This window comes from Stutzerimonas stutzeri KOS6 (genome assembly GCF_000307775.2).
In the GTDB taxonomy this organism is placed as follows: Bacteria; Pseudomonadota; Gammaproteobacteria; order Pseudomonadales; family Pseudomonadaceae; genus Stutzerimonas; species Stutzerimonas stutzeri_B.
On the sequence record NZ_KK020675.1, the window covers coordinates 362662 to 418737 of the forward strand.

At 65.0% G+C, this 56076-nt stretch carries 54 protein-coding genes (2 of these 54 cut by a window edge); 28 read left to right on the forward strand and 26 right to left on the reverse strand.

Annotated elements, in window-relative coordinates; all coding sequences use genetic code 11:
• The 3 genes from B597_RS25665 to pdeM form a co-directional block, all read left to right on the forward strand.
• Positions 1–1372: the 3' portion of an ATP-dependent DNA ligase gene (locus tag B597_RS25665; protein WP_003293471.1), read on the forward strand. 338 nt of this gene lie to the left of the window's left edge; the window shows 1372 of its 1710 coding nt (coding positions 339–1710); the start codon falls outside the window, past its left edge; the stop codon is at positions 1370–1372.
• A gap of 99 nt (positions 1373–1471) precedes the next feature.
• The gene (locus B597_RS25670; protein ID WP_024161614.1) at positions 1472–4057 is read left to right on the forward strand and encodes a ligase-associated DNA damage response DEXH box helicase; all 2586 of its coding nucleotides are present in this window, start codon (positions 1472–1474) and stop codon (positions 4055–4057) included.
• 31 nt (positions 4058–4088) lie between these two features.
• Positions 4089–4778 carry a ligase-associated DNA damage response endonuclease PdeM gene (pdeM, locus tag B597_RS25675; protein ID WP_024161615.1) on the forward strand — a complete coding sequence of 230 codons (690 nt, stop codon included), beginning with the start codon at positions 4089–4091 and terminating at the stop codon, positions 4776–4778.
• Here pdeM and B597_RS25680 read toward each other — a convergent pair.
• Positions 4756–4989, reverse strand: coding sequence for a hypothetical protein (locus tag B597_RS25680; RefSeq protein ID WP_024161616.1), 234 nt, complete (start codon positions 4987–4989; stop codon positions 4756–4758). The two genes, pdeM and B597_RS25680, sit on opposite strands and share 23 nt — an antisense overlap.
• Positions 4990–5183: 194 nt before the next feature.
• Here B597_RS25680 and B597_RS25685 point away from each other — a divergent pair, with 194 nt between their 5' ends.
• Positions 5184–6518 carry an erythromycin esterase family protein gene (locus tag B597_RS25685; RefSeq protein WP_003293467.1) on the forward strand — a complete coding sequence of 445 codons (1335 nt, stop codon included), beginning with the start codon at positions 5184–5186 and terminating at the stop codon, positions 6516–6518.
• A 128-nt stretch (positions 6519–6646) separates the two neighbouring features.
• Here the strand turns inward: B597_RS25685 and B597_RS47245 are convergent, their stop codons facing one another.
• The 7 genes from B597_RS47245 to B597_RS25715 all read right to left on the reverse strand — a co-directional run bounded on the left by B597_RS47245 (position 6647) and on the right by B597_RS25715 (position 14418).
• Positions 6647–6808, reverse strand: a complete 162-nt coding sequence (locus B597_RS47245; protein ID WP_192939379.1) for a hypothetical protein — start codon at positions 6806–6808, stop codon at positions 6647–6649.
• Between the two features lie 109 nt (positions 6809–6917).
• Positions 6918–7457 carry a DUF2058 domain-containing protein gene (locus tag B597_RS25690; protein WP_003293465.1) on the reverse strand — a complete coding sequence of 180 codons (540 nt, stop codon included), beginning with the start codon at positions 7455–7457 and terminating at the stop codon, positions 6918–6920.
• 115 nt (positions 7458–7572) lie between these two features.
• A complete protein-coding gene (gene mazG / locus B597_RS25695) occupies positions 7573–8403 on the reverse strand; it encodes a nucleoside triphosphate pyrophosphohydrolase (RefSeq protein ID WP_003293463.1) in 831 nt (276 codons plus the stop codon).
• A gap of 149 nt (positions 8404–8552) precedes the next feature.
• Positions 8553–10796 (reverse strand): GTP diphosphokinase, encoded by a 2244-nt coding sequence (gene relA / locus B597_RS25700; RefSeq protein WP_003293462.1) that lies wholly within the window; start codon positions 10794–10796, stop codon positions 8553–8555.
• Positions 10797–10892: 96 nt separating this feature from the next.
• Positions 10893–12257: a 23S rRNA (uracil(1939)-C(5))-methyltransferase RlmD gene (rlmD, locus tag B597_RS25705; RefSeq protein WP_003293461.1), complete on the reverse strand. Its 1365-nt coding sequence runs from the start codon at positions 12255–12257 to the stop codon at positions 10893–10895.
• A gap of 78 nt (positions 12258–12335) precedes the next feature.
• Complete coding sequence (cysM, locus tag B597_RS25710; RefSeq protein WP_003293459.1) at positions 12336–13238, reverse strand: cysteine synthase CysM; 903 nt, start codon at positions 13236–13238, stop codon at positions 12336–12338.
• 286 nt (positions 13239–13524) lie between these two features.
• Positions 13525–14418, reverse strand: coding sequence for an HTH-type transcriptional regulator ArgP (locus tag B597_RS25715; RefSeq protein ID WP_031323181.1), 894 nt, complete (start codon positions 14416–14418; stop codon positions 13525–13527).
• 138 nt (positions 14419–14556) lie between these two features.
• Between B597_RS25715 and B597_RS25720 the strand changes: the two genes are divergently transcribed.
• The 5 genes from B597_RS25720 to B597_RS25740 all read left to right on the forward strand — a co-directional run bounded on the left by B597_RS25720 (position 14557) and on the right by B597_RS25740 (position 21722).
• Positions 14557–15183 carry a trimeric intracellular cation channel family protein gene (locus B597_RS25720; protein WP_003293455.1) on the forward strand — a complete coding sequence of 209 codons (627 nt, stop codon included), beginning with the start codon at positions 14557–14559 and terminating at the stop codon, positions 15181–15183.
• Positions 15184–15287: 104 nt separating this feature from the next.
• Positions 15288–18062, forward strand: coding sequence for a response regulator (locus B597_RS25725; protein ID WP_003293453.1), 2775 nt, complete (start codon positions 15288–15290; stop codon positions 18060–18062).
• 68 nt (positions 18063–18130) lie between these two features.
• The gene (gene mnmC / locus B597_RS25730) at positions 18131–20113 is read left to right on the forward strand and encodes a bifunctional tRNA (5-methylaminomethyl-2-thiouridine)(34)-methyltransferase MnmC2/FAD-dependent 5-carboxymethylaminomethyl-2-thiouridine(34) oxidoreductase MnmC1 (RefSeq protein WP_024161619.1); all 1983 of its coding nucleotides are present in this window, start codon (positions 18131–18133) and stop codon (positions 20111–20113) included.
• A 109-nt stretch (positions 20114–20222) separates the two neighbouring features.
• Positions 20223–20780, forward strand: a complete 558-nt coding sequence (locus B597_RS25735; RefSeq protein ID WP_024161620.1) for a Tll0287-like domain-containing protein — start codon at positions 20223–20225, stop codon at positions 20778–20780.
• 186 nt (positions 20781–20966) lie between these two features.
• Positions 20967–21722: a sulfite exporter TauE/SafE family protein gene (locus tag B597_RS25740; protein WP_003293447.1), complete on the forward strand. Its 756-nt coding sequence runs from the start codon at positions 20967–20969 to the stop codon at positions 21720–21722.
• Here the strand turns inward: B597_RS25740 and B597_RS25745 are convergent, their stop codons facing one another.
• Positions 21723–21959 carry a DUF1127 domain-containing protein gene (locus B597_RS25745; protein ID WP_003293445.1) on the reverse strand — a complete coding sequence of 79 codons (237 nt, stop codon included), beginning with the start codon at positions 21957–21959 and terminating at the stop codon, positions 21723–21725.
• Between the two features lie 97 nt (positions 21960–22056).
• On the opposite strand from B597_RS25745, the gene B597_RS25750 reads away from it, so the two are divergent.
• Positions 22057–22911 (forward strand): LysR substrate-binding domain-containing protein, encoded by an 855-nt coding sequence (locus B597_RS25750; protein ID WP_003293442.1) that lies wholly within the window; start codon positions 22057–22059, stop codon positions 22909–22911.
• A gap of 12 nt (positions 22912–22923) precedes the next feature.
• Here the strand turns inward: B597_RS25750 and B597_RS25755 are convergent, their stop codons facing one another.
• Positions 22924–23304 (reverse strand): hypothetical protein, encoded by a 381-nt coding sequence (locus tag B597_RS25755; RefSeq protein ID WP_003293440.1) that lies wholly within the window; start codon positions 23302–23304, stop codon positions 22924–22926.
• Between the two features lie 141 nt (positions 23305–23445).
• On the opposite strand from B597_RS25755, the gene B597_RS25760 reads away from it, so the two are divergent.
• Positions 23446–23742, forward strand: a complete 297-nt coding sequence (locus B597_RS25760) for a hypothetical protein (RefSeq protein ID WP_031323182.1) — start codon at positions 23446–23448, stop codon at positions 23740–23742.
• Positions 23743–23755: 13 nt separating this feature from the next.
• On the opposite strand, the gene B597_RS25765 is transcribed toward B597_RS25760, so the two are convergent.
• Entirely contained in the window at positions 23756–25087 is a 1332-nt protein-coding gene (locus tag B597_RS25765; protein ID WP_003293438.1) for a DEAD/DEAH box helicase, read from the reverse strand.
• A 149-nt stretch (positions 25088–25236) separates the two neighbouring features.
• Here B597_RS25765 and B597_RS25770 point away from each other — a divergent pair, with 149 nt between their 5' ends.
• Positions 25237–25677 (forward strand): anti-virulence regulator CigR family protein, encoded by a 441-nt coding sequence (locus B597_RS25770; RefSeq protein ID WP_003293436.1) that lies wholly within the window; start codon positions 25237–25239, stop codon positions 25675–25677.
• A gap of 53 nt (positions 25678–25730) precedes the next feature.
• Here the strand turns inward: B597_RS25770 and B597_RS25775 are convergent, their stop codons facing one another.
• The gene (locus tag B597_RS25775; RefSeq protein WP_003293435.1) at positions 25731–26051 is read right to left on the reverse strand and encodes a hypothetical protein; all 321 of its coding nucleotides are present in this window, start codon (positions 26049–26051) and stop codon (positions 25731–25733) included.
• Between the two features lie 142 nt (positions 26052–26193).
• Here B597_RS25775 and B597_RS25780 point away from each other — a divergent pair, with 142 nt between their 5' ends.
• From B597_RS25780 to B597_RS25790, 3 genes are all read left to right on the forward strand, one after another.
• A complete protein-coding gene (locus B597_RS25780) occupies positions 26194–27102 on the forward strand; it encodes a LysR family transcriptional regulator (protein WP_003293434.1) in 909 nt (302 codons plus the stop codon).
• A 29-nt stretch (positions 27103–27131) separates the two neighbouring features.
• Positions 27132–27686, forward strand: a complete 555-nt coding sequence (locus B597_RS25785) for a peptidylprolyl isomerase A (protein WP_003293432.1) — start codon at positions 27132–27134, stop codon at positions 27684–27686.
• A 97-nt stretch (positions 27687–27783) separates the two neighbouring features.
• Positions 27784–28203 (forward strand): DUF6306 domain-containing protein, encoded by a 420-nt coding sequence (locus B597_RS25790; RefSeq protein WP_003293431.1) that lies wholly within the window; start codon positions 27784–27786, stop codon positions 28201–28203.
• Positions 28204–28222: 19 nt separating this feature from the next.
• On the opposite strand, the gene B597_RS25795 is transcribed toward B597_RS25790, so the two are convergent.
• The 4 genes from B597_RS25795 to tcdA form a co-directional block, all read right to left on the reverse strand.
• Positions 28223–29353 (reverse strand): GNAT family N-acetyltransferase, encoded by a 1131-nt coding sequence (locus B597_RS25795; protein ID WP_003293429.1) that lies wholly within the window; start codon positions 29351–29353, stop codon positions 28223–28225.
• A 162-nt stretch (positions 29354–29515) separates the two neighbouring features.
• A complete protein-coding gene (locus tag B597_RS25800; RefSeq protein WP_031323183.1) occupies positions 29516–30217 on the reverse strand; it encodes a DUF2057 family protein in 702 nt (233 codons plus the stop codon).
• 175 nt (positions 30218–30392) lie between these two features.
• A complete protein-coding gene (locus B597_RS25805) occupies positions 30393–31451 on the reverse strand; it encodes a porin (protein WP_024161622.1) in 1059 nt (352 codons plus the stop codon).
• Between the two features lie 370 nt (positions 31452–31821).
• Positions 31822–32628 (reverse strand): tRNA cyclic N6-threonylcarbamoyladenosine(37) synthase TcdA, encoded by an 807-nt coding sequence (gene tcdA / locus B597_RS25810; protein ID WP_024161623.1) that lies wholly within the window; start codon positions 32626–32628, stop codon positions 31822–31824.
• Between the two features lie 265 nt (positions 32629–32893).
• On the opposite strand from tcdA, the gene dapE reads away from it, so the two are divergent.
• The 3 genes from dapE to B597_RS25825 are packed head-to-tail and all read left to right on the forward strand — an operon-like array spanning position 32894 to position 35257.
• Positions 32894–34042, forward strand: a complete 1149-nt coding sequence (dapE, locus tag B597_RS25815) for a succinyl-diaminopimelate desuccinylase (protein ID WP_003293424.1) — start codon at positions 32894–32896, stop codon at positions 34040–34042.
• The gene (locus B597_RS25820) at positions 34036–34842 is read left to right on the forward strand and encodes a putative RNA methyltransferase (protein WP_024161624.1); all 807 of its coding nucleotides are present in this window, start codon (positions 34036–34038) and stop codon (positions 34840–34842) included. Before dapE ends, B597_RS25820 begins: the two co-directional genes overlap by 7 nt.
• 43 nt (positions 34843–34885) lie before the next feature.
• Positions 34886–35257, forward strand: a complete 372-nt coding sequence (locus B597_RS25825) for a hypothetical protein (RefSeq protein WP_003293423.1) — start codon at positions 34886–34888, stop codon at positions 35255–35257.
• A 192-nt stretch (positions 35258–35449) separates the two neighbouring features.
• Here B597_RS25825 and B597_RS25830 read toward each other — a convergent pair whose 3' ends face one another.
• From B597_RS25830 to B597_RS25845, 4 genes are all read right to left on the reverse strand, one after another.
• Entirely contained in the window at positions 35450–35659 is a 210-nt protein-coding gene (locus B597_RS25830; RefSeq protein ID WP_003293422.1) for a cold-shock protein, read from the reverse strand.
• 214 nt (positions 35660–35873) lie between these two features.
• Positions 35874–37709 carry a Gldg family protein gene (locus tag B597_RS25835; RefSeq protein ID WP_003293420.1) on the reverse strand — a complete coding sequence of 612 codons (1836 nt, stop codon included), beginning with the start codon at positions 37707–37709 and terminating at the stop codon, positions 35874–35876.
• Between the two features lie 10 nt (positions 37710–37719).
• Positions 37720–38451, reverse strand: a complete 732-nt coding sequence (locus B597_RS25840; protein ID WP_003293418.1) for an ABC transporter permease subunit — start codon at positions 38449–38451, stop codon at positions 37720–37722.
• Positions 38448–39371: an ABC transporter ATP-binding protein gene (locus tag B597_RS25845; protein ID WP_003293417.1), complete on the reverse strand. Its 924-nt coding sequence runs from the start codon at positions 39369–39371 to the stop codon at positions 38448–38450. Before B597_RS25845 ends, B597_RS25840 begins: the two co-directional genes overlap by 4 nt.
• Before the next feature lie 323 nt (positions 39372–39694).
• Between B597_RS25845 and plsB the strand changes: the two genes are divergently transcribed.
• Positions 39695–42202: a glycerol-3-phosphate 1-O-acyltransferase PlsB gene (plsB, locus tag B597_RS25850; protein WP_003293415.1), complete on the forward strand. Its 2508-nt coding sequence runs from the start codon at positions 39695–39697 to the stop codon at positions 42200–42202.
• 40 nt (positions 42203–42242) lie between these two features.
• Complete coding sequence (locus B597_RS25855; protein ID WP_003293414.1) at positions 42243–42914, forward strand: DUF4197 domain-containing protein; 672 nt, start codon at positions 42243–42245, stop codon at positions 42912–42914.
• A 301-nt stretch (positions 42915–43215) separates the two neighbouring features.
• On the opposite strand, the gene dsbG is transcribed toward B597_RS25855, so the two are convergent.
• From dsbG to dsbD, 3 genes are read right to left on the reverse strand one after another with little or no spacing between them, the layout of a single operon-like run.
• Positions 43216–43983: a thiol:disulfide interchange protein DsbG gene (gene dsbG / locus B597_RS25860; protein WP_003293413.1), complete on the reverse strand. Its 768-nt coding sequence runs from the start codon at positions 43981–43983 to the stop codon at positions 43216–43218.
• Positions 43980–44795: a TlpA disulfide reductase family protein gene (locus B597_RS25865; protein ID WP_003293411.1), complete on the reverse strand. Its 816-nt coding sequence runs from the start codon at positions 44793–44795 to the stop codon at positions 43980–43982. Before B597_RS25865 ends, dsbG begins: the two co-directional genes overlap by 4 nt.
• Positions 44795–46531 (reverse strand): protein-disulfide reductase DsbD, encoded by a 1737-nt coding sequence (dsbD, locus tag B597_RS25870; protein WP_003293410.1) that lies wholly within the window; start codon positions 46529–46531, stop codon positions 44795–44797. The genes B597_RS25865 and dsbD overlap by 1 nt, the downstream gene beginning before the upstream one ends.
• A gap of 298 nt (positions 46532–46829) precedes the next feature.
• On the opposite strand from dsbD, the gene B597_RS25875 reads away from it, so the two are divergent.
• Both B597_RS25875 and B597_RS25880 read left to right on the forward strand, forming a co-directional pair.
• Positions 46830–47507, forward strand: coding sequence for a response regulator (locus B597_RS25875; RefSeq protein ID WP_003293409.1), 678 nt, complete (start codon positions 46830–46832; stop codon positions 47505–47507).
• The gene (locus B597_RS25880) at positions 47504–48826 is read left to right on the forward strand and encodes an ATP-binding protein (protein ID WP_003293407.1); all 1323 of its coding nucleotides are present in this window, start codon (positions 47504–47506) and stop codon (positions 48824–48826) included. The genes B597_RS25875 and B597_RS25880 overlap by 4 nt, the downstream gene beginning before the upstream one ends.
• Before the next feature lies 1 nt (position 48827).
• On the opposite strand, the gene B597_RS25885 is transcribed toward B597_RS25880, so the two are convergent.
• Positions 48828–50198 (reverse strand): heavy metal sensor histidine kinase, encoded by a 1371-nt coding sequence (locus tag B597_RS25885; protein ID WP_024161625.1) that lies wholly within the window; start codon positions 50196–50198, stop codon positions 48828–48830.
• Complete coding sequence (locus tag B597_RS25890; protein ID WP_003293406.1) at positions 50195–50878, reverse strand: heavy metal response regulator transcription factor; 684 nt, start codon at positions 50876–50878, stop codon at positions 50195–50197. Before B597_RS25890 ends, B597_RS25885 begins: the two co-directional genes overlap by 4 nt.
• Before the next feature lie 210 nt (positions 50879–51088).
• Here B597_RS25890 and B597_RS25895 point away from each other — a divergent pair, with 210 nt between their 5' ends.
• From B597_RS25895 to B597_RS25920, 6 genes are all read left to right on the forward strand, one after another.
• Complete coding sequence (locus tag B597_RS25895; protein ID WP_003293405.1) at positions 51089–51346, forward strand: heavy-metal-associated domain-containing protein; 258 nt, start codon at positions 51089–51091, stop codon at positions 51344–51346.
• 20 nt (positions 51347–51366) lie between these two features.
• Positions 51367–51813 carry a DUF411 domain-containing protein gene (locus B597_RS25900; RefSeq protein ID WP_003293403.1) on the forward strand — a complete coding sequence of 149 codons (447 nt, stop codon included), beginning with the start codon at positions 51367–51369 and terminating at the stop codon, positions 51811–51813.
• A gap of 209 nt (positions 51814–52022) precedes the next feature.
• The gene (locus B597_RS25905) at positions 52023–53822 is read left to right on the forward strand and encodes a copper resistance system multicopper oxidase (RefSeq protein WP_003293402.1); all 1800 of its coding nucleotides are present in this window, start codon (positions 52023–52025) and stop codon (positions 53820–53822) included.
• 11 nt (positions 53823–53833) lie between these two features.
• The gene (locus B597_RS25910) at positions 53834–54154 is read left to right on the forward strand and encodes a hypothetical protein (protein WP_003293401.1); all 321 of its coding nucleotides are present in this window, start codon (positions 53834–53836) and stop codon (positions 54152–54154) included.
• Complete coding sequence (locus B597_RS25915; RefSeq protein ID WP_003293400.1) at positions 54144–55094, forward strand: copper resistance protein B; 951 nt, start codon at positions 54144–54146, stop codon at positions 55092–55094. Before B597_RS25910 ends, B597_RS25915 begins: the two co-directional genes overlap by 11 nt.
• Positions 55095–55104: 10 nt before the next feature.
• Positions 55105–55806, forward strand: coding sequence for a c-type cytochrome (locus B597_RS25920; RefSeq protein ID WP_003293399.1), 702 nt, complete (start codon positions 55105–55107; stop codon positions 55804–55806).
• A 45-nt stretch (positions 55807–55851) separates the two neighbouring features.
• Here the strand turns inward: B597_RS25920 and B597_RS25925 are convergent, their stop codons facing one another.
• On the reverse strand, positions 55852–56076 hold the 3' portion of the coding sequence (locus B597_RS25925; RefSeq protein WP_003293398.1) for a DUF3087 domain-containing protein. It continues 315 nt past the right edge of the window; only the last 225 of its 540 coding nucleotides appear in the window; the start codon falls outside the window, past its right edge — the gene reads right to left on this strand; its stop codon occupies positions 55852–55854.

The following is a 56076-nucleotide window of genomic DNA, read 5'->3' on the forward strand; positions in this document are numbered from 1 at the left end:
CGGCCTGCCACCGGAGGAGCTGGCCGAGCGTCTGCCCGCACTCTGGAAACAGCTGGACCGACTGAGCCTGATGGTCAGCATCAAGCTGATCACCGGCGCCTTTCGCGTCGGCGTCTCGAAGCTGCTGGTGACCCGCGCGCTGGCCTCGCTGGTCGATCTCGATCCCAAGCGCGTCGCGCAACGGCTGGTGGGCTACACCGATCTGTCTCATCGCCCCAGCGCCGAGGGTTATCGGGCGCTGATCGCCGACGAATCCGAACACGAGCATGCCCAGCGCGGCGGCCAGCCCTATCCGTTCTTTCTCGCCCACCCGTTGCAAGCCCAGGTCGAGGAGTTCGAAACCCTGCTCGGCGCGCCGGATAACTGGCTCATCGAATGGAAGTGGGACGGAATCCGCGCCCAGCTGGTCAAGCGCGACGGGCAGATCTGGATCTGGTCGCGCGGTGAAGAGCTGGTCAGCGAGCGCTTCCCGGAGCTCTGCGAACTGGCCGGCTGCCTGCCGGACGGCACGGTGATCGATGGCGAAATTCTCGTCTGGAAGCACGCACCGGATGCGCCGGCGGACGAACTGTTCGAGGCGTCCAGCGACGCCGATCCGGTGGCCACTGGCGACTTCGGCGTGCAACCCTTCGCCCTGCTGCAACAGCGCATCGGCCGCAAGAACCTGACCACGAAAGTCCTGCAGGACGCCCCGGTCGCAGTGCTCGCCTACGACCTGCTGGAATGGCGGGGCGACGACTGGCGGCAACATGCGCACCGTGAACGTCGGCAACAGCTCGAAGCGGTGGTCGAGCAGTGCCCCAACCCGCGACTGATGCTGTCACCGCTGGTCACCGGCAGCGATTGGGCCGATCTGGCGCGCCAGCGCGAAGCGTCCCGCCAGCGCGGCGTCGAAGGCATGATGATCAAGGCGCGCGCCGCGCAGTATGGCGTCGGTCGGACCAAGGATGTCGGCGTCTGGTGGAAATGGAAGATCGATCCTTACTCGATCGATGCGGTACTGATCTACGCCCAGCGCGGGCATGGGCGACGCGCCAGCCTTTATACCGATTACACCTTTGCCGTCTGGGACGGCGAGGCGGGCGATCCCGAGCGCAAGCTGGTGCCGTTCGCCAAGGCCTATTCCGGGCTGACGGACGAAGAAATGCGCAAGGTCGATGCCATCGTGCGCAAGACCACGGTGGAGAAGTTCGGCCCGGTGCGCAGCGTGACGCCGACACTGGTGTTCGAGCTCGGCTTCGAAGGCATCGCCGCCAGCAGCCGGCACAAGAGCGGCATCGCCGTGCGCTTCCCACGCATGCTGCGCTGGCGTCACGACAAGCCGGTGGAGGAAGCCGATACCCTGGAGACGCTCAAGGAGCTGCTTGGATGATTGGCACGGCCAGCCACCTTAACCCGGCTATCGCCAGCTTCGCGGCCAAGGCCGCGCCTACAGGGCGAACCTTGCACTCGGATTCCAGCAGGCTGCCCCATGAGTGATGCAACCGAGCTGTTGAGCGAGCAGTGGTTCGCCCGTCGCGCCTGGCAGCCCTTCGCGTTCCAGCAGGAGGTCTGGCAAGCGATAGGCGATGGCGAATCCGGGCTGCTGCACGCCACCACCGGCTCCGGCAAGACCTACGCAGTCTGGCTCGGGGCGCTGAATCGCTTTGCGACCAAGGCACCGTCTTCCACCGCAACGGACAAACCGGCCCCACTCACCGTGCTCTGGATCACCCCGATGCGCGCGCTGGCCGCCGACACCGCCCGCGCGCTGCAAGTCCCGCTGGACGATTTCGACATCAACTGGAGCATCGGCCTGCGCACTGGCGATACCAGCGCTGCCGAACGCGCACGCCAGGCTCGGCGATTGCCCAGCGCGCTGGTCACTACCCCGGAAAGCCTGACGTTGCTGCTGACTCGCGCCGATGCCCGCCAGGCCTTCGCCGGGCTGCGCATGCTGGTGGTGGACGAATGGCACGAGCTGCTGGGCAACAAGCGCGGCGTGCAGCTGCAACTGGCGCTGGCGCGCCTGCGCCGGTGGCTGCCGGAGCTGATCGTCTGGGGGTTGTCGGCAACCCTGGGCAATCAGGCCCATGCCCTGGAGGTATTGCTGCATCCGGGGAGCGGCAGGCTGGTGCAAGGCAAGATCGACAAGAATCTGCGCGTCGACACCCTGCTGCCGCCGAGCATCGAACGCTTTCCCTGGGCCGGCCATCTCGGCCTGCGCATGCTGCCGCAAGTGGTCGAGGAGATCGACTCGGCCAGCACCACGCTGGTGTTCACCAACACCCGCTCGCAATCGGAAATCTGGTATCAGGCGCTGCTCGATGCACGACCGGACTGGGCAGGACTCATCGCCCTGCACCACGGCTCGCTGGCAAGGGAAGTGCGCGACTGGGTCGAACTGGGCTTGAAGCAGGGAGCGCTCAAGGCAGTGGTGTGCACCTCCAGCCTGGACCTGGGCGTCGATTTCCTGCCGGTCGAGCGGGTCCTGCAGATCGGCTCGCCCAAGGGCGTGGCGCGGCTGATGCAGCGCGCGGGTCGTTCCGGTCACGCGCCGGGGCGTACTTCGCGGGTCACCCTGGTGCCGACCCACAGCATCGAAGTGGTGGAAGCCGCTGCCGCCCAGGTTGCCATCGCCGAGCGCCGTATCGAAGCCCGCAGCGCACCCCATCGACCGCTCGACGTGCTGGTGCAGCATCTCGTGAGCATGGCGCTGGGCGGCGGTTTTCGCCCGGAGGAACTGTTCGCCGAAGTCCGGCAGGCCTGGTCCTACCGGGAACTGGCCGAGGACCACTGGCAATGGGCACTGGCCTTCGTCCGCCACGGCGGGCATTCACTGACCGCCTACCCGGACTACCAGCGCGTAGAGCCGGACGACAGTGGCCTATGGAAGGTACCCAGCCGGCGCGTGGCGCTGCGCCACCGCATGAGCATCGGCACCATCGTCAGCGATGCCAGCCTGACCGTTAAGTTCTGGGCCAAGGGCGGCAGTGGCCGCTCACTGGGCAGCATCGAGGAAGGCTTCATCGCCCGCCTGCGACCGGGCGACAACTTCCTGTTCGGCGGCCGCCTGCTGGAGCTGGTGCGGGTGGAGAACATGACCGCCTACGTCAGCCGCGCCACGGGCCGAAAAGCCGCGGTGCCGCGCTGGAATGGCGGGCGCATGCCGCTGTCCAGTGAACTGGCCGATGCCGTGGTCGAACAGCTCGGTGCGGCCTCGCGTGGCCGCTTCGAGCGTCCCGAAATGCGACTGGTCGAGCCGCTGCTGCGGGTGCAGATGGACTGGTCGGCGCTACCCAGCGAAACCACGCTACTGGCCGAAGTGATGAAATCGCGCGAGGGCTGGCACCTGTTCCTTTACCCCTTCGCCGGCCGTCACGTGCATCTGGGGCTGGCCAGCCTGCTGGCCTGGCGCATGGCCAAGCGCCAGCCGCTGACCTTTTCCATCGCGGTCAACGACTACGGTTTCGAGCTGCTCTCGGCCACCGAGGTGGACTGGCTGCAGTGGCTGACCCCGGCGTTGTTCAGCCAGGACGACCTGCTGCACAATGTGCTCGCCAGCCTCAACGCCGGCGAGCTGGCACGGCGGCGCTTCCGCGAGATCGCGCGCATCGCCGGGCTGGTGTTCTCCGGTTACCCCGGCGCGCAGAAAAGCGCGCGCCAGCTGCAGGCCTCCAGCGGCCTGTTCTTCGACGTGTTTCGCCAGTACGATCCTGGCAACCTGCTGCTGACCCAGGCCGAGGAAGAGGTGCTGCGCCAGGAGTTGGAGGTCGAGCGGCTGGAGCAGACGCTGAGCCGGTTGCAGCAGCGCCAGCTGGATATCCATCTGGTCAGGCGCGCCACGCCGCTGGCGTTCCCCTTGATGGTCGAGCGCTTTCGCGAAAGCATGACGTCGGAAAAACTGACCGACCGCATTCGGCGGATGGTGGCGGAGCTGGACAAGGCCGCCGGCCCCGGCGGTTATCAACCCGAGCCGCAATCGGTACTCGCCGTCGAGCGCGACAGCCCGCGACCACGCAAACCCCGCGCACGCAAGGACGGCACGCCGCGAACGAAGAAGGCCAAACCCGCCTGATGAACCGAGCCAGCCGACACATCGACGCATCATGAACGCCTATCAGCCCCTCGATCTGGCCGGCGCCACGCTCTGGCTGCTGGCGGAAAAGGCCATCTACTGGCCGCAACGACAAGCGCTGCTGGTGGCCGACATCCATTTTGGCAAGGCTGCGGCCTATCGTCGGCTCGGCCAGCCAGTGCCGCACGGCACCACCGACGCCAACCTTCGCGAGCTGGACGGCCTGCTGGAGCGCTATCCCTGCTGCCAGCTGATCTTCCTCGGCGACTTCCTGCACGCCCCCGAGTCCCATGCGCCGGCCACGCTGGCGCGCCTGGCCGAATGGCGCACCAGCCATTCCCAACTGGCGATTACGCTGGTGCGCGGCAACCATGACCGCCGGGCAGGCGACCCGCCGGCGGAGCTCGGTATCGAAGTGGTCAGCGAACCATTGCTGCTCGGCCCGTACGCCCTGCAACACGAACCCCAGCCTCATCCAACCCATCACGTACTGGCCGGCCACGTCCATCCGGCGTTTCAACTGCAGGGGCGTGGGCGCCAGCGCCTGCGCCTGCCCTGCTTCTGTATCGGCGAACGGCTCAGCCTGCTGCCGGCCTTCGGCAGTTTCACCGGCACGATGACGGTGGCAGCCGAAGACGACTGGCGAATCTACGTGGTGGGAGATGGGGAAGTCTGGCCGCTGACGCGCCCGGTGCCAGTCAGGCCTGGGATATGCCGGTGATGGTGATGCCATACCGCTCGGCCAGGCGTGTCGCGGGCGTGTCCTCCAGATCGGGCTCGTGCTCGTGCTCGATCTCCTGATCCGGATACAGCTCTTCCGCCTTGCGTGTCACCAGTTCGACCGCCTCGTCGATATCGGGCTGGTGCTCAGAGTCGATCTTCAGCGTCGCGGTGTTGCCATCTTTGTTGTACGCAATGATCCAGGTCGTCATGGAAGTGCCCCTCGCCTTAAATAAACCCGTGTGAACGTAATAACGCGCATTATGGTTTTTGTAAGTTTTTAGACCCATCCGGCGTCGACAGTTCGATTCTCCACCCCAAAGTTAGCAGCTTTAAGTAAAGGGCAAGGAACAACCCCCTCGGTCATTCGGTCATCCCTGGAGCCCTCTCTTGCGGAGTCGAAATCATGAACACCTCGCAGCTGAATGCGGTCGAGCCATCCGAGGAACACCTGATCGCCCTCCTGCGCCGACATGCCGAGCCACTGCCTGCGCTGGACCACCCGCGCTTCGCCGATGCCTTCGAGCGATACGCCGACGCCCGGGTGGTACTGATCGGCGAAGCCAGCCATGGCACGTCGGAGTTCTATCGTGCCCGCGCTGCGATTACTCAGCGCCTGATCGAGCAGCACGGCTTTTCCATCATTGCCGTCGAGGCCGACTGGCCCGATGCCGCGCGAATCGACCATTACACCCGCCACCGGCAGCCGCCGGCCTGGGTGGAAGATGCATTCAAACGCTTTCCGGCCTGGATGTGGCGCAACCGGGAAGTCGAACGCTTCGTCGGCTGGCTGCGCGATCACAACGAACGCCTGGCGCCCGAGCAGCGCGTCGAGTTTCGCGGCCTGGACGTCTATAGCCTGGGCAGCTCGATGCGCGAGGTATTGCGCTATCTCGACCGCACCGACCCGCAGGCGGCGGCTGCGGCGCGCCGGCGATACGGCTGCCTGAGTCCCTGGCAGGAAGACCCGGCCATCTACGGACGCAACGTCATGCTTGGCCAGCCCTCCTGCGAGGACGCCGTGGTCGAGCAGCTGCAGGCCTTGCTCGAACAGCGACTGGGCTACATCGGACAGGACGGCGAGCGCTTCTTCGACGCCGAACGCAATGCACGGGTGGTGCTCGCCGCGGAGCATTACTACCGCGCCATGTACCGCGGTTCGACGGAATCCTGGAACCTGCGCGACCGCCACATGTTCGACACCCTGCGCGCATTGCTCGAACATCGCGGGCCGGACGCCAGGGCGGTGGTCTGGGCGCACAATTCGCACATTGGCAACGCCGCGGCGACTTCGATGGGCTGGGGTGGCGAATTCAACATCGGCGAACTCTGTCGGACCGCCTTCGGCGATGGCGCGGTACTGATCGGCATGGCCACCGACCGCGGCGAGGTGGCGGCGGCGGACAACTGGGACGAGCCGATGCAGATCAAGCAGGTCGTACCCTCACGGCCCGACAGCTGGGAACAGCTGTTCCTGCGAGTCGGGTTGCCAGCCTCGCTGACCGACTGGCGGCGCGATCAGGGGGCGTTGCGTCAGGCGCTCGCCCGACCGCGGCTGGAGCGCGCCATTGGCGTGATCTATCGACCGCTGACAGAACGGCAGAGCCATTACTTCCGCGCCATCCTCGCCGAGCAGTTCGATGCGCTGGTCTGGCTCGAGCGGACAAGCGCGGTGACACCGATCGGCCCACAGCTTATCGACCTTGATATCGTCCCGGATACCTACCCGTTCGGAGAGTGAGTACCCTGCCCTCACGCCATGAGGGCAGCCTCGGCATGCCGTACGGGCAATGGCCAGGCACTACGCGACGAGGCGCTTGGCAGCCTGGTACCAGCCAAGCGCCTGTTCCAGTGGGTGCGTGCTGGCGTTCAGGCCACCGGTGCCGGCGGTGGCTGATCCGGCACGGTGGGTTCGCCCGGTTCGGACGGCTGGGTCGGCACCCCGGGCTCTTCCGGATCACCCGGAACACCAGCGGCGCGCCAGTACGCGGCGTCAGCGTTGTGGTAATGACGAGTCGATTGAACGGGCATGATGTCCTCCACTGCATTGCACCCGCGCTAGCGGGCAGGTCTGTAGTAGAGGTCGGGGCAAGCGCTTTCTATCCGACCTTCCGTCGGCCCGGGGCGCTGCCCCTGCAAATCACCACATCAGGTCGTCCGGCACCTGATAGGCGGCGTACGGATCGTCGGCATCCGGTTCCTCGGTGCGGGTGTTGAGCTGTACCACACGGTTGGGATCGCGCTCCTGGATCTTCAGTGCTGCCTCGCGCGGGATCACCTCGTAACCGCCGCCATGGCGGACGATCGCCAGTGAACCGCTGGCCAGCTTGTCGCGCATCAGCTTGTTGACCGACAGCCGCTTGACCTTCTTGTCGTCAACGAAGTTGTAGTAATCCTCGGTGGTCAGCTTGGGCAGACGGCTGGTTTCGATCAGTTGCTTGATCTGCGCCGCGCGGGCCTTCTGCTCGGCCTTCTGCTGCTGCTGGCGATTGAGTTCCTGATCGCGGGCGATCTTTTCCGCCTGCGCCTTCAGCGCGGCCTCGCGCTGGGAATCGTCCTTCTCGACCTGGCCCTTCTTCTCCAGGCGCTGCTGTTTCTGCTTCTGCTTGACGGCCTGCTTGGCCTGTTTTTCGTTGACCAGCCCGGCTTTGAGCAACTGGTCACGGAGGGAAAGACTCATTTGTCGGCTCGTCTCGTCATGGATTCAAATTGGACGTGGGGGTGGATCGCGCTTTGTCGATCCACGGGCGGGATTGTGGTGGATGTGTAAAGCCACATCCACCCCGCAATCGACATCAACCGCAGGAGGACGAGCACTCGGCTTTCTTGGCCTCGCCCCATAACGCGTCGAGTTCTTCGAGGTCGCAGTTCTCGATGGGCCGTCCCGCTTCGCGCAACGCCCGCTCGATGAAACGGAAACGTCGCTCGAACTTGCCGTTGGCCGCGCGCAAGGCGTTTTCCGGATCGACCTTGAGGTGGCGCGCCAGGTTCACCACGACGAACAGCAGGTCGCCCAGTTCCTCGGCGATGGCCTGCGGGTCGTTCTCGCTCATGGCCTCCAGCACTTCATCCAGCTCCTCGCGCACCTTGTCCACGACCGGCAGTGCCTCGGGCCAGTCGAAACCGACCTGGGCCGCGCGCTTCTGCAGCTTGGCGGCGCGGCTGAGCGCCGGTAGCGCGCTCGGCACGTCGTCGAGCAGCGACAGCTGCTCGGGCGCAGCGGCCTTTTCGGCACGTTCCTCGGCCTTGATCGCTTCCCAGCGCTGCTTGATGGCCGCCTCATCGAGACGAGGCAGCTCCGGCGAGCCATAGAGATCACCGTCCGGAAAGACGTGAGGATGGCGGCGAATCAGCTTGCGAGTGATGGCATCGACCACCGTGGCGAACTCGAAGCGCCCTTCTTCCCGCGCCAGCTGGCTGTAGTAGACGACCTGGAACAGCAGATCGCCCAACTCGCCGGGCAGGTGGTCGAAGTCGCCGCTCTCGATGGCATCGGCGACTTCGTACGCCTCCTCCAGCGTGTGCGGCACGATGCTCGCGTAGTCCTGCTGCAGATCCCACGGGCAGCCATGCTGCGGATCACGCAGGCGGGCCATCAGGTGCAGCAGATCGTTGAGTTGGTACATGAAATTCCCCGGATCGAGCGGCAATCGTAGCGGCATTTCGGTGGATGTAAAAAGCGACATCCACCCTACGGATGTCAGGCCGATGGCCGGGTGGATGTCGCTTCACCCATCCACACTGACGTGACCGGCGACACCGCCGGCCTTGCGTCTTACGAAGCTCTCTGCCGCTTGGCTTCGATGATATTGGGCAACTGCGAGATACGGCTGAGCAAGCGCCCCAGGGCGTTCAGCCCCGGGATCTCGATGGTCAGCGTCATCTGTGCGGTGCTGTCTTCCTTGTTCGAACGGGTATTCATCGACAGCACGTTGATGCGCTCGTTGAGCAGCATCTGCGAGATATCGCGCAGCAGACCTGCACGGTCGTAGGCGCGGATCATGATTTCCACCGGATAGGTCTTCTCCGGCACCGGGCCCCAGCTGACCTGGATGATCCGCTCCGGCTCGCGGCCGGCCAGTTGCAGCACCGACGGGCAGTCCTGGCGGTGAATGCTGACCCCGCGGCCCTGGGTGATGTAGCCGACGATCGGATCGCCCGGCAGCGGCTGGCAGCAGCCGGCCATCTGCGTCAGCAGATTGCCCACGCCCTGGATCTGCACGTCGCCGCGCTTGCCCGGCTTGTGCGGCGCAGAGCGCCGCGGAATCAGCTCCAACTGGTCGTAGCCGCGCTCCGGTTCGACCAGTTGCTGCGCCATGTTGATCAGATGCGCCAGGCGCAGGTCACCGGCACCGAGGGCGGCGAACATGTCCTCGGCATTCTTCAGGCTGGCCTTCTCGGCGAGCTTGTCGAAGTCCACCGGCGGCAGGTCCAGACGGCCGAGCTCGCGCTCCAGCAGCGCCTTGCCGGCGGCGACGTTCTGGTCGCGCGCCTGCAGCTTGAACCAGTGGACGATCTTCGCCCGCGAACGCGAGGTGGTGATGTAGCCGAGGTTGGGGTTCAACCAGTCGCGACTCGGCGAGCCGTGCTTGCTGGTGATGATCTCCACTTGCTCGCCGGTCTGCAGGCTGTAGTTGAGCGGCACGATGCGTCCGTTGACCTTGGCGCCGCGGCAGTTGTGGCCGATCTCGGTGTGCACGCGGTAGGCGAAGTCCAGCGGCGTGGCACCCTTGGGCAGGTCGATGGCATGGCCGTCCGGGGTGAACACGTAGACCCGGTCGGGCTCGATGTCCACCCGCAGCTGGTCGGCCAGGCCGCCGATGTCGCCGAGTTCCTCGTGCCATTCGAGCACCTGACGCAGCCAGGCGATCTTCTCCTCGTAGTGGTCCGAACCGGAATTGACGTCAGTGCCCTTGTAGCGCCAGTGCGCGCAGACGCCCAGCTCGGCCTCCTCGTGCATGGCGTGGGTGCGGATCTGCACCTCCAGCACCTTGCCCTCCGGGCCGATCACCGCGGTGTGCAGCGAGCGGTAGCCGTTTTCCTTCGGGTTGGCGATGTAGTCGTCGAACTCCTTGGGAATGTGCCGCCACAGGGTATGCACGATGCCCAGCGCGGTGTAGCAGTCGCGAACTTCCGGCACCAGCACGCGAACGGCGCGAACGTCGTAGATCTGGCTGAACTGCAGGCCCTTCTTCTGCATCTTTCGCCAGATGGAATAGATGTGCTTGGCGCGTCCGTCGATGTCGGCCGGGATGCCGGTTGCGGTCAGCTCGTCCTTGAGCTGCTGGACCACATTGGTGATGTACTGCTCGCGATCGAGCCGACGCTCATGCAACAGCTGGGCAATCTGCTTGTACTGTTCGGGCTCGAGGTAGCGGAAGGACAGGTCTTCCAGCTCCCACTTGATATGCCCGATGCCCAGGCGATGGGCCAGCGGCGCGTAGATATCGAAGACTTCGCGGGCGACGCGCTGGCGCTTCTCGTCGTCGGCCAGCTTGACCGCACGAATGGCGCAGGTGCGTTCAGCCAGCTTGATCAGCGCGACACGCACATCGTCGACCATGGCGACCAGCATCTTGCGCAGGTTTTCCACCTGCGCCTGGGAGCCAAGCACGAGGGACTCACGGGGGTTGAGGCTGGCGCTGATCGCGGCCATGCGCAACACGCCCTCGATCAGCTTGGCCACCACCGGACCGAAGCGCTGGTGCACGTCGGCGAGCTGGATCTTGCCTTCGCGCACGCCACGGTAGATGACCGCGGCAATCAGACTGTCCTGGTCCAATTTCAGATCAGCGAGGATCTCCGCGATCTCCAGGCCGATCTGATAGCTGGAGGTCCCTTCGCTCCACAGATTCTGCGCCGCATTGGCCTGCTGCTCCGCTTCGCGGGCGAACTCGCAAGCCTCCTTGAGGGTCGCACGGTCGAGTGCCGGGTCCATCCCCAGCACATGATCGAGCCAGCCATCGAGGTTGATACTACCGTCCGTATTGATCGGCTGAAGCGCTCTGACCTGTACCATCTAAACCTTCCCTTCTGCGCAGCAGCTGCGCCATGAACGCCGGCATTCTGCGTGCCGGTCGGTTGAACCACAGGCCTGTCGCCCGTCACGAATGCATCAGCGAGGTGCGTCGGGCCCCTCGAACAAAGCCATCGCCTCGACATGGGCGGTCTGCGGGAACATGTCCAGCACGCCCGCACGCTTCAATCGATAGCCCTGGCTGGCCAGCTCGCGCGCATCTCGCGTCAGGGTGGCCGGATTGCATGAAACATAGACCACCCGCTGCGCCTTCAGCGTGGACATTTGTCGGACGATCTGCAGCGCGCCATCGCGTGGCGGATCGAGCAGCACGGCAGAGAATCCCGTGCGCGCCCAAGGTGCATCGGCAAGCGGCTTCGACAAGTCCGCCCGATAAAAGTGCGCCGTCTCGATGCCATTGTGCCGGGCGTTTTCCTGCGCCCGCGCCACCATCGCCTCGACCCCCTCCACGCCCACGACCTGGGCACCCGCGCGAGCCAACGGCAGGCTGAAGTTGCCCAGGCCGCAGAACAGATCGAGTACCCGCTCAGTCTTGCCCGGCGCCAGCCAGGACAGCGCCTGGGCGATCATCGCATCGTTCACCGGCGCATTGACCTGAACGAAGTCGCCCGGCCGCCAGGCCAGCTCCAGATCCCAGGTTTCGAGTCGATAGCCCAGCGCCTGCCGGGGCTCGAGCGGATACGGCTCGCCCTCGCCCTGCAGCCAGAGCTGTACATGGCTCGCCTCGGCGAAGCCGCGCAGGCACTCCATATCGCTGTCCGCCAGAGCCTCGGTGTGGCGGATCAGCACGGCTTCGGCTGTGCCACTGAAGAGTTCGACATGACCGATCGCTCGGGGCTTGCTCAACCGGTGTAGCACTTCCAGCAATGCCGGCAGCAGGGACTGCAAGGGCTGTACCAGAACCGGGCACTGTTCGATAGCCACGATGTCCTGGCTGGCGTTGGCGCGAAAGCCGACATCCAGACGCCTGGCCTTGACGTCCCAGCGCACCGCCAGGCGCGCCCGACGGCGATAACCCAAGGCAGGGCCCACAAGGGGCGCGGCCCAGATTTCCGGCTGCAGATCGGCCAGCCGGGCGAGCTGCTCGCCCAGCGAGTGCTGCTTGAGCGCCAACTGATCGGCAACGGAGGCATGCTGCAGGTTGCAACCGCCACACCGGCGCGCATGCGGGCAGGGCTCGACCTGGCGTTGTGCGCTGGCCTGGAATACCCGCTCGCTGCGCGCGTCGACGACCTGGCTACGCGCGCCCAGTACTCGCGCCTCGACCTCTTCGCCAGGCAGCGCTCCCTCAACGAACCAGGTGCGCCCCTCGATAAAGGCAATACCGCGCCCGTCATTGGCCAGCCGCTCGATACTCAGGCGCTGCTTCTTGCCCACCGGTACCTGAGGCTTGCGCTCGCCACCACTGGGTTGAAAGCGCAGAGCGCCGCTACGTTTGGCCATCAGCTGGAACCTGCGCTGTTCTTCGGTGCGTTACCAGGGTCGCCATGCAGAGCCGGCAAGGCGCCCGTGGCACGGTGTTCATTTGGCTGCGTCATACACGCCGGTCGACAGGTAACGGTCACCACGGTCACAGATGATCGCCACGATGACGGCATTCTCCACTTCCTGCGACAAACGCAACGCGGCGGCCACGGCGCCACCGGAGGACACGCCGCAGAAGATGCCTTCTTCGCGGGCCAGGCGGCGCATCACCTGTTCTGCCTCGGCCTGCGACATGTCGACCACGCGGTCGACCCGCTCGGCCTGGTAGATCCTCGGCAGGTATTCCTGCGGCCAGCGACGAATACCGGGGATGGCGGCACCTTCCATGGGCTGCAATCCGACGATCTGCACGTCCGGGTTCTGTTCCTTGAGGTAACGGGACACACCCATGATGGTGCCTGTGGTGCCCATGGAGCTGACGAAATGCGTGATGCTGCCCTGGGTCTGCCGCCAGATTTCCGGGCCGGTGCTGCCATAGTGGGCTTCGGGATTGTCGCCGTTGGCGAACTGGTCGAGCACCTTGCCGTGACCTTCGGCCTGCATCTTCAGCGCCAGATCGCGGGCGCCTTCCATGCCCTCTTCCTTGCTCACCAGAATCAGTTCGGCGCCATAGGCGGTCATCGCCGCCTTGCGCTCGGCACTGGAGTTGTCCGGCATGATCAGAATCATCCGATAGCCCTTGATCGCCGCCGCCATGGCCAGTGCGATGCCGGTATTGCCCGAGGTCGCCTCGATCAGCGTGTCGCCGGGCTGGATCGCGCCGCGCAGCTCGGCCCGATTGATCATCGACAGCGCCGGGCGATCCTTGACCGAACCGGCCGGGTTGTTGCCCTCGAGCTTGACCAGGATGGTGTTGCTGGTCTGGCCCGGCATCCGCTGCAGGCGAACCAGCGGGGTGTTACCGATGCAATCGGCAATGGTCGGATAGTGTGTAGTCATGGCGTCGCACGGCATCTGGAAAGGCACACATGATAGCGGCATCGCTCGACGACGGGCAGACCGTGTAGCCGAAGCGGAGGCATGAGCGGTTACCAAACCGCAGGTTGGGCGCAGCAGCGTAGCTCGGGGCGGGCGCGTAGCCTGAGCGCAGCCAAGCCCGAGGTGACGATGCAGCAGGCGGCATCCGTTACGCCATTGCCTTTCGGCTGCCGGAAGCCCGGATGCACGGCCCTGGGCTGTGCGGCATGCGCTGTTGGGCTTCGCCGCCAATGCGGCCCGCCCCACACTACGGCCTGCCGAGAATCTTCGGCGCGGCCTCGATGATCTGCCGTGAAAGGTGCTCCATGCGCGGCGACTGGACCTTCCAGGTGTGCCAGTACAGGGCGATCTCCAGCGGTTCATCGGCAGCCAGATCGACCACCTCGCCGGCCTGCAGCGCATCACGCAGCAACAGCTCCGGCACCATGCCGTAGCCGAGTCCGTAGCGAATCGCGCTGAAGTGCGGCTCGGCACCGGGTACGTAATGGCACGGGTATGAACCTTCGGGCAGGCCGAGGCGACGCAGCAAAAAAGACGATTGCAGAGTGTCCTTGCGCGTGTACGCGACCACCGGCGCCTTGCGCGCGGCATTGCGGGACAGCCCGTTGGCGAAGTGCTTCTGACGGAACTCTCTGGAGGCGACCAGGCGATAGCGCATGCTGCCCAGCGGGCTCGCCGTGCAGCCACGCATGGGCTTGGGCTCGGTGCTGATGCAACCGATCGCCAGCCCCGTTTCCAGCAGGCTGTAGGTGTGGTCCTGGTCTTCCACGGTGAGGTCGAGCAGGACCCGCTCCCGGATCAGCACCTCGGCCAGGGCCGGAAAGAACCAGGTCCCCAGGCTGTCGGCGTTGAGCGCGGCAACCACCACCAGCGGTGCATCGCTGCGTTCGGCGAGGTCCGCCAGCAAGTCGGCTTCCAGCAGCGTGGCGCGCTTGAGGTACTGCAACAGTCGCTGCCCGGTTTCGGTGGGGCGACAGGGTCGGCTGCGCACCACCAGGGCGCTGCCCAGCGCGCTTTCCAGCGCGCGGACGCGCTGCGAGATGGCCGGCGGGGTCAGGTGCAGGCGCTGCGCAGCCTGCTCGAAACTGCCGGTACGGATGACACTGCGGAAGGCTTCGGTCTGCTTCGGATCGAGATTCACGGCGGCCGCCAATTAAGAAATTTTTTGTATGGCCTAAAAATACTTAGCCATGACAATTAAAGCCAGGCATTGCCCATAATCGCGCGCCTCGAACTGCCCCGCCCTTTTTGTGGGCAGCGAGTCTGTCCGGAGTACACCGTGGAACTGCTGCATACCATCTATCTGATCGCGATCACGGCCGAAGCCATGTCCGGGGCAATCATGGGCATGCGCCGCGGAATGGATCTGTTCGGCATCTGCCTGCTCGGCACCGTGACCGCGCTGGGAGGCGGCACCGCGCGCGACGTGTTGCTCGGCCATTATCCGGTCGGCTGGATCGCCCACCCGGAATACCTCACCTTCACCATCGGCGCGGCGGTCGTGACCGGTTTCATCGCGCGCCACCTGCACCACCTGCGCATGGTCTTCCTGCTGGTGGATGGCCTGGGCCTGGTGGCGTTCACCGTGATCGGCTGCGACGTGGCGATGGGCATGGGCGCGCATCCTTCCATCGTGGTGCTGGCCGGCGTGATCACCGGCATATTCGGCGGGCTGATGCGTGACGTGCTGTGCAACCAGGTGCCTATGGTCCTGCAGCGCGAACTGTATGCCACCGTGGCGCTGTTCACCGGCGTGTTCTACGTGGCCATGCTATGGCTTGAGATCAACACGACCCTGGCCACCTTGGCCGCGCTGGGCTGCGGCTTCCTGTTCCGCGTGCTGGCCATGACTTTCCACTGGAAGCTGCCGGACTTCAACGGCAAGGAAATCCGCGGACTGGACTGATCCCCGCCCGCCGACGCGACATCAGGGCTTGACGTCGCGTGCAGATTCCACCGGTCCGAGTCGCTACACTAGCGCGCTGGCAACCCAGGAGCGGTGAACGGACTGTGCTCAAAGACCTCGGAATTCGTGGCCGCGTGCTGATGCTGACGCTGCTGCCAAGCACCTTGCTGGCAGTGGTGCTCGGCGCCTACTTCACCTGGATGCAGCTGTCGGAGATGCGTCATCAGCTCGACGAGCGCGGCCAGCTGATCGCCGAACAGCTGGCACCCCTGGCGGCACCGGCCATGAATCTGGGTTACGACAAGCGCCTGCAGCGCATCCTCACCCAGGTGCTGGACCAGGCCGACGTGCGCGCCGTGACCATTCTCGATCCGGAGCGCGTGCAGCGCGTGCATGCCGGCCCGCGCATGCTGACGCCGCCACCGCCGGGCGATCCGGAAGGCCTGACGCGGGTCAGTAGCATGGACCACACGCGCATTCTGATGCCGATTCTCAGCCGTCACCTGAATCTCGCGGACGAGGCCCGCGGGCCGGAAGAAAAGCTGATCGGCTGGCTGGAGCTGGAACTCTCGCACCACAACACGCTGCTGCGCGGTTACCGCAGCCTGTTGACCAGCCTGTTCCTGGTCGGCGCCGGCCTGATCATCACCGCCCTGCTGGCGCTGCGCATGAGCCGCGCCATCAGCCTGCCCTTGCAGCGGGTCAAAGGCGCCGTCGCGCAACTCAAGGACGGCCACCTGGAGACGCGCCTGCCGCCGCTGGGCAGCCATGAAATGGACGAGCTGGCCTCGGGCATCAACCGCATGGCCGAGGCGCTGCTCAGCGCCCGCGAGGAACTGCAGCAGAGCATCGACCAGGCCACCGAAGACGTTCAACAGAACCTGGAAACCATCGAGATCCAGAACATCGAACTGGACCTGGCGCGCAAGGAAGCCCTGGAGGCCAGTCGGATCAAGTCCGAGTTCCTGGCCAACATGAGCCACGAGATCCGCACGCCTCTCAACGGCATCCTCGGCTTCACCCAGTTGTTGCAGAAAAGCGACCTGACACCTCGTCAGCAGGACTACCTGGGCACCATCGAGAAGTCCGCCGACAGCCTGCTCGGGATCATCAACGAGATTCTCGACTTCTCCAAAATCGAGGCCGGCAAGCTGGTACTCGACAACATTCCCTTCAACCTGCGCGACCTGATCGAGGACACCCTGACCATCCTCGCCCCGGCGGCGCATACCAAGCAGCTCGAGCTGGTCAGCCTGGTCTACCGGGACACCCCGCTGTCGCTGATCGGCGACCCGCTGCGGCTCAAGCAGGTGCTGACCAACCTGATCAGCAACGCCATCAAGTTCACCAACGAAGGCACCATCGCCGTGCGCGCCATGGTCGAGGACGATCATGGCGAGCGCGCGCAGCTGCGCATCAGCGTGCAGGACACCGGCATCGGCCTGACCGATCAGGACCTGCGGGCGCTGTTCCAGGCGTTCAGCCAGGCGGACAATTCCATATCGCGCCAGCCCGGCGGCACAGGCCTCGGACTGGTGATATCCAAGCGCCTGATCGAACAGATGGGCGGCGAAATCGGCGTCGACAGCATCCCGGACGAAGGTTCGGAGTTCTGGATCAGCCTCAGCCTGCCCAAGGCCCGCGACGATATCGAAGACCTGCCTCATCCCGCCTTGCAGGGCCGCCGGATCGCGTTGCTGGAGCGGCATCCGCTGGCCCACCAGGCCCTGCAGCACCAACTGGAGAGCCTCGGCCTCGAAGTGCATGCCTTCGACACGCTGGACCAGATGCAGGAGGCCATCGCTGCCCAGCGCCAGGGCAGTCAACTGATCGACCTGGCCGTGCTCGGCGTGACCACGCGCGAAATCGAGCCTGATGCACTCGGCCGCCGCCTGGCGGAGATCGAGACGCTCGGCTGCAAGTGCGTCGTGCTCTGCCCGACCACCGAGCAGTCATTGTTCCACGATGCCCTGCCGGAAGCGCACAACTACACCCAACTGCAGGGCAAGCCGGCCTGCACGCGCAAGCTGCAGCGCGTACTCGTCGAACTGGTACGCCCGCATCAGGCTTATGCCGAACCCGGCCAGCCTGCAGTCGGCCGCCCGGCGCGGGTGCTGTGCGTGGACGACAACCCGGCCAACCTGCTGCTGGTGAAAACCCTGCTGGGTGACATGGGCGCCGAAGTGGTCGCCGTGGACAATGGCCTTGCGGCACTGGAGGCAGTCAAGCAGCAAGCCTTCGATCTGGTCCTGATGGATGTGCAGATGCCTGGCATGGACGGACGGCAGACGACCGAGGCCATTCGCCACTGGGAGCTTGGCAGCGCCGGCACCCCGCTGCCGATCATCGCGCTCACCGCTCACGCACTGGCGAACGAGAAACGCTCACTGCTGCAAAGCGGCCTCGATGACTACCTGACCAAGCCCATCAGTGATCGCCAGCTGGCGCAGGTGGTGCTGAAGTGGACCGGCCTGGCATTGCGCAGCCAGCCGCAACGCACCGCAGAATCGCCGTTGGAGCCGGAACCGGAACCGGAACCGGAACCGAGCCTGAAGATCCTCGACGAGGAAGAAGGCCTGCGTCTGGCGGCGGGCAAGGCCGATCTCGCCGAGGACATGCTCGGCATGCTGCTGCAGTCGCTGGAGGCGGATCGTCGCACCATCCGCGAAGCGCGCCAGGCCGGCGACCGCCAGTTGCTGATCGAGCGGGTGCACCGACTGCACGGCGCGACGCGCTATTGCGGCGTACCTCAGTTGCGCAATGCCTGCCAGCAGAGCGAAACGCTGCTCAAGCAGAACCATCCGTACTGCGACGCCGCACTGGACGAACTGGACGCCGCCATCGAACGACTCGAACAGGAAGCCGGAGCCGACAGCTGACCCGAACGCGGCGGATCGTCGCCGCCCCGGCCAACCCGTTTGCCCTCGCCCGTACCCCAGGAACCACCATGACCGACCACCCTGTCTCCGATACTTTCCAGCCTGCCGAACTCGACTGGGACGAGAACGGCATGCCGCAGTCCCGCCGGTACGGCGACGTGTATTTCTCCCGGGCCAGCGGGCTTGCCGAAACCGAACATGTCTTTCTTGCGCAGAATGACCTCGCCGGGCGCTTCGCCGCATTGCAGGCGGGCCAGCGCCTGGTGATCGGCGAAACGGGGTTCGGTACGGGACTGAATTTTCTCTGTGCCTGGAAACTGTTCGAGGACACCGCCGATGCGCAGGCACGCCTGCATTTCGTAAGCGTCGAAAAACATCCGCTGACCCGCGAAGACATGGAGCGCGCACTGGCCCTGTGGCCGGAGCTGCGGACGCAGGCAGAACGGCTGCTGCAGCATTACGTCGCGCTGCATCCGGGTTATCAGCGACTGGTCTTTGACGGCGGGCGCGTGGTGCTGACGCTGCTCATCGGGGATGTCGCCGAATGCCTGCCGACCCTGGATGCGCGCATCGACGCCTGGTTTCTCGACGGGTTTGCGCCGGCGAAGAATCCGCAGATGTGGCAACCGGCCGTGTTCGCCGAGCTGGCCAGGCTGTCGGCTGCGGGGGCGACGCTGGGCACCTTCACCAGTGCCGGTTTCGTTCGCCGCGGCCTGATCGATGCCGGCTTCGACATGCAGCGGGTGCCGGGCTACAGCCACAAGCGCGAGATATTGCGCGGCCGCCTGCTCAGGCCTGCCGGGCAGGCGCCCGCCAAGCCCTGGTTCGCCCGCCCCGGATACGAGCCCGCCGAGCGACATGCGGTGGTCATCGGTGCCGGGCTGGCCGGTTGCGCCACGGCCGCATCACTGGCCGCTCGCGGGTGGCGGGTCAGTGTGCTGGAGCGTCACGCCGAGGCGGCCCAGGAAGGCTCGGGCAACCCACAGGGCGTGCTGTATCTCAAACTGTCCGCCCACGGCACCGCCCTGTCGCGGCTGGTGATCAGCGGTTTCGGCTACACCCGCCGGCTGCTCGGCAATCTGCAGACAGGCCGCGACTGGCAGCCCTGCGGCGTACTGCAACTGATCTACGACGACAAGGAGCGCGAACGCCAGGTCGAGCTGGCCGGAGCCTTCGCGCCCGATCTGGTCCGCCCGTTGACGCGGGCCGAGGCCGAGGCGCTGGCCGGCATCGAGCTGCCCGAAGGCGGGCTGTTCTATCCCGAGGCGGGCTGGGCCAATCCGCCCGCGCTGTGTCAGTGGCTACTGCAGCGTCCCGGCATCGAGCTGCTGCGCCACCATGAGGCCCTCGAACTGCGCCGCAACGGCCAGTCCTGGCAGGTCCTGGCCGGCGAGACCCGGCTCGCCGAAGCGCCGGTGGTGGTGCTGGCAGGCGCCGCTGATGCCGCGCGCTTCGAGCAGAGCGCCTGGTTGCCGCTCAAGCGCATCCGCGGGCAGATATCCAGCCTGCCAGCCACGCCGGGCAGCAGCCAGCTGCGCACCGTGCTCTGCGCCAAGGGCTACGTCGCACCACCCCGGGACGGCAGCCATACACTGGGCGCCAGCTTCAATTTCCAGCAAACCGACGCTGCGCCCAGCGTCGCCGAGCATCAGTCGAATCTGGACATGCTCGAGCAGATCTCCGGCGACCTGTATGCACGCCTGCAGGCCGACCCGCAGCGAACCGAGTCGCTCAGCGGTCGCGTCGGCTTTCGCTGCACCAGTCCTGACTACCTGCCACTGATCGGACCGCTAGCGGCGCCCCAGGCGTTCGCCGAAACCTACGCCGCTCTCGGCAAGAACGCCCGCTCGTCGCAGAGCGCTCCATGCCCCTGGCTGGATGGCCTCTACGTCAACACCGCCCACGGTTCACGCGGCATGATCAGCGCCCCGCTGTCCGGCGAGCTGCTGGCCGCCTGGCTTGAAGACGAGCCGTTGCCGCTGCCGCGCGAGGTAGCTGAAGCCTGCCACCCCAACCGATTCCTCCTGCGCAAGCTGATCCGCGGCACCTAAGGATGCGTTAGCAGCGGCCAGGCTGCCGACTTCAGAGAGTCGGCGGCTTGCATCGCACTGCGCCCGCAAGGATACTCCCCCCACTATATTTCGCATCTTCGGAGGCCCCATGAAATCTCTGTCTTTGCTGGCGCTCGGCTGGTTCGCATTGCAGGTCCATGCCGCGCCCGACGTCGATACCCGACAGCTTCGCAACGAGGCGGCCAGCCTGATCCCGCCGTTCCAGCAGCAGTTGCTCGGTACGGTCAAGCAGGCCATGGCCGATGGTGGCCCGAGCAAGGCGGTCGAGGCTTGCCAGCTGCTCGCACCGGGCATTGCCGAACAACACAGCCAGGCGCCCTGGAAAGTCGGCCGTACGGCGCTCAAGTTGCGCAATCCGGACAATGCCCCGGATGCCTGGGAGCGCGCAGTGCTCGAGGGATTCGCGCAGCGCGCCGCGGCCGGTGAGCCGATCGAACAGCTGAAGCACGGCGCGGTGGTGGGCAACGAGTACCGCTACATGCAGGCGATCGGCACGGCGGAAGCCTGCCTGGGTTGCCATGGTGACAGGATCAAGCCCGAACTGCTCGGCCTGATCGACCAGCACTATCCGCAAGACCAGGCCCGGGGCTTTCGCCAGGGTGATTTGCGCGGTGCCTTTACGCTCAGTCGTACCCTCGCGCCCTGACAGGCCGTACACTCCATGGGCCGGCCACGACGCGATGTCGTGATCGGCCGCCCGTGGCCAGAGAAAACACCCGCCGTCGCGGACGTCCAATGTCATCATCGACGAGCCTGCCGACCGACGGAGCGACACCATGCCCCCCGCACGATCAACCAGCCCTCTCCCATCCCTAGCCGGCCAACTCGGCTGATGGACGTGCTACTGCTCGAAGCGCTGGGCATCGGCCTGATCCTCGGGCTGCTGCTCGGGCTGACAGGGGCCGGTGGATCGCTCGTCGCCCTGCCATTGCTGCTCAGTCTGCATCTACCCCTGCGCGACGCCATCGGCGTCAGCCTCGGAGCCGTGTCCATGTCGGCACTGATCGGGGCGATTCCCCGTGCCCGCCAGGGCCAGGTTGCCTGGCGCCCGGTGTTGCTGCTGGCCATTTGTGGCCTGCCGGGCAACGCCGCTGGCCAGTGGCTGGGGCAATACATTCCCGAGCGCTGGCTGATCATCGCCTTCTGCCTGCTGGTGCTCTGGTCGGCCTGGCGCATGTGGCGCGGTGCCAGCCTGCCGGCCAAGGAAAACGCCGAGGACCGCCAGCTGGCGCTGCTTGGCATCGGCGTCGGTGTCGGCCTGCTGTCCGGCTTGATGGGCGTCGGTGGCGGTTTTCTGATCGTCCCGGCACTGCTCTGGTTCACCTCCCTGTCACTGCTCAGCGCGATGGCCACGTCGATGGCCGTGATCGCGCTGGTCAGCGGCGGCGGTTTCCTGCTCTATCTCACCGACGCTCAACCCCCGCTTCCGCTGCTCGGTGGCCTGGCACTCGGTGGCGCCTTCGGCGTGCTGGCCGGCAACCGCCTGGCGCAGTATCTGAACAACAGCCTGCTGCAACGCCTGTTCGCCCTGATGCTGGTGCTGGTCAGTCTGTCGCTGGGGATCCAGAAGCTGGTCCTGGGCCACTGATCAGTACCGTTCGGGATCATCCCAGAACGGCCGGCGAGCCTCGCTTTCTATGTCGGCACGGCTACGTCCGATGTCCTTGAGCATGGCATCGCTGAGGCCAGCGAGCTGTCGACGCTGACGTGACAGCTCGTTCCAGCGCCGTACCCGCCGCCAGGCCCGCAGCAGTAGCCCGGCTCCGGGAATCACCGCCTTCTGCACATGCAGGACACGTTGCATGGCTATTTTCTGCGTATTCATCAGGCAACCCTCCTCTCAGGATTGGCGCCAGTCTTGCTCCGCGCTTAAGATCAATCCAACGAATGTTCCTTATGCCTCACATCTCGGAGATTGATGGATGGCCCAGTTCCCGAATATCGATACCGAACTGCTGCGCAGCTTCGTAGCCATTGCCGACCACGGTGGTTTCACCCGTGCAGCGGCTGCGGTCAACCGTACCCAGTCGGCCGTGAGCATGCAGATGAAGCGCCTCGAGGAAGATGTACTGGAGCGTCCGCTGTTCGATCGCAGCGGGCGCCAGGTCCGGCTGACTGCCGAGGGCCAGATTCTGCTGGGCTACGCCCGGCGCATCCTCAAGCTGCATGGCGAGGTGATGACCACGCTGCGCCAGCCGCACATGGTCGGCGCCGTGCGTATCGGCACCCCGGACGACTACGTCATGCGCTTCCTGCCCGGGATCCTGGCGCGTTTCGCCCAGGCCTATCCACTGGTGCAGGTCGAGGTGCACTGCGAGCCTTCCAGCCAGCTGCTACAACGTCGCGACCTCGATCTGAGTATCGTCACTCGCGAGCCGGGCACCGAGATCGGCCAGCTGTTGCGCCAGGAACATGTGGTCTGGGCGGCGGCACCCGGCTTCAATCTGGACGACCAGCGTCCCCTGCCGCTGGCGACCTTCAACACCGACTGTTTCTGTCGTGCCTGGGTGTGCAACGCGCTGGATGCCCGCGAGATCGATTACCGGATCGCCTACAGCAGTCCAAGCCTTGCCGCGATCATGGCCATCGTAGGTGCGGGTCTGGCATTGACCGCGCAGTTGCAGAGCCTGATCCCGGCCGAACTACGCATACTCGGCGAGACTGACGGGCTACCGGACCTGCCGCAGACCAGCATCGTCCTGCTGCGCAACCCACAGCGGCATTCGCCGGTCAGTGAAACCCTCGCAGGCTACATCGTCGATGGCTTCCGTCTGTAGGCGCCAGGAGATTCAGGAGCGCCCGGCCGCCAGCTCGTCAAAGACTTCGGGAACCAGGCCCGCTTCGTCTTTTTCGACCAGCCGCTGGCGCAGGCCGTCCTCCGCAGGCGAGTCGAGAATTGTCAGGAGGCGTGATCCACGCTCCGTCAGGACGAAATTTTCCCCATTGCCGCCCTGCTCCTCGGGACGGGTGACAATGAAGCCCCCCTCGAACAGCAGGCTTTCGTAATCGGCAGCCTCGGCTCGCAGGCTGTCCAGATTGGGTAGCGGCTGACCTTCGCTCTCCAGCTGAGCCGCGTGCTCTTCGGCATAGCGGCGCGGCTTGAAGCTCTCACTGGCACTGGTCTGGACTTCATGCAGCAGACGCTGGATCAGATCCCATTTGTAGCTCATGTGCGTTCTCCCGTAGCAGATATTCGCCCCGGAAACGAGGCGCCTATGCATACCGACCGTCTCCGGGGTACGGGGGTTCGCACTGAACTAAAGCGGTTGCGCTGCGATCCACTGCTCAGAACGACGAGCGAGGATCGAGCCATGAGAATGCTGACTATTGCCCTGACCGCCGCCCTGCTGGCCGCTCCCACCGCCCATGCGGCCTGCACGCCCGACGAGGTCAACGCCAAGGCCGAACAGCTGGCCGAGCGCGTCAACCAGCTCACCAAGAGCAACCCCGAGCGCGCACAAGAGATCAACGAAGAGATCAGCCAGATGCAAGCCAAGCGTACCGCCGATCAGCTGGGTGACGAGTGCGAGGCTTACGACAAGCGTCTGAAACAGATCGAAGAAGCGGAACGCCAGGCCGACATTCCGCCTGCGGACAGCCAGCGCTAACGCCGGCCGCCGCTCACTCGGCCGCCGGCTTCCTGCGCTTGAGCGGGGCCATGCCGTCCTGGCTGACCACCGGCGACGGCGTTTCACGCTTGGCACCGTTCGGGCGCTTGCCGGCAGGCTTGGACTTCTTCTCTGCGCCCTTTTTCTTGTCGATCTTTTTCTTCTTGCTGCCAGCGGCCTTGCCCGAAGCCTTGAGGTTCTTCGGCCCCTGATAGGTGCCTTTCAGCCCCTTGATCACACGCTTCTCGAAGCGTTGCTTGAGATAACGCTCGATGCTCGACATCAGGTTCCAGTCGTTGTGGCAGATCAGCGAGATCGCCAGGCCCTCGGCCCCGGCCCGTCCGGTACGACCGACGCGGTGTACGTACTCGTCACCGGAACGTGGCATATCGAAGTTGATCACCAGATCCATGCCCTCGATATCCAGCCCGCGCGCGGCCACATCGGTGGCGACCAGAACCTTCACGCCACCCTGCTTGAGGCGGTCGATGGCCAGCTTGCGCTCCTTCTGGTCCTTTTCCCCATGCAGCACGAAAACCTTGATGTCGCTGGCGACCAGGCGGCCATAAAGGCGGTCGGCCTGTACACGGGTGTTGGTGAAGATCACCGCCTTCTGGTAGGTCTCGTTGGCCAGTAGCCAGTGGACGAGTTGCTCCTTGTGGGCCGGATCGTCGGCCGTGATGATTTGCTGGCGCGTGGCCTCGTTCAGTTCGCTGACCCGGTTGAGCTGCAGATGCAGCGGATCACGCAGCACCTTGCCGACCATTTCACGCAGCCCGGCGCCGCCGCTGGTGGCGGAAAACAACAGGGTCTGCTGACGCTTCTCGCATTCACCGACCAGGCGCTGCATGTCCTCGGCAAATCCCATGTCGAGCATGCGGTCGGCTTCATCGATGATCAGAATCTCGACGTCCTTGAGAATGAGGCTTCCGGCATTGAGGTGCTCGATCAGCCGTCCCGGGGTGCCGATCAGCACGTCCGGCACCTTGCGCAACATCGCTGCCTGGACCTTGAAATCCTCGCCACCGGTAATCAGGCCAGACTTGATGAAGGTGAACTGCGAGAAACGTTCGACCTCCTTGAGCGTCTGCTGCGCCAGTTCGCGGGTTGGCAACAGGATCAGGGCTCGCACGTCGACCCGCGGCTGCGCATCGCCGATCAGCCGGTTGAGCATCGGCAGCACGAAGGCTGCGGTCTTGCCGCTACCGGTCTGGGCCGTCACACGCAGGTCGCGACCTTCCAGCGCCGGCGGGATCGCCGCCACCTGCACCGGGGTCGGCTCGACGAATTTGAGTTCGGCGACGGCCTTGAGCAGGCGTTCGTGCAGGGCGAATTGGTCAAACAAGGGAGCTACCTCGAAGGTCGAAGAAAAACGATGGCATAGGTTACCCCGTCTGCCGGGCAAAGGCGCGTTCTGTAACGGCCGGCATGTTTTCCCTGGCACACACAGGCTAAGCTGTCGGAAGCGAAGCGGCTTAATGCCAGGAGGCTCGCATGAAATCGACGAAGCGGATGGCGTTGCCGCGCGGCTGCCTGGTTGCATTGGCACTGTACGCAACGACAGGCGTAGCGCAATCGAACCTCGATCACCCTGCCGGCAAGGGCAAGGCCGATCGTGGGCAGGGACATCAGGCGTCATCACGGCAGGAGCATCGCCCTCAGGCGCCGTCGGTGGACATCGGCGCGGTCCGCGCCACGCTGCGAGACCATCGAAACCTGCTCACCGCCGCCTCTTCCCTGCCGCCGGGCATTCGGCAGAACCTGGCGCGCGGCAAACCGCTGCCCCCGGGCATCGCCAAGAATCTGGACAATCGCCTGCTGGGCCATCTGCCGCGCTACGAAGGCTACGAATGGAAACAGCTGGGGCGTGACGTGATTCTGGTCGCCATCGCTACCGGTCTGATCCACGAAATCCTGGAGAACGTGCTGGATTGAAGCCAGAAGGTGCACCGGACTGCCGAGTCCCGCGGCCCTGTCCGGCGATCGGGCTAGCTCGGCTCGCAGGTCAGCTTGATCCGCAGCCGAATCACGTCGCGCTTGAACTTCGACGTCAGCGCCTTACGCTCACCCGGCTGCAATTCCGTGCGGCGCGTGCGCGGCGCTTCCGGGCCGTTCTGGAACACCGCCGTGCAGACGGCTGCGGTTTTCCCGTAGTTCATCAGCAGCAGCCCGGCGAGGTCGCGATCGATGGTCTGTGGCTCGACGGTAATTTCTGCGCCATTGAGTTGCTGGTCGATATCGATGGGGTAGGTGGCCGCGGTAGCCGCCAGCGGCAGCACGGCAAAGAGCAGGTAACGGATTGTTTTCATTTGATTGAGCTCCTCGGCAGAGGGGCCAGCGTAGCAGACCTTGGCTGGGGTCTGGTGACGTTCCGCTCGCCCAGCAGCACCCGGCCGGAAGGGCTGCGCGACCCGCGCTGAAACCTCAACAGACCCTAAAGGAATCGAAGGAATGAAAGTGCCCCGTGTGACCCTCGATCAGTGGCGCACTCTGCAGGCGGTCATCGATCACGGCGGTTTCGCCCAGGCGGCCGAAGCACTGCATCGGTCGCAGTCCTCGGTCAGCTATACCGTGGCGCGCATGCAGGAGCAGCTTGGTGTGCCGCTGCTGCGCATCGACGGCCGCAAGGCGGTGCTGACCGAAGCGGGCGAGGTGCTGCTGCGGCGCTCCCGGCAACTGGTCACCCAGGCCAGCCAGCTGGAAGAACTGGCGCACCATATGGAGCAGGGCTGGGAAGCCGAGGTGCGGCTCGTGGTGGACGCGGCCTACCCCAGCGCCAAGCTGATCCGGGCGCTCAGCGCGTTCATGCCCAAGAGCCGGGGCTGCAGGGTGCGCCTGCGTGAGGAAGTGCTGTCCGGGGTCGAGGAGGTCCTCAAGGACGGCACCGCGGATATGGCGATCAGCGGCCTGGACATCACCGGCTATCTGGGCAACGAACTCAGCACCGTGGAATTCGTCGCCGTGGCCCATGCCGACCACACCCTGCACCAGCTCGGGCGCAAGCTGAGCGTGCAGGACCTGCAGAGCCAGATGCAGATCGTGGTGCGTGACACCGGCCTGCGCCAGCCACGCGATGCCGGCTGGCTGGGTGCAGAGCAACGCTGGACGGTTGGCAGCCTGGCCACCTCCGTGGCGTTCGTCAGCAGCGGCCTGGGCTTCGCCTGGTTGCCGCGTCACCTGATCGAGCGCGAGCTGGCCGAAGGCGTACTCAAGCCACTGCCTCTAGTCCAAGGCAGCATTCGCCGGCCGCTGTTCTATCTCTACACTAACCACGACCGGCCACTCGGCCCGGCCACACAGATTCTCATCGAGCTGATCAAGACGTACGATGCCGGACAGGCCACTACACTGGCCGGCTGACAGCTTCTCCCACATCAGGAAAAGACACCATGTTGAAACGCATTGCCCTCGCCGCCTGCTCCGTACTGCTGGCCGGCAACCTGCTTGCTGCGGAAAACCCTCGCGTTCTGCTGACCACCAGCCTGGGTGAGATCGAACTGGAACTCGAAGCAGAGAAGGCGCCTGTCAGCGTCGAAAACTTCATCGGTTACGTGGACAGCGGCTTCTATGACGGTACCGTGTTCCACCGCGTAATCCCGGGTTTCATGATTCAGGGCGGCGGATTCGGCGAAGGGCTGAACCAGAAGCCCACCCAGGCACCGATCAAGAACGAGGCGGACAACGGCCTGCACAATGTGCGCGGCACCGTCGCCATGGCCCGCACCCAGAACGTCAACTCGGCGACCAGCCAGTTCTTCATCAACCACCGCGACAATGATTTTCTCGACCACGGCAGCCGTGATTTCGGCTATGCGGTATTCGCCAAGGTAGTACGCGGCATGGAAGTGGTCGACCAGATCGCCCAGGTGCCCACCGGCAACCGCGCCATGATGCAGAACGTTCCGCTGACCCCGGTGAAGATCATCACTGCGAAGAAGCTCTGACCGTGAAGGGCCGGTTCGCCGGCCCTTTTTTCATTTGCGGCGGCACACACCCAGCTGCCGCCATCATGCGGCCCCTCAACCGACAGGAGATCGCGACATGAATGCTCCGCAAAGCCACCTGAACACAGCCGAAGGCGAAGCCCGGCTGCTGCAGGACCTGCTCAGTGCGGAACGCGCAGGCGCCAAGGTTGCCGGCGAGTCACTGCAGCAGACCACCGAACCGGACCAACGGCAGTTGCTCGAGCAGATCCGCCAGGGCGAGATCGAAAGCTGCAAATTGCTGCTCAACTGCCTGCAGCACCTCGGGCTGGAGCCCAACAGGGACACCGGTGCGTTCTACGGCAAGGCGATGGCCATCGAGCCGCTGGACGAGCGCCTGGCCTTCGTCGACAAAGGCCAGCAGTGGGTGATCCGCAAGCTGCGTGAATACCTGCCCGGCTGCCAGGACCCGCTGCTGCGCAGCGAACTGGAGCGGATGCTGCAGATTCACGAACAGAACAGCGCCGCGTCGCACTGAGCCACGTCACACGGGGTGGTCATCCGCCCGCCTGCCGATAAGGCAGCGCCTGGCGGGCGGATTCGGCATAGGCCAGCACCCCGAGCCGTTCCTGCCGCAGGAAATCCGCTACCGCCGCGCGCAATCCCGGATGCTGCAGGTAATGCCACGAGCGCGTGATGACCGGCTCGAAGCCGCGAATCAGCTTGTGCTCACCCTGCGCCCCGGCGTCGAAACGCTGCAGTCCAGCGGCGATGGCCTGGTCGATGCCCTGATAGAAGCAGGTTTCGAAATGCAGGCGATCGAACTCCGCCAGGCAGCCCCAGTAGCGGCCGTACAGGCACCCGTTGCCGCGCAGACTGAACGCCATCGCTACCGGCCTTGCACCCTGCTGCGCCAGCACCACACGAATCGCCTGCGGCATGCGTTCGGCCAGCAGGCTGAAGAAACTACGGCTCAAGTACGGCGCCTGTCCACGTACCCGGTAGGTGGTGGCGTAGCAGGCGTAGACGAAATCCCAGTCCGCCTCGCTGAGCTGATGGCCTTCGCGCCAATCGAACGTGATACCCTGCCCCGCTACCTGCTCGCGCTCCTTGCGCAACTGCTTGCGCTTGCGCGACGTCAGCCCATCGAGAAAGTCCTGGAAGTCGCGATAGCCGCGGTTGTGCCAGTGGAACTGGCAACCGATACGCTCCAGCCAACCCTCCCGCCCAGCCAGCACCTGGTCGGCCTGTGGCTCGGTGAAATTGACGTGCAAGCCGGACAGCCCATGCCCCTCCAGGCCCTCGGTGAGCGCATCGAGTAGCCCGTCGGCGGCCTGGATGTTGCCCAGCAGACGATTGCCGCCCACCGGGGTGAACGGCACCGCGCAGAGCAGCTTGGGGTAATAGGCGATGCCTGCCCGCTGGCAGGCGTCCGCCCAGGCCCAGTCGAAGACATACTCGCCGTAGGAATGGCTCTTGCGATACAGCGGCACGGCCGCCTGCAACCTGCCCTGATCATCGCGCAGCAACAGGTGGGCCGGCTGCCAGCCACTGCTCCCGCCGACGCTGCCGCTGTCTTCCAGCGATGAAAGGAAGGCGTGACGCAGAAAGGGCTGGTCATCGGCCAGCAAGGCATCCCATTCGGCGGGATCGAGCTCGGCGAGGCGGTGCAGGGTATGGATAGGCATGCGCGCCAGTTTGCCCCGGCAGCGCGACGAAAAAAAGCACATAAAAAAACCCGCCGAAAGGCGGGGTAAAAGGAGCATACACACGCAGCTTACTGGCTGCAGATGACGACGACGTTGCCGTCGTCATCCGGCTCGCCGGGGTACGCCTGAACCGCATCAGATTTACTGCTTCGCCCATTCCATGAAAGCCTTCCGGCTTTCCGGGCTGAGCATCAACCACAGTTGCTGCAGCGTGTTCAGGGTCGCATCGCTGTGAGGGAGGGTCTGCGAAGGCACAGCCGCTCTGGACGGAACGGGCACCGCTCCACCGGCCGTAGCGGCCTGGGCGCCATTCAGCGGCTCGACAGTGGACTGCGTGTAGCTGGTGGAATTGCCGACCAGCATCTGGGTCACGGCGGATGTCGGCTCAGCCCCCACCTGCGTCTCGATACGCTCACCGGTGCGCTGATTCGTAGACCAGCCGACAAAGGAATCCTTCATGAGCTGAGCTTCCTGCAGGTTGGCCGGCTCGTCGTACTCCAGCCTCCAGACATCACCCGCACGACCGTTCAGGCTATACACCGCACTGCGCGTGCGGACGATTTCGTGACTGAGGCCACCGCCGATATCGAAGCCGTTCTTGTAATAGGCACTGATCCGGTACTCGCCCGGCTGCAGATGCAACGTTTTGTTCGCGGTGCCGAAGGACGAGTTGGCCAAAGGCACTTCCTGGCCGTTGATATCCAATACTTCCAGCGTATTGGGCATTTCGACTACCACAACTTGCGTCTTGGGCAGTTCGGAGCCGGAATACAACTTCACATGGGATTGCTGCGCACAACCCGATAACAGGCCAACAATGGCGACCCATAAAATACGACGCATGAAAACTCCTTGGACACGATCAGCGATGGGCTGGTTGCACGAACCGGAATGGCCGCTCTATTGAGTTACAACCGGATAACAAGGATAAGAACAGATTATTTCAACCTAATGACAAAAAGCCGGGATACTCTCAAGGGAGTATCCCGGCTGTTTATTTTCCGATTTCTAATTCAGTTTAGAAATCGTAGCGCAGACCCACGGAGAAACCGGAGGCTTCTTCGCCGAGAGCGCCACCGGGAGTGGCGGAACGCGCCTGGCTCCAAGGCGTCAGAGCCACGTTTTCATCGTTGTCGAGCACCGCGTAGTTGGCGTAGACACGAACGGCCTTGTCCAGCTTGTGCTCTGCGCCGATTACCCACATGTCGGCATCGTAGTTCTTGGCGTCCGAATCGCGGGTCATCCACATGGCCTTGATAGCCGTGTCGGAGGTGATTTTGTACTCACCGCCCAGACCGAAGGTGTCAGAGCTCAGCTGGTCACGCAGGGCCTCGGTAGTAGCTTCGAAACCATCGTAATCGACGGTCTGGTAGAAACCGACGAGTTTGAAGGCGTCAGTCAGCTTGTAGGCGGCGGCGGTACGGATACCATCCCGCTCACCACGACCGGTGTCTTCCTCCATGGCCTCATAGGCCAGCGACGCCTCGAGCGGGCCTCCGACATAGTTCAGCGCCATGCTGATGCCATCGGAATCCTGATCTTCCTCGACCCACTGCCCTTCGTGGACGGAGTAGCCGAGCACTGCGTTGAAGCCGCCGAAGTTCGGAGTGGTGTACTGGACCGTATTGTCATAACGCTCGTCGAAGCGAGCATTGCCGACACGGGTCAGGTTGCGCATGTCGCCGACCTGATCACCGAACAGGTTGGCCGGACCGCGAGCCACCTTGAACGGGCTGTCGAAACGACCCAACTGTACGGCACCGAAATTGCCGCCAAGCCCCACGAAGGTATCGCGAGTAGCGAAAGCGGTACTGTTATCATCCTCACCACCGGTGGTGAAGTTGATCTGCTGCTCGATCTGGAAGAACGCTTTCAGATCGGGATTGATCTGATGGTCGCCTTTGAAGCCCAGGCGCGAAGAGTTACTGGAAATGTTGGTTTCGGAGTAGTCGCCACCGTCGTCCAGGAAGTCAGTGGAGACGTGCACGCGACCATAGACATTGACTTCTGCCGCAGCCAAAACAGGCATGACGGCAGCAGCACTTACAACAATCGCAATCAACTTCTTCTTCATCATCAGAAAGCTCCAGAGCTCCATTGGGTTTTGTATAACGTCGTCCTGCAAAAGACGTAAGGGTTGGCTGTTTCGGTCGAAGCGGAGTATGGAAATCGAATGTGACAGAGCGCTTGCTGGATTATGAAAATTTAAAGTCAAAGGAACTTTCCGTTAAAAAACGGAAAAGCCGGACGGCAGCAATGGAAATCACCGAGGGGTCGGGCAAGTCCCGATACCCGGCATTGGCCAGAAGAAAAAATGGAAAATGCAGGCGGCCAGACACACAACGGTGGCCTTCATTTATGTCGCCAATATCAACGGCGATGGGACCTGAACGCGCGGATTCATCCGCGCAGTTCGGTGTCTGGAACGATAGCGTGACGGACGTGCTTCAGCCCCTCGCGCGCTCTGCGGGGCGCCGAGCACCCGCCACGAGCTTGTCGACAGCCTTGGCCGCAGCCACCATGCCGAAACTGGCGGTGACCATGGTCACCGCGCCGAAGCCACCGGCGCAGTCGAGTTTTACGCCTTCGCCAACGAAACTCTTGCTCTGGCAGACGCCACCGTCGGGCTTCGGATAGCGCAGCTGTTCGGTGGAAAACACGCACGGCACGCTGTAGGTGCGCCCCGGCGTGCGCGAGAAGTTGTATTCGCGGCGCAATAGCGAACGCACCTTGGCTGCCAGCGGATCGTTGAAGGTCTTATTCAGGTCGGCGACCTGAATCTGCGTCGGATCGACCTGCCCGCCGGCGCCACCAGTGGTGATGATCTGGATCTTGCGCCGCTTGCACCAGGCAATCAGCGCCGCCTTGGCCGGCACGCTGTCGATGCAGTCGATCACGCAGTCCATGTCTTCAGTGATGTACTCGGCCATGGTTTCGCGGGTGACGAAATCGGCCACGGCGTGAACCCGGCAGGCCGGATTGATGGCGCGGATGCGCGTGGCCATCTCGTCCACCTTGGCTTTGCCCACGGCACCATCAAGGGCGTGAATCTGCCGGTTGGTATTGGTGATGCACACGTCATCCAGGTCAAACAGGCTGATCTCGCCGACGCCACTGCGCGCCAGCGCCTCGGCCGCCCAGGAGCCCACCCCGCCGATACCGACCACCGCGACATGCGCAGCCGCCAACCGCTCGAGGCCGACAAGGCCATACAGACGGGCTATGCCGCCGAAACGCTGATCATCGATGGTCATGCTGCACCCCTGGTGGATATCCGGCGATTATAAAGGCCAGCGCTCCCTTGACCACTCGCGGTGTCGCCCCATGCTGGGCTGAAGCCCACCCTTGTACCCAGGCCTCGAGGCATACGCCTGAAACAGAAAACAGTCCTGACGCAAAGCCGCCCGAACGAGGACGCCAGCCTTGCCGGCAAACCACCCTTTGATCCCACTTTCTGCGCTCTGACTCGGCACTTTTTAATTTACTATGGCGCCCTTTCCACGCCGCACCGGAGCCGTGATGACCGCCCCAGCCCTTTCCCCGACGCTCGAACTCGCCTGCGAGCTGATCAATCGCCCCTCGGTGACACCACTGGATGAAGGCTGCCAGCAGTTGATGAGCCAGCGCCTGGCGGCCTGCGGCTTCGCCATCGAGCCGATGCACATCGAGGACGTGGAAAACTTCTGGGCCATTCGCGGCAACGACGGCCCGGTGCTCTGCTTCGCCGGCCACACCGACGTGGTTCCGACCGGCCCGTTGCAGGCCTGGCGGAACCCACCGTTCGCCGCGCGCATCGACGAACAGGGCATGCTCCACGGCCGCGGCGCAGCGGACATGAAAGGCAGCCTCGCCGCGATGGTCGTCGCGGTGGAACGCTTCACCGCCGATCATCCGAATCACAAGGGCCAGATCGCCTTTCTCATCACCAGCGATGAGGAAGGCCCGGCGCACCACGGTACCAAGGCCGTCGTCGAGCGCCTGCGCGAGCGTGGCCAGCGCCTGGACTGGTGCATCGTCGGCGAACCGTCGAGCACCGCCCTGGTAGGTGACGTGGTGAAGAACGGCCGCCGCGGCTCGCTCGGCGGCTTGCTAAGCGTACGTGGCCAGCAGGGCCACGTGGCCTATCCGCATCTGGCAAAGAACCCAATCCACCTGGCCGCGCCTGCGCTGGCCGAGCTGGCCGCCGAGCACTGGGACGACGGCAATGCGTTCTTCCCGCCGACCAGCTTCCAGATCTCCAACCTGAATGCCGGCACCGGCGCAAGCAACGTCATCCCCGGCACACTGGAAGCGCTGTTCAACTTCCGCTTCTCCACCGAATCCACTGTGGAACAGCTGCAGCAGCGCACCGCCGCGATCCTCGACAAGCACGGTCTGGACTGGAGCGTCGACTGGGCGCTGTCCGGCCTGCCCTTTCTCACCGAACCGGGCGCACTGCTCGACGGCGTGGCCAAGGCGATCCGCAGCGTCACCGGCCGCGAAACCACGCCATCCACCAGTGGCGGTACTTCCGATGGGCGTTTCATCGCCACCCTCGGTACCCAAGTAGTCGAGCTAGGCCCGGTCAACGCGACGATCCACCAGGTCGACGAGCACATCCTCGCCAGCGACCTCGATGTGCTGACCGACATCTACTACCAGACCCTGGTGAACCTGCTCGCATGCTGATCTGCCCGATCTGCCAGGCACCGCTGAGCGCGGGCGACAACGGCGTCGCCTGCCCGGCCAACCACCGCTTCGATCGCGCGCGCCAGGGCTACCTGAACCTGCTGCCGGTGCAGCACAAGAACAGCCGCGATCCCGGCGACAACCAGGCCATGGTCGAAGCCCGCCGGCGTTTTCTCGACGCGGGTCATTACGCGCCGCTGGCCAGGCGCCTGGCCGAGCTGGCCGCCGAACGCGCCCCGCAGCGCTGGCTGGACATCGGCTGTGGCGAGGGCTACTACACCGCGCAGCTGGCCGAAGCACTGCCGAACGCCGGAGGCTTCGCGCTGGACATCTCCCGCGAGGCGATCAAGCGCGCCTGCAAGCGTGCGCCGCGACTCGAATGGCTGGTAGCGAGCATGGCCCGGGTACCCCTGGCCGATACCAGCTGCGACCTGCTGGCCAGCGTGTTCAGCCCGCTGGACTGGAACGAAGCCCGGCGTCTGCTCGCCCCCGGTGGTGGCCTGCTGCGCATGGGGCCGACCCGCGAGCACCTGTGGGAGCTGCGTGCGCGGCTCTATGACGAAGTGCGCGACTACGACGACGAGAAGCACCTGTCGCTGATCCCCCGGGGCATGCGCCTGGCCCATAGCGAAACGCTCAGCTACACACTGCAGCTGGACGACGCCCAAGCCCGCGCCGATCTGCTGGCCATGACCCCGCACGGCTGGCGTGCCAGCGCCGAACGCCGCGCCGCAGTGATCGACAGTCACCTCAGCGTGCGGGTTGCGATACGCTACGACTGGATCGAACGAATTTCCTAGGGCCCGGATGCTTCCTCCGACACAACACATAAGGCAGTCGCCCATGCGTCAACCCGATATCGAGATTTACCTCAGGGATGCCAGCCAGGAGGCAGTCGGCGAGTGGCTGGCCCAGGCCATCGGCCCCTGCACCGCCTGGCAGCAGAAGGGCCAGACCTTCAAGTGCAACGCCAGCGGGATTCCGGTGACCTGGCTACCTAAAGCGGTCGGCAAATGGCACTGCCTGCTGCTGGAAAGCGACGCCACTCCCTGGCCGGATGACCTGGCCTGCGCCCGTGCCGCCCACGTCGCGCTGGGCGTAGAAATCCGCTGCGCGCCGGGCGGCTGGCAGGAAGAGGAAGCCGATGAAGAGGCCGATCGCTGGATTCGCATCAGCGCTGACGGCGAAGAAGAAATCGTCTGGCGGACGGGTTGATCGACCGGACCCGCGAAGTGCCGGCTCTCGGGATGCGTCAGGCTGACTGGCACGTGGTGGGCTGAAGTCCACCCTACGCCCAAATCGCCTCCAGCCCGTAGAATGCGCTCAGCCCACCGCGACGGCGCATGACGCCATGCTGGAAAAACAAAGCCCGTCATCAAGACGGGCTCCATTTTTCCGCAACCGGAGTCAGAGGCCGGCAACGTCCTCGGCCTGCAGGCCCTTCTGGCCCTGAATCACCGAAAACTCCACCTGCTGCCCCTCGGCCAGCGAGCGATGGCCTTCGCCGCGGATAGCGCGGTAATGCACGAACACGTCGGCGCCATTACCCCGCTGAATGAATCCGTAGCCCTTTGCATCGTTGAACCACTTGACGGTTCCGGTCTCGCGTTCAGCCATTACCACTTCTCCAGTTGCTTTTTGTTATTCCTCGAACGAGGGTTCTACCGACTGGCTTTCGTGCACCCGGCTGCAGCGCAAATGCGAATCGAAAGCGGCCGTTGCCGGAGTATAAAACAACGATTTTCGCTGTCAGCCGATTTTTGCAGCGTAGCTCCTCAAACCCTTTTTCCAGCCCGGCCGAAGCCGGGCCGAAGCCGGGCCGAGGACGGCGTCAAACGCCGCGGCGACGCCGCCACAGCCAGAGGCCGATCACGCAGAGCGTCAGCAGCAGCGGCACCAGCGCGATATTGACGAACTTCAGCGTGCGCCCCAGCGCGTCGATATCGGCGTTGAGCTGGTAGCGCACCTCGCGCAGTTCCTTGCGAATGCGGACCTTCTCCTGCAGGAACTGACGCAATGCCTGCTCCTGCTCGCCGGTCAGTTCCAGCGCCTGTTCAGGGTCAGGACTCTGCAATTCGGCCAGCTTCTGCTCGGTATCGGCCAGACGCTGCTGCAGCATGTCCTCCTTCTCGCGAAAGCGGTTCTCGGCCTGGCGCTGCAAGGCCTCCACCACCACGAACGGGCGAGTGAAACGACCACGGGAGCGCACGCTGATCAGCGCATCGGTGCCACTGAGATTGTCCAGTGCATTGATCACGAAGGTGCCGTTGTCGGCCCAGGGCTGCGGAACGCGCTGGCCGAAGAAGTCCTGCACCTGCACCCACATGCGGTCGCTGAGCATGTCGGTATCGGCGACGGCGATCACGTTGATGTTCTGGCTTTCCTTGATACCCTCCTCGCGGCCTTCGATGCCGTCGGGGAAGGCGGTTTTCGCCGGTCCCTGGATGCGCGCCGCCAGGGTATAGCGCTCGCCGGTCGGCTCGAGGCCGAGCAGCAGTGTCTCGGGGTCGTCCAGCGTGGCAAAGCGCTGGGCTTCGACCGGCATGCTGTATTCGGAGCTGCTGGCCAGCGGCGTGAAACGCGTCGTGGCGCCCTCCAGCGGCTCAAGAATACCGGCGCTGGCCATGGTGATGTTTTCCAGCGCGGCCGTGGTCACGTCGCTCTGATCCAGTGCGCCACGCGGCAGGCTCAACCAGCCTGCATGGCGAACCGGACGCCGCTCGGCACCAACGCCGACCGACATGGCATAAGCCGCATCGGCCACCGCCTGTTGCGGCAGCATGCGCACGCCCCAGGCCTTCAGCAGCGGCTCCAGGTCGGACGCCCGCTCCTCGCCGAACTCGCCCGGGCCGATCCCCATGCCTGGGTCGGCCTCGCTGTGCGGATCGAGGAAAACCAGCAGCTTGCCGCCGCGCAGGACGAACTGGTCGATGGCATACAGCGTCTGTTCCGGCAGGTCCTTGGGATGGATCAGCAGCAGCACCGACACACTGGTCGGGATCAGGTCGACATCACGACGCAGGCTCTCGATGTGGAACAGCTGGCGGACCTCTTCCAGCACCATCCATGGCGGCGTCATCTGCTGGCTGCGCATATCGAAGCCTCCAGTCAACTGCAGACCAGAGAGCACCCCGACCACCGGCAGCTCGGCCGTCGCCAGGCTCTGCACCAGCCGGCTGATCTCGTATTCGAGGAACTCTTCCTGATCCAGCGGGAAGAACGGAATGATCTGCCTCGCCCCTTCGGCATTGGTACCGGCCAGACCGAAGTAGACCTTGTCGCCGCCCTGGTTCAACGGTACCGCCTGCAGGCCGAACTCGGCGGCACGGTCCTCCTCCTCGGAGAACGGCTGCGGGTCGATGACGTGCAGCCTGAGCTTGCCGCCCGAAGCACGCTGATAGGCCTTGAGCATCTCCTCGACGCGGCGCGCGTAGTTGCGCAGCGCCACCAGCTCCTTGGCCGTCTCGTCCGAATAGAAGAAGTGCAGCTCGATCGGCTCCTGCAGGCCGTCTAGAATGTGCTCGGTGCCCTCGGAGATGGTGTAGAGCTGCTGCTCGGTCAGGTCCAGCCGGGCATTGCTGAAGAGCATGCCTGACAGCCCGTTGAACAGCAGAAACGCCAGCGCGATCAGCAGCAGCCCGGCACCGGAATGGATGACTCGTTTCATGTCTGTTCCCTCAGGCGGCTTTCTTCAGGTCGACGACCACGGCGGTGGCGGCCAGCCAGGCGATGATCAGCGTGACGAAATACAGCAGGTCACGCAGATCAATCACGCCCTTGCTGATGGAGTCGAAACGGATCAGGAAGCTCAGCGAGGCGACTGCGTCGATCAGCCACTGCGGCGCCCAGGCGAAGGCATCCAGCACCATCGGCAGGCCGCTGGCGATGAACAGGAAGCACACCGCAACCGAAAGGATGAAGGCGATCACCTGGTTCTTCGCCAGCGCCGACATGCATGAGCCGATCGCCAGGAAAGCACCGGCCAGCAACCAGCTGCCAAGGTAACCCGCGACGATCACCCCGTTGTCCGGCTCGCCCAGGTAGTTGACGGTAATGACCATCGGGAAGGTCAGCAGCAACGCGATGCCGGCGAACACCCAGGCCGCGAGGAACTTGCCGGTCACCGCCTCGAAGCGGGTGATCGGCAGGGTCATCAAGAGCTCGATCGAGCCGGACTTGCGCTCCTCGGCCCACAGCCGCATGGCGATCGCCGGCACCAGGAACAGATACAGCCAGGTATGAAAACTGAAAAAGGGCGTCAGGTCGGCCTGGCCACGCTCGTAGAAGCCGCCCAGATAGAAGGTGAACACCCCGGACAGCACCAGGAATATCACGATGAAGACATAGGCGAGCGGCGTGGCGAAGTAGCTGCCCAGCTCGCGCTTGAAAATGACCGGCAACTGGCTCATAGCACCTCCCCGCGCGTCAGGTTACGAAACACCTCATCCAGCCTGCCGCGCTCCACGTCGAGCTCCTTCACCAGCCAGCCCCGCTGGGCGATCAGTGCGCTGACCTGCGGAAAGATCACCTGGCCCGGCTGTGCCAGCAGGGTCAGGCTGTGCTCGCACTCGTTGAGTTCGACGCCGGCTACACCCGGCAGTGCGGCCAGGGCAACGTCATCCAGTGGCTCATCGCTGACCAGGGTGACGGCCTGGTGATACTTCGAACGGCTTTCCAGCTCCAGCGGCGTGCTGTCGGCCTCCAACCGGCCGCCGGCGATCACCACCGCACGGGTGCACACCGCACTGACTTCCTCGAGGATATGGGTGGAAATGATGACGATCTTGTCCTGCGCCAGCCCCTGGATCAGCTGGCGCACCTGATGCTTCTGGTTCGGGTCGAGGCCATCGGTGGGCTCGTCGAGGATCAGCACCTCGGGGTCATGCAGGATCGCCTGGGCCAGGCCGACGCGCCGCTTGAAGCCCTTGGACAGGGTTTCGATGGACTGGCCCAGGACCTTATCCAGTTCCACCTGCGCCACTGCGGCTTCGACCCGCTGACGCCTGTCCGCGCCACGAAAGCCACGTATTTCAGCGATGAACTCGAGAAAGCCGCGCACCGTCATGTCGCCATAGCAGGGCGCCCCCTCGGGCAGATAACCGATCCGCCGCTGGGCCTGCAGCGTCTGGGTCCTGATGTCGTGACCGAGAATGCTGGCGGTGCCGGAGGTCGGCGCCAGAAAGCCGGTCAGCATCTTCATCGTGGTCGACTTGCCCGCCCCGTTCGGGCCGAGGAAACCCAGCACCTCTCCACGCTGGACCTGGAACGACAGGTCATCGACAGCCGTGTGCTGGGCAAAACGCTTGGTCAGGTTGCTAATTTCGATCATGGCTCTCACCAGTGCGCCGAAGGCCTGGCACGCCGCCCGTGCGACACGGACCAGGCCCTGCCAAAAATGCCGGCGGAACTATAAAGAGAGCCACGCGGCGAATGCAACCGCGCAAGTATGGCGGATGGATTGCCGGAGATTGCACGAAATCAGCGGGGCTGGATCGCAGCGTGGAGCCCCGCCAAAGCGCTCGACTGGCAGCGTTGGAGCAAAGCGCTGCGCGATTGCACTTCGTGGGCGTCAGAGTTTTTGCCCGTCACCGCCGCTTGCTGCACACTTGCCGCCTTCGAGGGCTCTGCCCCTTCCACAGCCGAATCTGCCGTATGACCCGTTCCCCCATCCGCCGTCTGATTTTCTCCCTGCTGCGCCGCGTGCTGTATTTCTGGGTGCGTTCGGAAACCATCAACCAGTCCGCCTTCACCCTCAAGCTGGATCGCAGCAAGCCGGTGTTCTACGTCCTGCAGCAGGCTTCGCTGAGCGACCTCGCCGTGCTCGACGCCGAATGCAGCAAGGCCGGCCTGCCGCGTCCGGTCGCCTCTGTGGCGGTGGGCGAGCATATCGAGCCGGCGGCGTTCTTCTTCCTCAACCCGGCGGCGAGCTGGTTCGGTCGGCGCGCGCGGCTGGTGGCGCCACCGGCGCTGGTACGCCTGGTCGGCGCGCTGGAACACAACGCCGTGGAAAATGCGCAGATCATCCCGGTCAGCGTGTTCTGGGGGCAGTCACCGAACCGCGAGACCAGCGCCTGGAAGCTGCTGTTCGCCGACAGCTGGGCGGTCACCGGGCGGCTGCGCAAGCTGCTCAGCATCCTGGTGCTGGGCCGCAAGACCCGCGTGCAGTTCTCCGCGCCGATCCAGCTCAACGAACTGGTGGCGCAGAACAAGGGCCACGAGCGCACCCTGCGCATGGTTCACCGCATGCTGCGCGTACATTTCCGCAACCAGAAGACCGCAGTGATCGGCCCCGATCTGTCGCACCGACGCAATCTGGTCAAGGGCCTGGTACACGCCCCGCAGGTGCGCCAGGCGATTCGCGACGAGGCCGAGCGCGAGCACATTTCCATCGAGAAGGCCGAGGCCAAGGCGCTGCGCTACGGCAACGAGATCGCCTCGGACTATGCCTACACCGCCGTGCGTTTTCTCGAAGTGGTGCTGTCCTGGTTCTGGAACAAGATCTACGACGGCATCCGCGTCAACCATCTCGAGCCGCTGCAGGATGCCGTGCAGGGGCATGAGGTGATCTACGTGCCCTGCCACCGCAGCCATATCGATTACCTGCTGCTGTCCTACCTGCTGTTCCGCAATGGCCTGACGCCGCCGCACATCGCCGCCGGCATCAACCTCAACATGCCGGTCATCGGCAGCCTGCTGCGCCGCGGTGGCGCCTTCTTCATGCGCCGCTCGTTCAAGGGCAACCCGCTGTATACCTCGGTGTTCAACGAATACCTGCACAGCCTCTTCAGCCGAGGCTTCCCGGTGGAGTATTTCGTCGAGGGCGGCCGCTCGCGCACCGGGCGCATGTTGCGACCGAAAACCGGCATGCTGGCGCTGACCCTGCGCAGTTATGTGCGCTCCTCGCGCCTGCCGATTCTCTTCGTACCGGTCTACATCGGCTACGAGCGCGTACTCGAAGGCCGCACCTACCTGGGCGAGTTGCGCGGCGCGGCGAAGAAGAAGGAGTCGATCTTCGACATCTTCAAGGTCATCGGCGCACTCAAGCAGCGCTTCGGCCAGGTCTGGGTCAACTTCGGCGAGCCGCTCAAGCTCAACGAGTTTCTCGAGCAGGAACAGCCCGGCTGGCGCCAGCAGACCTATGCGCCGGAGTACCGCCCCGAATGGCTCAATGAGACCACCAATCGCCTGGCCGAGCGCATCGCCCAGCGCCTGAACGAGGCGGCCGCAGTCAACCCGGTCAACCTGGTGGCGCTGGCGATGCTCTCCACCAGCCGTCAGGCGCTGGACCAGCAATCCCTGGCGCGGATTCTCGATCTCTACCAGGCGCTGCTGCGCGCAGTGCCCTACTCGCCGCATACCACGCTGCCGGAGGGCGACGGCAACAGCCTGATCGCCTACGTGAAAAGCCTCGACCTGCTCGCCGAACAGAAGGATGCGCTGGGCAACATCCTCTACCTGGACGAGCAGAACGCGGTGCTGATGACCTACTACCGCAACAACGTGATGCACATCTTCGCCCTGCCGGCGCTGCTGGCGAGTTTCTTCCAGAGCAGTTCGCGCATCAGCCGCGAGCAGATCCAGCGCTTCACCGAGGCGCTGTACCCCTATCTGCGCGCGGAGCTGTTCATACGCTGGGAGGTCGAGGAGCTGAGCGCGGTGGTCGATCAGTGGCTGGCCGCCTTCGTCGAACACGGTCTGCTCAGGCAGGACGGCGACAGCTATGTGCGCCCGGCGCCCAGCTCGCGGCAGTTCGTACTGCTCACCCTGCTGGCACGCGTGGTCGTGCAGACGCTACAGCGCTTCTACATGGCGACCTCGCTGCTGCTCAACAGCGGCCAGCACAGCCTGAGCGCCGAGGAGCTGGAGAACCTCTGCACGGTCATGGCCCAGCGCCTGTCGATCCTGCACGGACTGAACGCGCCGGAGTTCTTCGACAAGACGCTGTTCCGCCACTTCATCCAGAGCATGCAGGAGCAGGGCGTGGTCAGCGCCGATGACAACGGCCGGCTGGGCTATCACGAAGAGCTGGCCGAACTCGCCGAGGGTGCAGCCAAGCGCGTGTTGCCGGCGGAGATTCGCCTGTCGATCCGCCAGGTGGCGCTGGAGCGGCATCACGACGAGCCCGACACACCGCCATCTGCATCCGACGCCCAGGATTGATCCATACTCCGGCAACCACCTCTCGCGGAAGGAAAGCACCATGCGTCAACTCCTCACCCTGGTCGGCAGCTTGCTGCTGTCCGGCAGCGCCTTCGCCCTGTCGCTCTCCGACCTGACCCAGAGCGATGCCAGCGCCGGTCTCAAGGATGCGCTCAGCCAGGGCGCCAAGGTGGCGGTAGAGCAACTCGGGCGTCCCGGCGGTTTCGCCAGCGATCCGGACGTGCGCATCGAGCTGCCGGGCAATATCGGCAAGGCGTCGCGGATGCTGAAGATGCTCGGCATGGGCAGCCAGGTCGAGCAGCTGGAGAACAGCATGAACCTGGCCGCCGAGAAGGCCGTGCCGGAAGCCCGGCAGTTGCTGCTCGATGCCGTGCGCAAGATGACCGTGGCCGATGCCAAGGCGATCCTCGCTGGCGGCGACGACTCAGCCACCCAGTACCTGAACAAATCCAGCCGCGAGCAGATCCGCGCCAGGTTCCTGCCCATCGTCAAGCAGGCCACCGACCAGGTAGGCCTGGCACAGCAGTACAACGCGGTGGCGGCCAAGGTTCCGGCCGGCCTGAATGGCAGCTACGCCAATATCGAGAGCTATGTCACCGAGCAGGCACTCGACGGCCTGTTCAGGGTGATCGCCGAGCAGGAAGCGGACATTCGCAAGAACCCGGCGGCCGCCGCCACCAGCCTGGCGAAGAAGGTGTTCGGCGCGCTCTGAACCATGCAGCTTGGCTTGCCGTCTACGCATCCGGCGGTGGGCTGAAGCCCACCCTACCGGCTTAACGAGCATCGCTGTGCCGTAGGGTGGGCTTCAGCCCACCAATTCCGCGGCCAACCAGGCACCGCTGCCCACAGAACAGCGCTAGCTGAGGCCCAACCTGTCGCGCGGAGCCATGCAGATTTTGGGCATTCCCGTCTGCGCATCCGGCGGTGGGCTGAGGCCCACCCTACCGGCTTACCGAGCATCGCTGTGACGTAGGGTGGGCTTCAGCCCACCAATTCCGCAGCAAGCCCACACCTCAGCGCGGTCCCATGATGGCTTCGAGGGCATCGGGCCGCGGTGCGCCCTGCTGTTGCTGCAGGCGCCCGTTGTCGTCGAGGTAGAAAATCGCCGGGGTCGCCTGGGCACCCAGTTCACTCATCAGCATCAGGTTGTCGGTGAGCTGTTTCTCCAGCTCTGCCGGGATCTTCTGCAACGGCTTCAGCTTGCTCGCCTTGCCGGCCGCCTCGTGCTCGTTGAGCGCTGCCTGCGGATCCCTGGCGCTGAGCAGCGCGGCGGACTTTCCGGCGCTGTCGGCCCTCAGCATGCCCACCATGATGTGCCGCAGCTGGACCTTGCCCGACTCGACCCAGGGCCGCGCCTGGTTCCAGAACATGTTGCAGTAGGGGCAGTTCGGATCGCTGAACATGTAGACGATGCGCGGCGCGTCGGCCTTGCCGTCTGCGATCCAGCCGCTGCCTTCCATGCGCGCCCACATTTCCTTGCCCAGCGGTTCGTAGACCAGCTTTTCCAGCTGCGCGCGGGTCAGGTCCTCGCCCTTGGCATCGAGCAGAGTACCGATCAGCACGTGCTCGCCATCCGGGGAAAGATAGAGGGCCATGCCCTGCCCGTTGTAGCGCGCGGCGTAGCCCTGCAGGCCACCGGGCGCGTCGAAGCGGCCAACCACTTCGGCGCCACGCGCCTCGACGGCCTTGATCGCCTCCGGCAATTGCTCGGCCTGCGCCATGGGCAGGGCCAGCAGGCTGACGCCAGCCAGCAGGTAGGGTAACGGCTTGAATCGAATCACTGCGCAGCTTCCTCGTTCAGTTTTTCCAGCGCGCGCGCCAGGCTGGCGTGCGAAAGTTCACCGAGATGGCTGCTGACCTGGCGGCCATCGGCGTTGTAGAACAGCGTCGTCGGCAGCGCCGTGGAGCCCACGTGCTGACCGAGGCGCCCGCCACTGTCGAGCAGGACGTTATCGAGACTCAGCCCCGCGGTTTCCAGGAAGCGGTTGATCTCCCCCTCCCCCTCGCCCTGATTGACGAACAGAAACAGGGTGTCGCTTTCCCGTGCCTGGGCGTCGGCGAGTACCGGCATCTCGCGCCGGCACGGCGGGCACCAGGTCGCCCAGAGATTGATCACCAATGGCTGGCCGGAATAATCCTCCAGCGCCACCGGACGGCCCTGGTTGTCGCGCAGAGCCATTTCCGGCAACCGCGTGCCTTGCTCGAAGGAATGCCAGGCCAGGTTACTGAAGCCCCAGCTGAGGATGCCCACCGTCAACGCGATACCCAGCGGCTTGCGCAGTTCGCGGTCGCGCCAGCCCCACCAGATGCCCAACGCCAACGCAGCGACCAGACCGGGCCAGGCGATAAAGCCTCCGTCGCGGATATCGATGACGCTCAGCCAGTCATCCTGATAGTACGCCCAGTACATCGCGACAAAGGCCAGGCGAGCCACGAACAACGCCACCAGCAGCAGGCGAAACAGCTGGCGTTCGGGGTTGCGCTCGCTGCGACGGCCGACCCACCAGCCGGTCAGGGTCGCCAGCAGCAGGCTGCCCAGCAGCAATACATGGGGCACCGCCAGGGCCAGCGGCCCGATATTCACAGTCAGCATCAACCTCGCTCCCGGGTCTGGTTCCAGTTCTGCAGAAAGTCCCCGGCACCGACCTCGCCGGTGATGCGGCGATCGCGACGCTCGACGCCATCCGGGCCGATCCACAGCAGCGTCGGCGGGCCGAGCACCTGGTAGCGCTCCAGCAACTCGCGGCTGGCGGCACCGCTGCGGGTCACGTCGGGGCGCAGCACGCGCACACCGGCCAGGCTCGCCTGCACCTCGGCATTGCCGAAAACCTCCTTCTCCATGACCTTACAGGAGACGCACCAGTCGGCGTAGTAATCGATCAGTACCCACTGGCCCTGCGCCTTGGCTGCCGCCAACTCGCGATCGAGCACCGCCGGATCGCTGAAACCGAGCGCGTGGGATTCGACCGCCGCGGCCGTCGCCATGCCACCGGCATAGATCGCCAGCGGCCGACGTGGATCATCCGCGCCGCCGGCGGCACCGAGCAGCATCGCTGCGCCCCACAGGCCCAGCAGAATGCCGCTGGCCTGAAAGAGCACGCGCTGACGTTGCACTGCCTGCGCCACATGCAGCAAGGCGGTGGCGAGCACCACCAGCAGCGCGCCCCACAGGCCCAGCCACAGCCAGTCGGCCAGCAACGGACGCGCGACGAACAGCGCTGCCGTGAGGAAGAGAAAGCCGAACACCACTTTAACGCGATCCATCCAGGCGCCCGGCTTGGGCAGAAAGCACTGGCCGACCGTCAACAGCAACAGCAGCGGCGTGCCGATGCCCAGGCCCAGAGCGAACAGCACCAGGCCACCCTGCAGCGCACTGCCGCTCTGTGCGATGAACAGCAGCGCGGCGGCCAGCGGTGCGGTCATGCAGGGGCCGACCAGCAGGCCGGAGAGCACACCGAGTGCGCCAGCCCCGGCGAGGCTGCCCCCGCACTGGCGATCACCGACACGCTGCAGGCGATCACGCAGCGCCACCGGCAATTGCAACTCGAACAAACCGAACATCGGCAGCGCCAGCAGCACGAACAGCACGGCGAAACTGGTGAGCAGCCAGGGCTGCTGCAGCGCCGCCTGCAGATTGGCCCCGAGCAGCGCCGCCAGCACACCGAGCCCGGCGTAGACCAGCGCCATGCTGACCACGTAGGTCGCCGCCAGGGCAAAACCACGGCGCGACGTGGCGCCGCTGCCGACCACGATGCCCGCCAGAATCGGCAGCATCGGCAGCGAACAGGGAGTGAAGGCCAGCAGCAAGCCGAGACCAAAGAACACCAGCAGGCTCCACGCCAGTGCCTGATTCTCGAGGCCGCTGACCAATGCCTGATCTTCGGCCTGCTCGGAGGTTGCCGAGGCGATGCCGTCACTGTTCAGCGATACCTCGCGGGTCTGCGGCGGATAGCAGAGCCCGGCATCGGCGCAGCCCTGCCAACCGAGGCGCACGTCGTTCTCCACGCCCGGAGGGATCAGCAGTTCGAGACTGTCGCGGTAGATCTGCGAATCGCCGAAGAACTCGTCGCTGTAGGGCTCGCCCTGGGGCAGCGGCGGCTGGCGCTCCGGCGGCAGGCCGTCGAACTGCAGGCGCTGCTGATAGAGGTAATAGCCCGGTGCGATCCGCCAGTGCAGCAGCGTCGCACCGTTCTCCTGCGGGCTGACCGTCAGCGCGAATGCCTTGTCCACCGGCAGAAAATCACCCTGCGAGCCGCCGTCAAACAGCCCGCCGGCCGGCAGCGCCAAGCCGGGCGTCAGCAGAAACAACAGAAGAACCAACGTACGCATGCGAGTCCTGACCCGAGAAATGACTGCCGCGCAGCATGCCGGGGCGGGATTAACGCGCCATTAACAGGCCGTTGAAAAACGTAGGCGAGGCCGCCAGCGCGAGGCTGGGCGCCCCCGGCAAAAAACAGGCGAAAAAAGCGCAGTTTACGAACGGTAAATGAGCATTTTGAGCCTGTTTTTAACGCTGCGATGGCAACGCAGGTAGTTTTTCAACGGCCTGCTAACGCCAGCGCACGGCTGCATAACGCTGCCTTAATCGCTAAGGTCCACCCTTGAGCTTTTTCTGCGGACCCTCCTCATGCACGTGCTGCTTGCCGAAGACGACGCGCTGATCGCCAGCGGTATCGTCGCCGGGCTCAATGCCCAGGGCCTGATCGTCGACCACGCCGCGACCGCGGCGACTGCCGAAGCCCTGCTGCGCGCGGCGCACTTCGATGTGCTGATCCTCGACCTCGGCCTGCCCGACGAGGACGGCCTCGCCCTGTTGCGACGCCTGCGCCAACAGGGGCTGGAGTTGCCGGTGCTGGTGCTTACCGCGCGCGATGCCGTCAGCGACCGGGTCACCGGCCTGCAGGCGGGTGCCGACGATTACCTGCTCAAGCCCTTCGACCTGCGCGAGCTGGCCGCGCGTCTGCACACGCTGATGCGGCGCATGTCCGGGCGCAGCGTCAACCTCATCGAACATGGCCGGTTGAGCTACGACCCGAGCCGCTGCGAAGCACGCCTGGACGGCCGCCTGGTCGACCTGTCGCGCCGCGAGCAGGCACTGCTGCAGGCGCTGCTCAACAACCAGGGCCGTGTGCTCAGCAGCGAGCAGCTCAAGGACGCGGTCTACGGGTTTGCCGACGACGTCGAGAGCAATGCCCTCAACGTGCATATCCACCATCTGCGCCGCAAGCTCGGCAGCGGCATCGTCGAAACCGTGCGCGGCCTCGGCTACCGCCTCGGCCTCGCAGGCGACGAGGACGCGCCATGAGCCTGCGTCTGCGCCTGACCCTGATGCTCGGCTCGGCCTTCGTTCTGCTCTGGGTGCTGGCCGCGACCTGGATGCTGGTCGATCTGCGCAGCCAGATGATGCTCTCGCTCGACCAGCGCCTGGCCGCCTCGGCGCGCATGGTCGCCGGTCTGCTGGTGCAGTTGCCGCAGCCGGTGCCCGGCGACGGCCCGCCGCAGCGTCTCAGCGCCGAGCAACTGGGCATCCCCAACGGCCTGACCTGCCAGGTCAGCTCGCTGCGTGGCGAAGTGCTGGCGCGCAGCCACAGTGTGCCCGACCAGCAGTTGGACGCCGAGCAGAACGGCTTTCGCGACCAGTTGATCGACGACGTGCCCTGGCGCAGCTTCACCCTGGTGCAAGGCGAGCTGCGCATCACCACGGCCGACCGCCTGGATGAGCGTGCCGCGCTGAAACGCTCGGTGTTGCTGGCGGCGGCGCTGCCGGTGGCGGTCGCCCTGCTCGGCAGCCTGGGTCTGCTCTGGCTCGGTCTGGGCCGAGGACTGGCACCGCTGAGTAGAATTCGCGAAGCGCTGACCCGACGCAGCGCCGATTCCCTCGAACCGCTGCCGATAGATGACCTGCCGCCGGAACTGCTGCCGCTGGTGCAGACGCAGAACCAGCTGTTCCAGCGCATCGCCCAGGCCATCGAACGCGAACGCCGGCTGACCGGCGACGCCGCCCACGAGCTGCGCAGCCCGCTGACGGCGATCAAGACCCACCTGCAGGTGGCACGCATGACCGAAGGCGCCGCTGCCGAGCAGGCGCTGGCCAATGCCGAGGCCGGCGCCGATCGCCTGCAGCGCACGCTCGAACAGCTGCTCTTGCTGGCCCGGGTGGAAGGCAGTCTGGATTTCGACGATGGCCTGCAGTGCACCGCCGCCGAGGTCGCGCGGCTGGCGATTCAGGACGCCAGTGGCGGCGACGGCGCGCCCATCCTGTTGCAGGTCCCGGCGCAGTTGCCCGACACGCCGCTGGCCATGCCGCCGGTGCTGGCCATCGCCGCGCTGCGCAACCTGCTGGAGAATGCCCAGCGCCACACCGCGCCGGGCAGCGCCGTCACGCTGACCCTGCTGCCTGAAGCCGAGCGCGTGCGCTTCGAAGTACGCGATCAGGGCCCGGGCATCGCCGCCGAGCATCTCGAGCACCTGACCCGGCGCTTCTGGCGACACGCCGCCAGCAGTGGCAGCGGCCTGGGCCTGGCCATCGTCCAGGCCATCGCCCAGCGCTGCGACTGCAGCCTCGTCTTCGACAGCCAGGCCGATGGCCTGCGCGTAGCGCTGACGGTGCCGCTACAGCGCTGAGCTAGGGACTGCAGGGAAACTCCAGCCGGAAGGTAGTCCAGCCCAGCGCTGAACTGCAGTGAATGCGGCCCTGATGGGCCTGAATGATCGATCGGGTAATCGCCAGCCCCAGGCCGGCATTGCTCGGGCTCCCTTCGCGGCGCGCCGGGTCGACCCGGTAGAAGCGGTCGAACAGTCGCTCCAGATGCTCGGGCGCGATGGTCGCGCCGGGATTGCTCACCTCAAGCGTCACCTGATCAGCGCCGCGCTCGATGGCCACGCGAATGCGCTCGCCGTCGGGGGTGTAGCGCAGCGCATTGGACAGCAGGTTCGACAGCGCCCGGCGCAGCATCAACAGGTCGCCCTGAATCGTACTGGCACCCGACAGCTCGAAGCGCACCCCGCGCTCGTCGGCCGAGAGCTGGTAATAGTCCAGCAGCTGCGCGCACAACGCCTCCAGCGCAACAGGCTTGGCGTCCGGCACGATCAGCCCGTTATCCGCCTTGGCGAGGAACAGCATGTCGTCGATCATCCGCGACATGCGCTGCAGCTCCTCCAGATTCGAATGCAGGTTGTCCTGATACTGATCCAGCGTGCGCGCACGGGTCAGCGCCACCTCGGTGTGGGTCATCAGGTTGCTCAGCGGCGTACGCAACTCGTGGGCGATGTCGGCGGAGAAGTTCGACAACCGCAAGAAGGCGTCTTCCAGCCGCGCCAGCATGGCGTTGAAGGCCTGCACCAGCTGCTGCAGCTCGGCCGGTGTCGACTCGTCGGGGATGCGCTCGCGCAGCGACTTGGCCGAGACGGAGGCGGCCACCAGGGTCACCTCGCGCAACGGTCGCAGTCCGCTACGCACCAGCAGCCAGCCGAGCAGCCCGCTGAGCAAGGCGCAGAGCACCAGCGCCGACCATAGCCAGCCGCTGAACGTATGAAAGAAGGCCTTGTGCGCGGTGACATCGAGCAGGATCAGCAAGGTCAGCCGCTGCGCACCGATCGCGACATGCCCGGCCTCGCCACGCCAGACGCGCCCATCCAGCGTCAGCTCCCCCGCCTCCCGGCCGATCAGCTCGAGTAGCGGCGGCTCCGCTGCATCAACGCCCGGCTGAGGAAACAGCTGTGCACCGCGTTCATCGAAAATGAAACCGCGCATCTCGCTGTGCCCGCCGAGCAGCGCCTGCAGCTGTGGGCGAACACGCTCGAAGTTCTGCAGGTCGTCCAGTTCCCCCAGCAGGCGTCGGCTTGCCTCGAGCTTTTCCTGCAGCGTGTGGCGGTCCAGTTCGTCGAAGTGATGCTCGCTGAGCTGGCTGAAGAAATAACCGGCGGCTGCCAGCACGCCGGTCACCGCGAGCATGAACATCAGGCTCAGCCGCGCGGTCAGCGACAGCCGCTTCATGGCGCGTCCGGCTCGTCGAGCATGTAACCCATGCCTCGTGCGGTGTGGATCAGCTTGGGCTCGAAGCCATCGTCGATCTTCACCCGCAAGCGACGGATCGCCACCTCGATGACGTTGGTGTCGCTGTCGAAATTCATGTCCCACACCTGGGAAGCGATCAGCGACTTGGGCAGCACCTCGCCGCGCCGGCGCAGGAGCAGTTCCAGCAGGGCGAATTCCTTGGCGGTCAGGTCGATGCGCCGGCCAGCCCGCGTGGCGCGGCGCTTGAGCAGATCGACCTCCAGATCGGCGATCTTCAACTGGGTCTGCAAGGCCGCCGCGTTGCCACGTCGCAGCAGGGTGCGCACGCGCGCCAGCAGCTCGGAAAAGGCGAACGGCTTGACCAGATAGTCGTCGGCGCCCAGCTCCAGCCCCTTCACTCGGTCCTCGACGCGGTCGCGCGCGGTGAGAAACAACACCGGCACCTCGTTGCCGGACGCCCGCACCAGACGCAACACTTCCCAGCCATCCAGGCCCGGCATCATCACGTCGAGAATCAGCAGGTCATAGGGCGTACTCAGCGCATGCTGCAGCGCGTCGGTGCCGCTGGTGACGCGGTCGACGGTGAAGCCGGCCTCGCTCAGCCCCTGCTGCAGGTAGATGCCGGTTTTCGGTTCGTCTTCGGCGACCAGCAATTTCATGGCGCAAGTTCCTTCGGTGGCGACGCCGCAAGTGTGGCAGCGCCCATAGTCGGGACGCCACGAAGCTGACAAAAAAGTAATCTTCCGATCAGCCTCTCGTCAGGCCGCCGGAGTTAGCGTGGCACTCCGAAAATGAGGCTTGACCTTGCCATCGCGTCAAGGTTGAGCATCGAGCCAGTGCTACCACTCTGGCTAACCGAGGACCCTCCCATGACCAGCATTCAACTGAAGGTATCCGGCATGACCTGTGGCGCGTGCGTCCGCCATGTAACCGCGGCACTGCAGCCCTTGGCGGGCGTCGAGCGCGTCGAGGTCGACCTGGCCGCCGGGCTCGCCCGGATAGACGGCACGGCCGATAGTGCAGCGCTGATCGCTGCACTCGATGAAGCCGGTTACCCTGCCGAGGTCACCACCGACTCGCCCGCCCCGACGCCCCGCAAGACCGGGTGCGGTTGCGGCTGCAACTGAACATCGCTCTGGAGAAGCCCATGAAACTCTACCTCACCGCACTCGCCGCCCTGCTGATGTCAGGCATGGCCCACGCCGCGGATGTCATCGACGTGCACCGCGATGCCAACTGCGGCTGCTGCAAGGACTGGATCAAGTACCTGGAGGCCAACGGTTTCGAGGTACGCGATCACGTCGAGAGCAACATGTCGGCGGTCAAGCAGAAGCTGGGGGTCGCGCCACGCCTGGGCTCGTGCCACACCGGTGTGATCGACGGCAAGTTCGTCGAAGGCCACGTGCCGGTTGCGGCGATTCATGAACTGCAGAAACGCGACGATCTCGCGGGTGTTGCCGTACCAGGCATGCCAGCAGGTTCGCCGGGTATGGATTATGGCCAGCCGCACCAGCAGTACCAGGTGATCGGCCTGACCACCAAGGGCCGCGATCTGGTGCTCGGCGACTACCTCGGCGCGCAGCCGGTGCGCTAAGTCGCGCTGCCTTCAGGAAACGTGATGCCGTTCGGCATCTGCGGCAGGGCCAGCCCGGTTGCGGCTGGCCCAGGCTGCAAGCTGACAAAATCGTAATTTTCGCTTCAGGTCGCTGACAGATGCACCGCGCTATGGTGCTCGTCATAGCGTTGCAACGTCGTGCCTGCGCGGCGGTAAAGCAACAATTCGATCGACCGAACAGGACCCGCATGCAATTGACCAGTTCTCGGCGCACCTTCGTCAAAAGCCTGGCTGCCGGCGGCGCCGTCGCTGGCCTCGGGCTGTGGCAACAGCCCGTCTGGGCGCTGACCAGCCCAGGTCAGCCGACGGTGCTCAGCGGCACCGAGTTCGACCTCACCATCGACTCGATGAGCGTGGACTTCACCGGCAAGCGTCGCACTGCCATGGCCATCAACGGCAGCATCCCCGGCCCTTTGTTGCGCTGGCGCGAGGGCGACACCGTGACTCTGCGCGTGCGCAACCGGCTGCCGCAGGACACCTCGATCCACTGGCACGGCATCCTGCTGCCGGCCAACATGGACGGCGTCCCCGGCTTCAGCTTCGCCGGCATCGCCCCGGACGGCCTGTACGAGTATCGCTTCAAGGTCAAACAGAGCGGCACCTACTGGTACCACAGCCACTCCGCGTTCCAGGAACAGCTCGGCGTCTACGGCCCGCTGATCATCGACCCCAAGGAGCCAGAGCCGTTCAGCTACGATCGCGACTACGTGGTGTTCCTCTCCGACTGGACCGACGAAAGCCCGGCACGGGTGCTGGCCAAGCTGAAGAAGCGCTCGGACTACTACAACCGGGGCCGACGCACGCTTGGCGATTTCATCGACGATGTCGCCGACAACGGCTGGACCGACACCGTCGGCGAACGCTGGGCCTGGGCGAAGATGAACATGTCGCCGACCGATCTGGCCGATATCAGCGGCGCCACCTACACCTACCTGCTCAACGGCCAGTCGTCGGACGGCAACTGGACCGGCCTGTTCCAGCCAGGCGAGCGCATCCGCCTGCGGCTGATCAACGGCTCGGCGATGAGCTACTTCGACTTCCGCATCCCCGGCCTCAAGCTCACCGTGGTCGCCGCGGACGGGCAGAACGTCGAGCCGGTGCAGGTGGACGAAGTGCGCCTGGCCGTGGCTGAAACGCTCGACGTGATCGTCGAGCCGGACGGCAGCCAGGACGCCTATACCCTGTTCGCTCAGTCCATGGACCGCAGCGGCTACGCCCGCGGCACCCTGGCCGTGCGCGATGGCCTGCAGGCGCCGGTGCCCGAGCCCGATCCGCGCCCTGAACTGAGCATGGAAGACATGGGCCATGGCGATCATGCCGCCCATGGCCAGGCTGCTGCGCCTGCGCCGAGCGACGCTCCCCACGCCGGGCATGGCGACATGAATCACGACCCTTTAGCTCAGAGTGGGATGAACGGCCAGATGGACCACGCCGCCATGGGCCACGGCTCGTCCGGCGGCGGCATGCAGGCCCATCCGGCAAGCGAAACCGACAACCCGCTGGTGGACATGCAGACCATGATGCCGGTGCCCAAGCTAAATGATCCCGGCATCGGCCTGCGCGGCAACGGCCGGCGCGTGCTGACCTACGCCGACCTGCGCAGCACCTTCGCCGACCCGGACGGCCGTGAGCCGACGCGCACCATCGAACTGCACCTGACCGGCCACATGGAGCGCTTCGCCTGGTCATTCGACGGCATTCCCTTCGCCGATGCCGAGCCGATCCGCCTCAGATACGGCGAGCGGGTGCGCTTCGTCCTGGTCAACGACACCATGATGCACCACCCCATCCACCTGCACGGGCTGTGGAGCGATCTGGAGGACGAACACGGCAATTTCCAGGTGCGCAAGCACACCATCGACATGCCACCGGGTTCGAAACGCAGCTATCGCGTCACCGCTGACGCCCTCGGTCGCTGGGCCTATCACTGCCACATGCTGATGCACATGGACCTCGGGATGTTCCGCGAAGTCCGCGTAGAAGAATGACGGAGAAGCCTATGAACACGATCAAATTGCACGCCCTGCTCGCCATCGGCCTGACCGCCGCTCTCAGCCTCAACGCCGCCTACGCGCAAAGCGAGCACGACGGTCATCATCCCGCCAACGCGCCAGCCGAACAGGCCGCGCCGCAGGCCAGTCAACCCAAGCCCGGACAACAACAGGGCGGCATGATGCAGGGCATGGACCACGACAAGATGCAGGACATGCACGACCAGCACATGGGTTCCGGCCACATGGACCATGGCAGCATGGGCAACGGAAAGATGCAGAAAGACATGCCAAAGAGCTCCGAGCAAGGCAAGCCGCATGATCACTAAGACACTGCCCGTCGCCATCGCTCTCGCCCTGGCTGCTACGGCAAGCCACGCGCAGCAGGCGATGGACCATTCCGGACACGCCGGGCACGCAGCGCCGGCGGACCACAGCCAGATGGATCATGGGCAGATGGATCACAGCCAGATGAACCATGAGCCCATGAACCATGGCGATATGGAGCACGACGGCATGCCTCACCCGCCGGCGACCGGCGTTCCGCCCGCACGGCAGCAACATTCGCCGATCCCGACCCTCAGCGATGCGGATCGCGCCGCGGCATTCCCCGACCTGCCGCCCCACGCCATGCATCAAGGCGGCAGCAACTTCCTGTTCCTCGCCGATCAGCTGGAATGGCAGGACGCCGATGAAGGCAGCACGCTGGCCTGGGACATTTCCGGCTGGTATGGCGGCGATATCGACCGCCTCGCCTTCCGCTCCGAGGGTGAGCGCACCAATGGCCACACCGAGGAGGCCGAGCTGCAGCTGCTCTGGAGCCACGCCATCGGCCCCTGGTGGGAAACCGTCGCCGGTGTGCGTCAGGACTTCAAGCCCGGCTCGCCACAGACCTGGGCCGCCTTTGGCGTGCAGGGCATGCCGCTGTTCGGTCTGGAAACCGAAGCCACCGCGTTTCTCGGCGAGAGTGGCCAGACTGCGCTGCGCCTGGAAGCCGAATACGACATCCTGCTGACCCAGCGCTGGGTACTGCAGCCCACCGCGGAGCTGAACCTGCACGGGCGCAACGACGAGGCGCGCGGCGTCGGCTCCGGTCTCAGCGACGCCGGTGTCGGTCTGCGCCTGCGTTACGAGATAAGTCGTCAGTTCGCGCCTTATGTCGGCGTCAGCTGGGGTCGTGCCTACGGCAATACCGCTGATCTGCTGCATGCCGATGACGAAGACGTCAGCGAGGCGAAGCTGGTAGCCGGTATTCGCTTCTGGTTCTGAGGCCCGACCTATGAAGACTGTCCTGGCGACACTGGCACTGAGCACCCTGCTGGTCGCAGGCGGCGCCGCAGTGGTGGTGTATTCCGGCATCATCGATGTCGGCGCGGACGCGCCACACAGTGCACCGCTGCACGCCGTGCTGGAGACCACCCGCGAACGCGCCGTGGCCGTACGCGCCGATGACATCGAAGTACCGACGCTGGGGTCTGCAGAGCAGATTCGTTCCGGGGCGGGCAATTACGCGGCCATGTGCGTCGGTTGCCACCTGGCGCCGGGTGTCGAGCCGACCGAACTGAGCCAGGGCCTCTATCCCGCCCCTCCGGCGCTTGCCGAAAGCTCTCGCGACAACGACCCGGCCGCGACCTTCTGGGTCATCAAGCATGGGCTCAAGTCCACCGGTATGCCGGCGTGGGGCAGGTTCATGGAGGACCGCTACATCTGGTCGCTGGTCGCCTTCGTCGAACAGCTGCCGTCACTCACACCGATGGAATACCAGACGCTGGTGGACTCCAGTGACGGCCACCAGCACGGTGGCGATGAAACGGACATGCACGACCACAGCGGCCAGCATCCGGCTCCTGCCGTCGATCGGCAGCCGGCAGGCGAAGCCCATCATCAGGGCGTACACGACGAGCAGACACCAGCGCAATCGGAAACAGCATCGGAAGCCGACGTACATCACCACCCGGACCGCAGTCGCCACGTGCATTGAGGCGCTGCGCCATGGCCGGCGCAATCGCCCTTCAGGCAATTCGCCTCAGCGCTTCGCCTCGATCTGCCCGACTCGCTCCAGCCACTCGGACTGGAGCCGACGCTGGTCGACGTCCATGCCCAGCGCTTCCATCGCCTCCTGGTGACGATTGATCTCCGCGACCGAATCGCTGAGACCGCTGGCGTTGCCATCGAGCTGATGCATCTGCGTCAAACCCTGGTGGTAGAAGCGCAACAGCTTCATTGCCGCAGGATCCCCGGCGCTTACTCC

Excerpts from the sequence above, each read along its gene's own strand:
- B597_RS25670 (WP_024161614.1), top strand. The coding sequence starts at position 1,472 with ATGAGTGATGCAACCGAGCTGTTGAGCGAGCAGTGGTTCGCCCGTCGC.
- pdeM (WP_024161615.1), top strand. The coding sequence starts at position 4,089 with ATGAACGCCTATCAGCCCCTCGATCTGGCCGGCGCCACGCTCTGGCTG.
- B597_RS25680 (WP_024161616.1), bottom strand. The coding sequence starts at position 4,989 with ATGACGACCTGGATCATTGCGTACAACAAAGATGGCAACACCGCGACG.
- B597_RS25685 (WP_003293467.1), top strand. The coding sequence starts at position 5,184 with ATGAACACCTCGCAGCTGAATGCGGTCGAGCCATCCGAGGAACACCTG.
- B597_RS47245 (WP_192939379.1), bottom strand. The coding sequence starts at position 6,808 with ATGCCCGTTCAATCGACTCGTCATTACCACAACGCTGACGCCGCGTAC.
- B597_RS25690 (WP_003293465.1), bottom strand. The coding sequence starts at position 7,457 with ATGAGTCTTTCCCTCCGTGACCAGTTGCTCAAAGCCGGGCTGGTCAAC.
- mazG (WP_003293463.1), bottom strand. The coding sequence starts at position 8,403 with ATGTACCAACTCAACGATCTGCTGCACCTGATGGCCCGCCTGCGTGAT.
- relA (WP_003293462.1), bottom strand. The coding sequence starts at position 10,796 with ATGGTACAGGTCAGAGCGCTTCAGCCGATCAATACGGACGGTAGTATC.
- rlmD (WP_003293461.1), bottom strand. The coding sequence starts at position 12,257 with ATGGCCAAACGTAGCGGCGCTCTGCGCTTTCAACCCAGTGGTGGCGAG.
- cysM (WP_003293459.1), bottom strand. The coding sequence starts at position 13,238 with ATGACTACACACTATCCGACCATTGCCGATTGCATCGGTAACACCCCG.
- mnmC (WP_024161619.1), top strand. The coding sequence starts at position 18,131 with ATGACCGACCACCCTGTCTCCGATACTTTCCAGCCTGCCGAACTCGAC.
- B597_RS25735 (WP_024161620.1), top strand. The coding sequence starts at position 20,223 with ATGAAATCTCTGTCTTTGCTGGCGCTCGGCTGGTTCGCATTGCAGGTC.
- B597_RS25740 (WP_003293447.1), top strand. The coding sequence starts at position 20,967 with ATGGACGTGCTACTGCTCGAAGCGCTGGGCATCGGCCTGATCCTCGGG.
- B597_RS25745 (WP_003293445.1), bottom strand. The coding sequence starts at position 21,959 with ATGAATACGCAGAAAATAGCCATGCAACGTGTCCTGCATGTGCAGAAG.
- B597_RS25750 (WP_003293442.1), top strand. The coding sequence starts at position 22,057 with ATGGCCCAGTTCCCGAATATCGATACCGAACTGCTGCGCAGCTTCGTA.
- B597_RS25755 (WP_003293440.1), bottom strand. The coding sequence starts at position 23,304 with ATGAGCTACAAATGGGATCTGATCCAGCGTCTGCTGCATGAAGTCCAG.
- B597_RS25760 (WP_031323182.1), top strand. The coding sequence starts at position 23,446 with ATGAGAATGCTGACTATTGCCCTGACCGCCGCCCTGCTGGCCGCTCCC.
- B597_RS25770 (WP_003293436.1), top strand. The coding sequence starts at position 25,237 with ATGAAATCGACGAAGCGGATGGCGTTGCCGCGCGGCTGCCTGGTTGCA.
- B597_RS25775 (WP_003293435.1), bottom strand. The coding sequence starts at position 26,051 with ATGAAAACAATCCGTTACCTGCTCTTTGCCGTGCTGCCGCTGGCGGCT.
- B597_RS25780 (WP_003293434.1), top strand. The coding sequence starts at position 26,194 with ATGAAAGTGCCCCGTGTGACCCTCGATCAGTGGCGCACTCTGCAGGCG.
- B597_RS25785 (WP_003293432.1), top strand. The coding sequence starts at position 27,132 with ATGTTGAAACGCATTGCCCTCGCCGCCTGCTCCGTACTGCTGGCCGGC.
- B597_RS25790 (WP_003293431.1), top strand. The coding sequence starts at position 27,784 with ATGAATGCTCCGCAAAGCCACCTGAACACAGCCGAAGGCGAAGCCCGG.
- B597_RS25795 (WP_003293429.1), bottom strand. The coding sequence starts at position 29,353 with ATGCCTATCCATACCCTGCACCGCCTCGCCGAGCTCGATCCCGCCGAA.
- B597_RS25800 (WP_031323183.1), bottom strand. The coding sequence starts at position 30,217 with ATGCGTCGTATTTTATGGGTCGCCATTGTTGGCCTGTTATCGGGTTGT.
- B597_RS25805 (WP_024161622.1), bottom strand. The coding sequence starts at position 31,451 with ATGATGAAGAAGAAGTTGATTGCGATTGTTGTAAGTGCTGCTGCCGTC.
- tcdA (WP_024161623.1), bottom strand. The coding sequence starts at position 32,628 with ATGACCATCGATGATCAGCGTTTCGGCGGCATAGCCCGTCTGTATGGC.
- dapE (WP_003293424.1), top strand. The coding sequence starts at position 32,894 with ATGACCGCCCCAGCCCTTTCCCCGACGCTCGAACTCGCCTGCGAGCTG.
- B597_RS25820 (WP_024161624.1), top strand. The coding sequence starts at position 34,036 with ATGCTGATCTGCCCGATCTGCCAGGCACCGCTGAGCGCGGGCGACAAC.
- B597_RS25825 (WP_003293423.1), top strand. The coding sequence starts at position 34,886 with ATGCGTCAACCCGATATCGAGATTTACCTCAGGGATGCCAGCCAGGAG.
- B597_RS25830 (WP_003293422.1), bottom strand. The coding sequence starts at position 35,659 with ATGGCTGAACGCGAGACCGGAACCGTCAAGTGGTTCAACGATGCAAAG.
- B597_RS25835 (WP_003293420.1), bottom strand. The coding sequence starts at position 37,709 with ATGAAACGAGTCATCCATTCCGGTGCCGGGCTGCTGCTGATCGCGCTG.
- B597_RS25840 (WP_003293418.1), bottom strand. The coding sequence starts at position 38,451 with ATGAGCCAGTTGCCGGTCATTTTCAAGCGCGAGCTGGGCAGCTACTTC.
- B597_RS25845 (WP_003293417.1), bottom strand. The coding sequence starts at position 39,371 with ATGATCGAAATTAGCAACCTGACCAAGCGTTTTGCCCAGCACACGGCT.
- plsB (WP_003293415.1), top strand. The coding sequence starts at position 39,695 with ATGACCCGTTCCCCCATCCGCCGTCTGATTTTCTCCCTGCTGCGCCGC.
- B597_RS25855 (WP_003293414.1), top strand. The coding sequence starts at position 42,243 with ATGCGTCAACTCCTCACCCTGGTCGGCAGCTTGCTGCTGTCCGGCAGC.
- B597_RS25865 (WP_003293411.1), bottom strand. The coding sequence starts at position 44,795 with ATGCTGACTGTGAATATCGGGCCGCTGGCCCTGGCGGTGCCCCATGTA.
- dsbD (WP_003293410.1), bottom strand. The coding sequence starts at position 46,531 with ATGCGTACGTTGGTTCTTCTGTTGTTTCTGCTGACGCCCGGCTTGGCG.
- B597_RS25875 (WP_003293409.1), top strand. The coding sequence starts at position 46,830 with ATGCACGTGCTGCTTGCCGAAGACGACGCGCTGATCGCCAGCGGTATC.
- B597_RS25880 (WP_003293407.1), top strand. The coding sequence starts at position 47,504 with ATGAGCCTGCGTCTGCGCCTGACCCTGATGCTCGGCTCGGCCTTCGTT.
- B597_RS25885 (WP_024161625.1), bottom strand. The coding sequence starts at position 50,198 with ATGAAGCGGCTGTCGCTGACCGCGCGGCTGAGCCTGATGTTCATGCTC.
- B597_RS25890 (WP_003293406.1), bottom strand. The coding sequence starts at position 50,878 with ATGAAATTGCTGGTCGCCGAAGACGAACCGAAAACCGGCATCTACCTG.
- B597_RS25895 (WP_003293405.1), top strand. The coding sequence starts at position 51,089 with ATGACCAGCATTCAACTGAAGGTATCCGGCATGACCTGTGGCGCGTGC.
- B597_RS25900 (WP_003293403.1), top strand. The coding sequence starts at position 51,367 with ATGAAACTCTACCTCACCGCACTCGCCGCCCTGCTGATGTCAGGCATG.
- B597_RS25905 (WP_003293402.1), top strand. The coding sequence starts at position 52,023 with ATGCAATTGACCAGTTCTCGGCGCACCTTCGTCAAAAGCCTGGCTGCC.
- B597_RS25910 (WP_003293401.1), top strand. The coding sequence starts at position 53,834 with ATGAACACGATCAAATTGCACGCCCTGCTCGCCATCGGCCTGACCGCC.
- B597_RS25915 (WP_003293400.1), top strand. The coding sequence starts at position 54,144 with ATGATCACTAAGACACTGCCCGTCGCCATCGCTCTCGCCCTGGCTGCT.
- B597_RS25920 (WP_003293399.1), top strand. The coding sequence starts at position 55,105 with ATGAAGACTGTCCTGGCGACACTGGCACTGAGCACCCTGCTGGTCGCA.